The sequence below is a fragment of the Cupriavidus sp. 96C5-1 genome (assembly GCF_057798855.1).
The window spans coordinates 55,153-111,172 of the sequence record NZ_JBYOJU010000026.1 but is presented as its reverse complement, the minus strand read 5'-3'; the positions used below and the strand labels follow the sequence as shown (position 1 = coordinate 111,172).

Here is a 56,020-nt window from a genome sequence, read left to right as displayed (position 1 = left end):
CCGCTTCGGCGAGTTGTTCGTCCAGCATCAGCGCGGTGATCAGCAGCAGGCGGTGGCTGGCCGTGTCGGGCGCCAGCGCGACGGCCCGCCGGGCCGGTGCGATGGCGTCGGCCGGGCGATTGGCGATCAGCGCCTGGTAGCCCGCCTGGGCGGAGGGGACCGACATCTGGCGGTGCAGGCCCTGGCGGCGCGCGATCAGGTCGGCCTGGTTGGGGGCGCCGGCGGCCAGCGCGCGTTCGATGGCCTGCAGGGCTCCCTTGTCGTCGCCTTGCGCGGCCAGGGCGTCTTGCCACAGGAGGGCCCATGCGCCCTGGCTCGGGTCGGCAGCAAACGCTTTCTCCGCAGCGGCGGCGGCGGCCTTGTAATCGCCGTCGTTGTAGGCGGCGTAGGCTTGCGTGGCAAAGGGAAAGCCGGTGCGGAAGGCCTGCGTGGCAGGGGCCGTGCCGCCCTGGGCGCCGGCGCGCAGCGCGGTGCGTGCCTCGCGCAGGGCGGGGCTGTCGACCCCGGCGGCATTGGCTGCCGCCACGGCGCGTTCGGCTTGCGCCAGCTTGCCTTGCTTTTGCAGCGCGTAGACCAGCAGCAGGTGCAGTTGCGCTACGTTCGGACGTAGCCGGATGGCGGCTTCCGCCCTGGCCTGGGCCTTTGCGTAGTCGCCCTTGTCATAGGCCTTGTAGCCTTCGTCGGCCAGTTGCCAGGCTTTTCCCCTGAGCGGCGCTTCGCTGGCCGCCGGCTCGGCGAACGCGGGCGCCGGCAGCAGGGCGGCGCCGCCCAGCGACGAGAGCAGCACGATAAGACGGGTACGCGCCTTCATGCGGCGGCCCCGTGCGATGCGGCGGCGGGTGCCATGTTTTGCTGGAAGGCGATCGCTTCGAGCAGGGTGACCTCGTCCAGCCAGCCTTGCTCCAGCAGGATGTTGCCGAGCGGGCGGTGCGCGGCGGCCTGCAGGTCCAGGGCGTGCGCCAGCTTGGTCTCGTCGATGGCATGCCACGACAGCAGCAACTCGCCCAGCCGGCGCCGCTGCTGGGTCAATTGATCGGACGAAGGAAAATCGTGCATGGTCTTGTCCCACACCAGCCGCTGCCCAAAGAACATGTGGCCGAGGAAGAGCCGCCAGGCGCGCGCGGCGGCCATGGCGTTGATAAAGTTGCCGATCATCATGCGCGGCACCGACAGCAGGCCGTGCTCCCAGCCGTACATGCTGCCCACGAAATAGACCCGTTGCAGCGTGCGCAGCGCCAGTGCGATGGTGTTGAGCCACATCAGCGTGACCAGCCAGCTCCCGGGGCGGAACAGCGCGGGATAGTGGACGGTCCACCAGCCCAGGGCGTCGGCCAGGTAGAACAGCAGGAAGTTGGCCAGCAGCAGGTAGGCCAGGATCGAGATAAAGGAGGTCACCAGGCCCTTGCGGTCGCGGTACAGCAGGTATTTGGTGGTCAGCGAGCCGGCCCAGCCGACCTGCTGCCAGCCTTGCAGGCCGATGCCCAGCAGCCAGCGCGCCTTCTGCCGGTAGGCGGTGCGGAAAGTGTCTGGAAAATACTCGCGCACGCCCAGCGGCATGGAGATGGTCCCGATCTTTTCCTTGCCCAGGCCAAACCACGACACCCGGCGCGTGGCGTATTCCACCTTGAACTTGCCGAAAATCTGCTTCATGCCCCGCCGCGACAGCCGCGCCCCGATGTCGTAGTCCTCGGTCAGGCTGTCGGTGTTGAAGGGCTGGTTGTCGGTCTCCGCCGATAGCTCCACCAGCGCGCGGCGCGAGAAGCAGGTGCCGACGCCGGCGGAGGGCACCATCTTCGACAGGCTCTCGCGCACCACCATGTCCTTGGTGTGCCATTCGGCGAACTCGTCCATATAGGTGCCGGCCACCAGTTCGTACCAGCTGCGTTCGAGCGAGGCGACCGGCAACTGGATGAAGTCGATGCGCGGCAACAGGTAGTTGTAGTACTTCAGCTCGAGCGGATGGAGCACGTCTTCGCTGTCGTGCAGGATCATGCCGGCGAAGGGCGCGGGCATGTCCCGCTCGTGCAGCAGGATCGCCTGCACGATCCAGTTCAGGCAGTCGGCCTTGCAGGTGGGCCCGTCATGCGGGACTTCCACGCGTACCAGTTGCCGGTAGCGGCGGCGCATGCGCTCCACCTCGCCGATGGTGCGCGCGTCGTTGCAATAGGTGCCGACGAAGATCATGTAGTTCTGGTATTCCAGCGTGGAAACCATGTTTTCCAGCATCGGCGCGATAACGTCGAACTCCAGCCAGGCCGGCACCATGATGGCGAGGGCTTGTTCCTCGCATGCGCGCAACTGCTCGGTCGATAGCGGCTTGTGCCGGCGCCGCACGACCAGGCCCCGATAAGCCTCGCGCAGCCAGTACCAGAGATCGATGAACAGATCGTCGATGCTGGACAGCAGGATCAGCGTGGCCACCACGGCGGTGACGACCTCGAGGCCGCGATAATAGTCGGCGACGAGGTAGGGCCAGTACATGGAGGACATGAACGACATGGGCGGCATGGATGGTTTATGGCTTTGCCCGGCGTGCGCGGCTGGCGAGATAGGCGAAGAGCAACAGGGCGGCCAGGCAGGAACCGAAGCCGAGGATCAGCAGGTGGCTTGCCGCCATGCGGCGCAATCTCTCGAGAAGCCCGGGCTTCTCGGCGGGGTTGCTGTCCGGCTGGGCGCTGTCGAGCCAGGCGCGCGGGCCGTCGGCGCCGACCACCATGACATTGCCCCGGTTGAACACGAAGGGCTGCCCCGGGCTGCCTGCCGGCGCGCCCATGGCCTGCCACAGGATGCCGTCGTGGCCGCTGCCGCCGATCACTTCGGCGGCGCCGAGTCCGGCGACGCCGGCGACGTCCAGCCACTGCATTTCGCGACCGTTGATCTGGAGATGGCCCTGGGCCGGCACGCGCACCTTGGGCTCTATGCCTTGCAGCCTGACATCCATTGCCAGGAACGGACGGGTGGGGCGGGCGGCCTGGTCCTTGCCGATCAGCACCAGCTCCGCGCCATAGGGCGACAAGCCGCTGGCGGCCGCCAGCCGCACCACCTGGGCCAGGCGGGCGCCGGCATCCAGCAGATAGCCCTCCGGCACGATCAGCTGCGGCCGGCCCGCCATCAGCGGCAGCAGGCTGACGAAGGAGCCGTCCGGCCTGGTGGCGCCCGAGCGCAGGTGGCTGCTGGGCAGCACGCTGACCGGGTAGCCCTGCGGGGTCTCGTTGCAGTCGACCGAGACCGGCTGGCGCTGGAACGAGACGCGCAACACGTTGCGCACGTTCAGGGCATAGCCGGGCACCTGCGCCACCAGGCGGTTGCGGTGACCGTTGGCCTCAATCTGGCGAGCCGCCAGCAGTACATCGTTCCAGAACACGGAGACCACCGGCGGGCTGCCGGAAGCGCCGGGCGCGGCGGCAACGTCCACTACCAGTTCGCTGGGCGCGCGGCCGTCGATGGCCGCGGCGCTAAGCGGGAAGTTGGCCGTCCAGTCACCGTGCGCAATGACGTCGAAGCTGCTGTCGGCGTTGCCAAGGCTGCTCAGCGGCGTGGCGGAGTGTTCTCCGTGATCCGGCTGCATGGCGGCGCGCACCTCCACCTTGCGCGAGTCCAGCGTGCGGCGCCACAGGCCGTTCAGGATGCCGGCGGCCTGCGCGCCTGCATCCGGTGCTACCGCGATCACGGGGCGGCCGCCCAGCATGGTCAGCTGGATCTGCCTGGCCGACAGTGATGCGCCGGCCAGCGGCGCGCGGCTGGCACGCCAGGCTGCGAAAGCCCGGGCGGCATCCGCATCGCCCTGCAATTGCGCCGCCAGCGCATCCAGCGCGGTCTTGAGCCGGGCCTGCAGGGCGGTGTCGACCACGGCAAGGTCGGCGGCGACGGCGGGCGCGCCCAGCACCAGCAGCGCGCCGAACTCGGCCTCGCTGCCGATGCGGTGTTGCGCGCTGGCGTCCAGCGCCGCGAATGCCGGCACCTGCCGCAGTCCCGCCGGCACGCTCAGCTCGCGCGTGTCGATGATATCGCCAGGTGCGGGGAAGGCACGCATGGTGGCGCGCTTGCCGCCGTTTTCCAGCGCCACGCCGATCCGCCATGCGGCATCGAAGGCGGCGCGGTCAAGCCGGTTGGCGGCGAACAGGATCGTGGTATTGGCCGGCAGCGAGACCCAGGCGTCCTCCAGCGTGGGCAGGACGGCGCCGTCGTAGCGGTAGCTGAGGCGGGTGGACGGCTGGATCGTCAGCGCATTGCCAAGCGGGCGGTCGATCTCGCATAGCCGCTGCGCGGTATTGGACGACCAGTTCACGCCCAGCCGGACGAAGCCGCTTTCGCGGGCGCGCCGCTCGACGGCGAGCGCACGGGCGGCTTCACCCTCGCCGTTTTCAAAGCGGCGCGCGAAGGCGGGGCGGCCGTCGACGGAAAGCAGCAGGCTGGTGCGGCCTTCCTCCGTCTTTATATAGTGCGAGTCGAAGGCGATCGAGGCATCCGCCAGCGGGACGTTGCGCGGCACCGGCAGATAGAACTCATGGCGCGAATCGCTATGGTTCATTACCACCGGCGCGGTGAATCCCAGTTCGGCCAGCGTCACGGTGCGCGTCAGCCAGGTATTGGCTTCCAGCCCGCGGATGGCATCGCCGGGCGCCCCGGCAATGGCCGCTAGCGGCAGTGCAAGGGCGGCGGAAAGGAGGCTGCGCGGGAAACGGGCAGGGCGAGGCAGGCGGCAAAGACGCAGTACCATGGCGGCGATAAGCGGGAGCGAAAGGTTTAGGGATGGGGGCGGGCCAATCAGGCCGTCGCGGCAGCGGGCTGGAAGTCGTCGATGGGGCGGCCGCACAGCGCTGCCACGATCCGCTGGCAGGCTTGCCCGTCGCCGTAGGGATTCACCCGGCGGCGGCATTGCGCGTAGAGCGCGGCGTCGTCCAGCAACCGGTGGACTTCGGCGACGATGCGGCCGCTGTCGGTACCGACCAGCCTGACGGTGCCGGCGGCGACCGCTTCCGGCCGCTCGGTGGTCTCGCGCATCACCAGTACGGGCTTGCCCAGGTGCGGCGCTTCCTCCTGCACGCCGCCGGAATCCGTCAGGATCAGGCAGGCCTTGCGCATCATCCAGACGAAGTCCAGATATTCGAGCGGATCGATCAGGTGCACGTTGTCGATGCCGGCGAGCTTGCGCAAGACGGTTTCACGCACGCGCGGGTTCATATGCACGGGATAGACGATCTGCACGTCGGCGCGGCGCGCCAGCATAGCGAGCGCTTCGCAGATCTGCTCGAAACCCTCGCCGAAACTCTCGCGGCGATGGCCTGTCACCAGCAACAGGCGTCGGCGCGGGTCCAGCCACGCATGGCGTGCCGCAATGGCCGCGCTCAGGCTGCCATCGCCGTCCAGGCGCTGGCAGGTCATGGCAAGCGCGTCGATCACCGTGTTGCCGGTGACGAAGATGCTGCCGGCCAGGTTCTCCTTGCACAGGTTGTCGCGTGCGGCCGGGGTGGGTGCGAACAACATGCTGCTGACCGCATCCACTACGCGGCGGTTCATCTCCTCGGGGAAGGGCGAAGCCAGGTCGCCGGTGCGCAGGCCTGCTTCCACATGCGCCACGGGGATGCCGCGATGGAAGGCAGCGATGGCCGCCGCCGCTGCCGTGGTGGTATCGCCGTGTACCAGGACGTGATCGGGCTTGACGCCGCCGAGCACCTGGTCGAAGCGTGCCACCAGGCGGCCAAACAGGCCGTTCAGCGTCTGGTTGGGCGCCATGATATCGAGGTCGTAATCCGCCTGCAGCGCGAACAGCGACATCACCTGGTCCAGCATCTGCCGGTGCTGGCCACTGGTGCACAGCATGCCGGTCACGCCGGGTTCGCGCTGAAGCGCTTGCACGAGCGGTGCCATCTTGATGGCTTCGGGCCGTGTTCCTACTATCGAAAGTACTCTCATGCCGGCTGGCTCATTCGGGAATTAGGTTTCAGGGATTGCCAGGCGGTACGCAATGCTGAATTTAGCGATGGCACATTGTCTCTTGCAAGCAATTCGGGTCGGATTCTAGAAGAGGGATTCCATCTAAATGTTTGCTGGATAGGAGAAAACGTTTGATCCGGCGAATCATTTACATTTTTTGACAATATAAATGGGAACGGAAATAGTGCTTTGCTTTGCCGGATCGGCATGTTTTGCGAGGCGGTGCGGGAAATGGCAAGGGCCGGTTTTCCCGATGCGTCAACCTGATACCCCCGATTGGAGGGGATTGCATTTTAATCTCCGCTCCGGTTCGAGGATCACTCCATTTTTCTGGGGATTCGGCTGCATCGCCATGTCGGTTCAAGGGGAGGAGAGGATAGGTTCCTCCACTCCAGGGCGCGGATCCTTGAATGGTTTTTCGTTTCCTCGGAATCAGGAATTATGAAAAGGAAATCATGAGATCCAGGCGATGCGCATAGATGATGGATGGGGCTTGAGCTTATAGAGATGATCTTGAAGTCAATATTTATGGATGGATATTTTTAGAATTTATGTTTTTCTTCTTTGCCATCCCTGCTAACATCTCGTCCCGATCCGGTAATGGACTTGCACGGGAAGAAAAGGTGCCATTGGTTTATCCGCAGTGTCTATCGGGCCGGGGCGATAGGAGTGGCGCGGGTACTGTCTGTGAACCCCGATGGCCCGCTGCAGCCCGGTCCCGCGCATGGGGGACGCGCGGCAAGGAAAACGGTAGCGCTGCTCAGGCCAGCACTGCCACCGCGTAGCAATCCTTCCGGCATCCGGCCTGGCCGGGCGGTGTGAACCCGCTCTTGCCTGGACAGGCAACGTACTCGCCATCGGCCGGGCGCAGCGCTCGAGTCAGCCGGCGCGCAGGGGGGCTTATCTTCCGCCGCATCGCCCGATGGCACTTGAGACCGGGGTGACCCTGGCCGGTATCTCCGCCTATTGTTCAATATGACTGCTAAAAAGCCGCATACGCTGTCTGGTTCCGTCTCGCATAGCGACAATGGCACGGAGGGCAATACCGCCGCCAACGGCGCGGTCCGCGCCCATCTCCTGATCGTCAATCAGCGGCCCGACGAGTTGCGCCCGTTGATCGAGTTGCTGCGCAGCGACCGGTATCGCGTCAGCGTTGCCTTTGACGGCGCGCAGGGCTATCACCGCGCGCAGGCGCATGCGCCCGACCTGATCCTGCTCGACGTGCGGCTGCCTGGCCTGGACGGGTTCTCGGTCTGTCGCTTGCTCAAGGCGCATCCGCGGACAAAGGAGATCCCGGTCATCTTCCTGACCGACGCCAGCAGCATCGAGGAGCGCCTGCATGGCCTGCGCAATGGTGGCGTGGACTATATCCTCAAGCCATTCGAGCCGGTCGAGGTGCTGGCGCGCATCTGCATCCATCTCTCGCTGGCGGCGCGCCGGTCTTCGGAAGAGGCGGTGCTGTCGCCCTCGGCGCGCAGCGAAGACCAGGTACTGGTGCAGGCAGTCGCGCGGTATCTGACCGACAGCCTGGCCGCCACGCCAAACCTGGCGGCGCTCGCACGGCGCTTCGGCACGCATGAAAAACGCCTGTCGCGCGCGTTCCGCGAGCAACTGGGCAAGACGGTATTCGAATACCTGCGCGAGAGCCGTCTGCTCCTGTCAAAGCGCCTGCTGGCCGAGACATCGTTGAAGATCGTCGACATAGCCGCGCAAGTCGGCTTCTCCAGCGCGGCAAACTTTGCAACGGCATTCCGCGAGCAGTTCAGCCTGACGCCGAGGGCGTTCCGGCACTCGGTGCACGGGTCGGCGCTGCCGCCGGTCGAGTAGGGTGCGTATGGGCGCTGCCGCACGACCGGCGAAGGCGCGTCCGGCGCTGCGAACGATACGCCAGCCGCGGGCGGTCCGTGCCCGGCGCCGCAGCAACCCGGCCTGACCTATACTGCAGGCTGGCCTTGCGGCGGCGGATACACACGAACTCACAAGCCAGGGACGGCATGCGCGGAGAAGCCTGTACGCCGCAGCCTGCGAGTGGTCTGTGCATTCGGCGCCATACTAGCGCGAAGCCGCCGGCGGCGGCCGCCAATTCACGTGGGCCCCCGGAACGCATCAATGAGCACACTTGCTAAGCGCCCGGCTGGCAACGGGTCGTACAGAACGAAGCTGGCGCTAAGCGGCCTGGCGATGTGCCTGCTTTGCCAGGGGCTGGCCGCGAGGGCGGCCGACAATGCGCAAAGCCTGCGCGACAGGTACCAGAGCCTGACGCAGCAGCTCAACCGCAACCAGTTCCAGCGCCAGCTGTACCTGGATTCCACGGAGTCGCCAAACACGCTCAAGGGCGATATCTACAGCGTGGTGGATTACCCGTTCGCCATGGTCGACGGCGCGCTGCATGATCCGGGGCAAGGTCCGGCCAACTGGTGCGATGTCCTGATATTGCACTTGAATATCAAGTACTGCCGGGCCTCTTCCGGCAGGGACGGCACCGTGCTCGCGGTGAACATCGGCAAGAAGGTCGAGCAGGCGCTGGCGTACACCTACCGCGTGCAATTCAGCTACCGCGCGGCGGCCAGCCCCGGCCCGGGATACTTCGAGGTGGATCTCAATGCCGACAGCGGCCCGCTGAGCACCAGGGACTATCGGATCGTGCTGGAGGCGATACCCCTGGAGGGAAACCGCACCTTCCTGCATCTCACCTATGCCTACAGTTACGGCATGGCCGGCCGCATCGCCATGAGCACCTATCTGGCCACCATCGGCAGCGACAAGGTCGGCTTCACTTCCGCCGGCGCCGGGCCATCCGGCAAGAGCCGGTTCGTGGGCGGTGTGCGCGGCCTGATCGAGCGCAATACCATGCGCTACTACCTGGCCATCGACGCCTATCTGAGCGCGTTGTCGAGCCCGTCCGACAAGCGGCTGGAGCAACGCCTGACCACGTGGTTCGACGCCACCGAGCAATATCCGCGGCAATTGCATGAACTGGACCGGCAGGAATACATGCAGATGAAATACAAGGAATACCAGCGTCAGCAGACGGCGCGATAGCGGGTGGGGTCAAGCAGGCGCAGGCCCCTTCCCGATGCAATACCTCATTGCGCGCCGGTCAGCCGCCGCCGGACAAAGACAATGTGCTCCCGCAGCACATAGAACTGGTCGGCGTAGGCGAGCGGCATCTTCATCCTGTTGACGGCCTCCTCGATATGGTCGAGCCGCGCGATCAGCCCGGCCTTCTCCTCCTCGGTCGGGTCCACCATGGCGACGCGCTCGATCTCGATCAGGGAGCCGTACCAGCGATAGATGCGGGATTTGACGCGCCAGCTGTACAGGGAAGGCACCAGCCGGAAGGCCGGGATCAGGATCACGATCATCGGCAGCAGTATCAGCAGGGCGCGGTCGAGCAGGCTTGCCAGCCAGAAGGGAAGGTGCCGGTAGAAGAAGCTCTTGCCGGATGCGTAGTAGCGCGTGGCATCGTCGCTCAGCGGGAATTCATGCACTTTTGCCGAGGGAAACTGCCCGGCGCCCTGCAATAGCCCGGCCTTGCCATGGACCTCGCGCGCCGCTTCGATCAGCAGGTCGGACAGCGCGGGATGCAGGGTGTCGCGCGCCACCAGTTCCACCGTCGGGCTGATCAGGTGGATCGGGTGCGAAGGCAGGTTCTTGCCAAGGTCGAATACGCCCGCCGGCAAAACCAGCTCCTGCAGATAGAGGAAGCGCCGGGTGTAGGCGTCGGCCTGGGCGAAATCCAGCTGGCGGATGCCGGGAGTGCGGATCAGCTTGCGCATGGTCGGGCCGGTGGCGGAATCGCCGGACAGCATGGCGACGTCGATCTTGCCGTCGACCAGCGCTTGCGCGGCGTCGTCGCCATCGAAGGAGATGAGCCTGGCGCTGCCGCCGGGCTCGATGCCGTTGGCCTTGAGCAGGGCGAGGGCCAGCGCGCGGGAGCCGCTGCCTTCGCGGCCGATCGCGATGCGCGCATCGCGGAAGTCGGACAGCTTGTGCTTTTCCTTGCCGCGGTACAGTACGCTGATCGGTGCATAGAACATGCTGCCCAGCGAGACCAGCCCCCCGGTATCCACCCCGTCGGATACGCCGCCCTGCACCAGTGCCAGGTCGACCGCCTGCTTGGGGTCGGCCAGCCGCTGCACGTTCTGCAGCGAACCTTCGGATGGCAGGACATTCAAGGTGATGCCATTGCGCGCGAGGATCTTCGCGTATCTGTCCGCGGCGTTCCAGAAAGAGCTGCCCTTGGGGCCAGCGCTGATGGAGATGGTGGTCGGCGGCGCGGGCTGTATCAGCCAGACCGCGAGCCAGATGGCCGCCACGCAGAAAATCAGCGCAGGCCCGAAAGAGACGGCCAGGTCGCGCCAGGAGATGGCAACAAAGCGCGCGCGCAGGCGGCGGATATCCGGGGGCGCAATGGCCGGGGAGGGCTTCTTCTCTGGACCGGGAGCTGGCGTCATCGGCACGGGTGCGGAGGGTTGGGCCGATGGATGATAGCACTCGCGGATGCCGGCCCGCCGGCACGAAACTACCCGACGGACGCCCCGAACACCCGCCGGTAGTTGCCACCGGGAATACCGCTCGGCTCCTGCGTGAGGCCTGCTTGCGCTTTACGCACGCGGTTGCGGATACGCTGCCCAACGATGGCGCGGTCGGTGCCGTTGCGTGGTGCGGGCGTGCATGGCGCCGGGCGGGCGAAGGGCCGCCGTTATCCGGAAATCCGCCAGGCAAGCGGATTTATCGTTGTTCTCTTGCAACTTATCCTGTCCCGCCTGCCGTTGGCCGGCAGCTCCAGTATTAAACGCTCGCATAAATGGTTATGATTTCTGTAACAATAATGCGCTGGATAGCAGCATGAAGCCACGAATTTCAATGGCCGGCAGTTTGGGGGGCGGCATACGGGAGGGCGGTGAGATTGCCTACTCGGAGAAGGAACTGGACGCCTACTTCGGCTCCTACATTGGCATGGAAGGCAATCCTGCCGCCGCAGTCTGGTTCTGCGAGAACACGCCGCATACCGGAGCGGCGACGCTGAGCGGCCCGCTTGCGCCGCGCGAGGCGCCGGCTGCCTGGGACAGGTCCTTCCGGCAGCAGCGCCAGGTGGAGATGGCGCGCTGGCAGACCCAGCAGAAGATCGCAAGAATCATGGTGGCGGCGCGCCGAGCCGTGCTCGGGGCAAGGGCTTGCGGCTGGGAGCCGTATTTCCGCCATCATCTCTTTGCGCCGCAAGGGGGGGAGTTCAAGCTATGCCTCTTTCCCTTGCCGACCAGTTCAAGCGGAAACCGGTCCTGGTCCAGCACATATGGGGCGCAGCCCGCGCTGAATCCCCAGAGTCGATTCATCGAACTTTGCCGCGGCGGCGGCCGCTTCCAGTTTATTGCCCGCTTGCGCCGGCACATGCGCCCAAAGGTGATTGTCTGCCTGGGAGCGCGCCATGCCGATGATTTTCTGCGCGGCTTTGAATTCTCCCATGTGCCCGGCGTGGAGCATATCCTGCAGCCGGCCGACCTGCCCAAAACGCTGCGGGTCCATGTTGACGGCGACACGGCCCTGGTCATCTGTCCGGCGCTCGCGGGCGCTGCCGGCCTGAGCTCCGATGTCTTGCTCGATGCGATGGGTGGCTACATCGCGCAATGGCTGGTACCGGCGGATTTTCCCCCTTTGCTGAAGCCGGTCAGGTGCGGCCCGGGAGGGGAGGATGCTGCCGGGCCGCAGCAGATGGCAGCATGAGCGGGACAGGCGGCGCGCAGCCGGCGCGGGAGAATCAGGGTGATCGCCTTTGCGGTGCCGCGCCTATTTGTGTTGCGCAGCGGTACCGGAGCGCCCGGCCGGCAGCAGGCAGAGCAGGCCCTTCATGGTGTAGATCACGATGAGGGTGCCGCTCAGGTCGCCGGTCAGCATGACCAGGAAGCCTTGCCACAGGTTCTGCGTGCCGCCGTGCAGGGCGAACCAGATATGGTGCAGCAGGGGGCTCGCGACCGCATAGGCCACGATGCAGGCCAGCAGCCGCTTCGGGGTCAGGTTGGACAGCGATGCACGCAATCCGAAGAACTGCCTCGCCAGGCGGTACACGAGATAGGGTGCGGCTGCCGCCAGAATCCCGCCCATGAACGCCCGGCTGAAGTCGTCGGGGAAAAAGTAGACAAAGCTCACCAGCCACGAGGCGAGCAACAGCCCGATGGCGCCGGCCTCGCCAAACAGCAGCGTGCACAAGAGCCGCATTCCCGCCGGCAGGTAAACCCAGTTCACGCCGCGGACGAATTCCGAATGCGCAAACAGCCACTCGTTAAGCGCCAGGGCCAGGACGAACAAGACGATCGTTGCCATGACCATGCAGCATTGCAGGCGGAGATTTGACATTGCGGTAGAATTCTTGCAGACCCAATCAGAGCTGGGAGCGGATCATAGCCCAATTTTCCCGTGGACGGCGTATCTCCGCACCTGAGGGGGCAGCGCGATGACTCGCCCTGCCGACATCTATCTGCGCTTTCTGCAACTGGCTGAAGCGCTACGCGGGCTGCCATCCTTGCCGGCCCTGGATCCTCTCGAAGAGCGCATTCTTGAACTGGTGGCTCGCTCCAGCCAGAACCGGCAACGTCTTTCCGTGCGGGATATGATGGGCAACAGCGATCTGGGTTCGCCGGCAACGCTCCACGCGCGCCTGAAGTCCATGCGCAAGAAGGGCTGGATCATCTTGACGGATACCGAGGATGCGCGGCGCAAGCAGGTGGAGTTGACCCAGGCCGCGCTGCGGCATTTCGATCGGCTGTCCGAGTGTCTTGTCAAAGCCGCCAAGGACGATTAGGCGTGTCTCATGGCGGGGAGACCGGGATCCTGAAAACACCCGCAATCCCGCCCGCAATCTGCAATCTGGAATTTGCACTTCGTGCAACGTTGAACCGTGTTGAGCGCCGATTCCAGTGCCGCCAGTGCCGAGGCCACCGGTTCGCCCATGCGCGTGCCAGTGCGGTGGGTTGCATGCCCTGGGCGCTGCGGATGAACAGCGGATCGCCCGCGGCCTGGCGCAAGCGCGCAAGCAGGGTGGATACCGTCGGCTGCGACATGCCCAGCGCATCGGCGGCCCAGCCCACGTGCCGCTCCCTGTCGATAGCGACGAAGGCATTCAGCAGCCGGAAGTCGAGTGGATCCAGGGCAATGCGTCGTTCCACTTCTTTCCTTTCCATGAGCGGGCAGGCCCGTTGGGCGGCGGCCATTATAAGGGCCTGGGGACAATGCAAATCGGCATTCCTGAATGGCAGGCCGGGTCTCTTGAAGCGGTGCTGGCGGGCGGCTGCACTCGTGGTGTTTCCCGCGCCGCCGTGCGGCACTGTCTCAGATTGCGACAGTGCACGGCTTGCCTGGGCGAGAAGTGCGTCCGGAGCGCGCTGATCCCCTAGGTGAAAACCATGTGCCGCACCGTCATGCGCTTGAAAACAGGGGGTGCCTCACTTACAGTTCCTCTCCAGCGGGCGCCCCAGCCGCGGCAGCCGCCGCCGTTGCCGCAACGATAACAAGACAGTACGGAGACAACTGAATGAGGCACGCAGCGGATGGGCTGGCAACAGACGCGCAGGTCGCGAGACGGCATTTTTTCGAAGGGAAGCTGATTCCTCCGGGGGCCGTCCCCGACCTGATCGCCCGATCCTGGCAACGCGCCGCCAGCGCCGGCATGCGGCCCGAAGACCAGGCGCTGTTCAGCAATGTTGTCTCGCGCACGCAGTTGCAACGGATCGAGGAGGAACACCGGGTGCTGATCGAGGCTTCCGGCGAGGACATGGAGATCCTGGCGCACGCGTTTCCGGCGCAGCACTGGCTCGTGTTCTGCACCAATGCGGAAGGCGTTATCGTCAGTTCCAACGCGAGCGCCGGCACTGGCGTTGGCCCGGCGGCCGCAGCCGTACTGCGGGGCGGCAAGCGCGTGTGCGAGGGTTCGCTCGGCACCAATGCGCCAGGCTGCGTGCTGATCGAGGGCGGCAGGGCGGTGGAGATACGGCGAGGCGAGCACTATCTCAACGAGCTTGCCGACGTGGTGTGCGCCGCGGCGCCGATCTACGACTGCCACGACAAGCTGATCGGCGTGGTCGACATCACCGGTTTCGGCGTGGACCTGCCCGGCTATGCACTCAGCCTCGTGCAATCCGCCGCCATGTCGATCGAGAACCGCTTGTACGCCAGGCTGCATGGCTGCCGCATCCTGCATCTGCATCATGACCACCGCCTGCTGCATACGCCGGCCGAGGGCTTGATCGCGATCTCGGACGACGATGTGATCGTCGCCGCAAACCGTGCCGCGCGGCAGATGCTGAGACTGCGCAGCGCTGCCGGTGCCGGTACCGAGTTGCGCCAGGTGTTCGCCAGCGGCATGCATGCGGCGGCGTCGGGCCTTGGGTCGCTGAGCGCGCTCGGCGGCGAGCGCTTCTTTGTTTCGCTCGACCAGGCGATGGCGCCGGGGCACGCGCATGCGCGGCGCGCCAGTCATGGCGGCGGCGCCAAGGCGGCCGGCAACCCGTCGTGTGTGATTGCCGATACGGCGCTGGCCCAGGCCGTCGACAAGGCCGTGACGGTGATCCGCGAGCAGGTGCCGGTCATCCTGCTGGGCGAGACCGGCACCGGCAAGAGCTTGCTGGCGCGTGCCCTGCACGACGCCAGCCGGCCGGGGCAGCCCTTCGTCTCGCTCGACTGCTCGGCCATTCCCGAAAGCCTGGCCGAAGCCGAGCTGTTTGGCTATGCCGACGGCGCTTTCACCGGCAGCCGCAAGGGCGGCAGCGCCGGCAAGATCGAGCAGGCCGATCATGGCACGCTGTTCCTGGATGAAATCGGCGATATGCCGCTGGCGCTGCAGACCCGGCTGCTGAGCGTGCTGCAGGAGCGCAGCCTGACCCGGATCGGCAGCAGCAAGCCGGTGCCGGTCGATATCTCCGTGATTTGCGCGACCCATCGCCATCTGCCCGACCTGGTGCGCGCCGGCACCTTCAGGGAGGACTTGTTTTACCGCCTGAACGGCATGTCGGTGCGCATGCCTGCGCTGCGGGAGCGCACGGATCTGGCCGAGCTGGTGGCTTCCGTCCTGCAGTCGCTGGCGCGGGGGCGGCGCAAGCAGCTCGATGCCGATGCCATGGCACTGGTCATGTCGCACCACTGGCCCGGCAACGTGCGCGAACTTCACCAGGTGCTGCGCGCAGCCGTCGCCTTGTCCGGCGATAGCGAAATCGTGCGTCGCGAACACTTCGACGACTGCTGGGTGTCGGCGGCGATCGGCACCATCCGGCTGGAGGCGCCGCGCGCCCCCGGGCAATCCACCATGATGGCGGATGTGCAGAGCGAACTGATCCACAGGACGCTGGCCCAGTTGAGCGGCAATCGCTCGCAAGCGGCGCGCGCGCTGGGCATCTCGCGCGCCACGCTGTATCGCAAGCTGGCACGCCACAAGCCTGGCTGATCGCGGCCGGCCTTGTCTTCCCAGGCCCCCGATGACCGCGTGCGGTCATCGGGGGTTTTTTCTTTGTTCTCCTGTATCAGCTGTATCGAGACACCGGTGCAGATTGAGACAGGCATGCGATGCCGGCCGCGGGCTTGACTGCATCCATCGGGAACCGAGAGGCGGCAGCAAGGCGCAGGATGGCGTGAATGCAAGGAGGAATGCAGCCTGCGAGCGGCGGTCTCAACGGGCCGGGCATGGCCTTTGCTGTAAGCAGTGCGAGCGCATGAGCGCTACCTGCACAGACAAAGGAGACAGACAATATGGCAAGCAACGCAGCACTCGTGATCGGCGGCAAGCTGGTCGAGGGCGGGGCCCTGCTGGACGTGATCAACCCCGCCACGGGCAAGGTATTCAATACGGTATCCCGCGCCACCGAGCGCGATGCGCACGCCGCGGTGGCCGCGGCCAAGGCGGCCCAGCCAGCCTGGGCGGCGCTCGGGCTGCCAGCGCGCCGGGCCTTGCTCCTGCGCTTTGCCGATGAGATGGCGGCCAATGCGGAAGACCTCGCCGCGTCGCTGGTGCTGGAGCAGGGCAAGCCGCTGGCGGAGGCGCGCCAGGAACTGCAGTTCGCACTGGCGTTCGTGCGCCATATCGCCGGCATGGCGTTGCCGGTATCGGTGGTGCAGGACGATGCGACTCACCGCATCGAAGTCCATCACAAGCCGCTGGGCGTGGTCGCGGCCATCGCCGCGTGGAACTTCCCGGTGCTGATTGCCGCTTACAAGATCGCACCCGCGCTGCTGATGGGCAATACCGTCGTGCTCAAGCCCGCGCCCACCACGCCGCTGGCTTCGCTGCAGCTCGGGGCCATCGCCAACGGCATCTTCCCCGCGGGCGTACTCAACGTGATCACCGATCTCAACGATCTGGGCGGCCTGCTGACATCGCACCCCGACGTGGCCAAGGTCTCGTTCACCGGCTCCACCGCGACCGGCAAGAAAGTGATGGAAAGCGCCGGACCCCGTCTCAAGCGCATCACGCTGGAACTCGGCGGCAATGACGGCGCCATCGTGCTCGACGATGCCAATGTGGCGGAGATCGCGCCCCGGATCTTCGGCAGCGCCTTCTACAACTGCGGCCAGGTCTGCCTGGCGCTCAAGCGCCTGTACGTGCATGCCTCGATCCATGACGAGCTTTGCGAGGCACTGGCCGAACTGGCCAGGCAGGCCGTGGTAGGCAACGGCGCCGAGCCCGGCGTTACCCTCGGGCCGCTGCAGAACGCCATGCAGTTCGACAAGGCCGGCCGCTTCCTGGCCGCGGCCAGGCGCGACGGCAAGGTGCTGGCCGGCGGCGCAGCGCTCAAGGGCGATGGCTACTTTATCGCGCCCACCATCGTGCGCGACCTGCCCGACACCAATGCGCTGGTAGCCGAGGAGCAGTTCGCGCCGATCCTGCCCGTGCTCAGGTACGAAGACCTGGACGAGGCCGTGGCGCGCGTGAACGGCTCGCCCTATGGCCTGGGCGGTTCGGTCTGGTCCGCCGACCAGGCGCGCGCCTATGCCGTGGCGCAGCGGCTCGACGTGGGCACCGCCTGGGTCAACCATCACCTGCATTTCGGCCCGCATATCCCCCTGGTGGGGGCCAAGGAGTCCGGCGTGGGCGTGGAGTTCGCTGCCGAAGGCCTGGCCGAATATGCACAACTGAGCGTGATCAATATCGCGCGCCAGCAGGCGGGCTGAACGTCCGCGGCATCCCGCCCGCCAGACCCGGCACGGCCCCCGGGCCGTGCTGCGGCATGGGCACACAATAAAAAATGGAGGAGACATGAAACAACAAGGAACGGCCTTGCGCCGGAGGGCGCGTGCGGCCCTGCGCCATGGCGGCACCATCGCGGCGCTGCTGCTGGCGGCAGCGCCCGCGTGGGCCATCGACGTCGATGCCGGCGACTATACCGCGCTGCCGGCGGGCACCAACCTGGGCATGCTGTACTACCAGCACGCGGAGCGCGACAAGGTCTACGCCAGCGGCAGGCAGGCAGCCGGCGGCAACCTGAACTCGGACGTGGGCATCCTGCGCTATGTGCATTTCATGGACATCGCCGGCTTTACCGTGGACCCGCAGTTCCTGCTGCCGTTCGGTAACCTGCGCGGGCGCGATCAACTGAGCGGACTCGGCAGCGGCAGCGGCGTGGGAGACCCGATCCTGGCAGCGACCGTGTGGCTGGTCAACCAGCCGCAGCAGAAACGGTATTTCGGCATTACCCCGTTTCTCTATGTGCCGGTCGGCAGCTATGACAAGGCGCGGGCGCTGAACCTGGGCGAGAACCGCTGGAAGTTCGCCTTGCAGGCGGGCTACATCGCGCCCCTGGCCGGCAAGTTGACGCTCGACCTGATCGCCGACGTGACCTTCTACGGCGACAACAACAAGTTCGGCGCGGCCTCGGCCACCCTGAAGCAGGCGCCCTTGTTCCAGGGCCAGGGCTGGCTGCGCTACAACTTCACCGATACCTTCGACATCCGCGGCGGGCTGTCCTACACGGCCGGCGGCGAAAGCAAGGTGAACGGCATCTCGCGCAACGACAACACCAATACTTCCAAGTTTTCACTGGGGATGGCGTGGTTCCCGACACCCACCGTGCAGGTGCTGGGCACCTATGGGCAGGACATCTCGGTGCGCAACGGTCCGATGGAAGGCAGCCGTTTCAATTTTCGTGTGCTCAAAGTATTTTGAGCGGACCTGACAAGGAAAACAGATCATGACGAGAAGCAGCAGGGATAGGCAGGACGGGGCAGCCGCGCTGTGGCTGGGTGCGGCTGTGGCGATATCGCTGGCCTTGCCGGCGGGGGCGGCGCTCGCCGCCGGCGCCGCGGGCGCCAGGCCACCGGATGTGCAGAAGATGCGCGCCGTCACCGCAGGTATCGATGGCGCGGCGATCCGCGCCAATGAGCGCGGTACCGCCAACTGGCCTTCCTACGGGCTGGACTACGCCGAAACGCGCTTCAGCCAGCTCGACCAGATCAACACCGGCAACGCCGCCAAACTGGGCCTGGTCTGGTCCTATGACCTGGAGTCGACCCGCGGGGTGGAGGCCACGCCGCTGGTGGTCGACGGCGTGATGTATGTCACGGCGCCGTGGAGCGTAGTGCATGCCATCGATGCGCGCACCGGCAAGCGGCTCTGGACTTACGATCCCAAGGTGCCGCGCAAGCTCGGCTACAAGGGCTGCTGCGATGTGGTGAACCGCGGTGTGGCGGTCTACAAGGGCAAGGTCTTCGTGGGGGCCTTCGACGGCCGGCTGGTGGCCATCGATGCCGCCACCGGCAAGAAGGCCTGGGAGCAGGACACCGTGGCGGACCACAGGTTCTCCTACACCATCACCGGCGCACCGCGCGTGTATAACGGCAAGGTCATCATCGGCAACGGTGGGGCGGAGTACGGCGCGCGCGGCTACATCACCGCCTACGACGCCGAGACCGGCGCGCAGCGATGGCGCTGGTTCACGGTGCCGGGAGACCCCGCCAAGCCGTTCGAGAACGAGGCCATGGCCCGCGCGGCCGGCACCTGGGACCCGAGCGGGAAATACTGGCTCAATGGCGGCGGCGGCACCGTGTGGAACACCATGGCCTTCGATCCCGAACTGAACCTGATGTATATCGGCACGGGTAACGGCGCGCCCTGGAGCCGCAAGCTGCGCAGCCCGGGCGGCGGCGACAATCTCTACCTGGCCTCGGTGGTGGCGCTCAACCCCGATACCGGCGAATATGTCTGGCACTACCAGGAAACGCCGGGCGACAACTCCGACTACACCTCGACGCAGGACATCATCCTGGCCGACCTCAAGATCGACGGCCGGCCGCGCAAGGTGATCCTGCACGCGCCGAAGAACGGCTTCTTCTTCGTGATCGACCGCACCAACGGCAAGTTCATCTCGGCGAAGAACTTCGTCGACGTGAACTGGGCCACGGGTTACGACAAGGACGGGCGTCCTGTCGAGAATCCGCTCGCCAATACCAGCGTCAAGCCGGTCGATATGGTGCCCGGCCCGTTCGGCGCGCACAACTGGCATGCCATGTCCTTCAACCCGCGCACCGGCCTGGCCTATATTCCGGCGCAACACGTGCCGCTGACCCTGGCGGACGACAAGGCTTGGGCGCGCAACCAGAAGGACTCCCAGGAAGCGCACAGCGGCGTGGGATGGAATCTCGGCATGCTGGTCAATGCCGAGCCGCCGAAGAGCAAGCCGTTCGGCAGGCTGATCGCATGGGACCCGATCGCGCAGAAGGCCGTCTGGCACCAGGACTATGCGGGGCCGTGGAATGGCGGCACGCTGACCACGGCCGGCAACCTGGTGTTCCAGGGCACCGCGGACGGCCGCTTTATCGCCTATCACGCGGCCAGCGGCGAAAAGCTATGGGAGACGCCGGTGGGCACCGGGGTGGTGGCCCCGCCGGTCACCTACCTTGTCGACGGCAAGCAGTATGTGTCGATCGCGGTGGGCTGGGGCGGCGTGTTCGGCCTGAGCGCGCGTGCCACCGACCGCAAGGCGCCCGGCACGGTCTACACCTTTGCCGTGGGCGGCCAGGCCAAGGCTCCCGAAGCGGCGGCGTACCCGATGGCCGAGCTGTTGTCCGGCGTGAAGTACAACCCGGCCCACGTGCAGGAAGGGCAGAAGCTGTACGTCAACAACTGCGTGTTCTGCCATGGTGTGCCGGGGGTGGACAAGGGTGGCAATATCCCCAACCTGGCTTATGTCGGTGCTGGGCTGATCGAGAACCTGGGCAAGATCGTGTTCAACGGTCCCTTCGTACAGCAAGGCATGCCGGATTTCACCGGCAAGCTGAGCGAGGAGGACGTGGTGAAGATCCAGGCCTTTATCCAGGGGACGGCCGACGCCGTACGGCCAAAGAAGCCCTGAGCACCGGAGAAGGCTGCCGGCCGCCGGGCCGGCAGCGCCTGGTCGATGCCCGCCAGCGCGGTCAGCTTGCCGGGCTATCGAGGATCGAGATCAGTTCCGGCACGGTGGCCTGCGGGCGCCCGCTGTGGCTGGCGCGCTCGTAGGTGTCGCGCACGGCTTGCGCGGTGGCGCGCGCGGCGCCGAGCTCCTGCGCCATCGTGGTGTAGTAGCCCATGTCCTTGAGCGCATTGGCGATCGAGAAGCGGAAGCCGGAGGTGTCATGCGCCTCGATATAGGGCCGCATGCGGTTCAGGATCACGCTGTCGCCGCCGCCCTTGGACAGGACCTCCACCAGCACCGCGGGATCGACGCCGGAGCGCGCGGCGCAGGCCGCGGCCTCCGCCAGTACCGCGGAAAAACCCAGCGAGACGAAGTTGTGCAGCAACTTGAGGCGATGGCCGGAGCCGGCCGGACCCGCGAACACGATATTCTCGGCAAAGCAGGCCAGCAGCGGCCGGCATTGCGCGAACAGCGCCGGGTCTCCGCCTACGATCAGGTTGAGGCGGCCTTCGGCGGCCTCCTTCGGCGTGCGCGTCATGGGAGCGTCGAGAAAGTGTCCGCCCGCCTGCGCCACCGCGGCGGCAATGCGCTCGGTGGAGGAGGGGATGGCGGTCGAGCAGTCGATCACCACGGTGCCCGGGCGCAGCCCAGCCAGCACGCCGTCCGGGCGGAACAGCACGTCCTCCACTTCCGGCGTGCCCGTGACGCACAGGATCACGATGTCCACCGCGCGGGCCAGGCCGGCCGCGCTATCGACGGTCCGCGCGCCGGCGGCGAGCAGCTGGTCGAGCGGCTGGTTGCCCGGATGCGCCAGCAACACCAGGGGATGGCCGTGTCTGGCGATATTGGTGGCAATGCCATGGCCCATCATGCCGATGCCGATCATGCCGATTGTCTTCATGCTGTCTCCGTTCTTATGTCCGGTTCGAATCGTGAGCGCGGGCGCGGTTCCGCTATTGCGCTTGCCGCTCAGGCCGCCAGCGCAGATGTGCCTGACCTCCGGGGAGTCCTCGATGCCCAAGCCCGGCGTCTCGGCCATGCGCCAGGAGCGCTCGTAGCCGCCAGTATAGAAGCAGGCCGCCAGGCCGGGCGGCGGTCATTGGCCATCGCGGCGCCCTTTTCGTCCGTATCGGGGCGGATCGGAGGTGCCACCGGACCCAGGCAGGAACGGGTCACGGTCCTCGCCGTGCCGGGCGTGGCGAGGCTGTTGCTCGGGCACGGGGAGACAGGGTGGCCTGCCCGCCGGCGCGTGTCGCGCAGCTGGCGGATGGCGGAATCGGCGAGTGGAGCATCGTGGCGAAGCATGCCGGCGCGCAGTCCGGCCAGCGCAGACAGCCCCGGCGGGCTGGCTTTCCCACCCTCCGGCTGGCCGCGTCAGGCCGGCGGCGAGAATGCCGCGGCGCTGCCCGGCCTGCGCAGCATCTTGTCCACCTCGCCGGCGTGCAGCTCTTCCAGCCGGATCATCTGCCGGGCGTATTCCTCCAGCGCTACCGATCGGTCTTTCACCAGCGTGAGCAACTCCCGGTACAGGTCGAGGGCTACCATCTCGGCCGCCAGCGATTCGCGCAGGATGGCGGCGATATCGAAGGTATGGCTATCCAGCAGTTTGCCGATGGCCAGCGACGGATAGGCGCCGAGGGTGGTGATCCATTCGCCGGCCTGCTGGGCATGCAGCAGCGACTCGCTGGCCTGGTCGCGCAGCCAGGAAACGATGGGGATGCGGGCAAAGCCGAACACCAGCAGGGAGTAGTGGGTATAGCGCACCACGCCGGCGAGTTCGGTCTCGAGAATCTGGTTCAGCACGCTGACCACGCGGTCTTTTTCGATCTCAGCCATGGCAGGCTCCTTCGGAAGTGCTTGTATTGCCGTATCGGTGCATTGCGATGCTATCCCTTGGTCGCGATCATCATCGAATCCGGGCCGGTAAGCGGTTCCACGCGCGCCCGCGCAAAGCCCACCTGCTTCGCCCACGCGCAGCATTGCGTGCCGGTATAGTCGAAGCCGCCCGGCGTTTCGATCAGCATGTTCAGGCTCATCAGCAAACCGAAGGCGTTCTGCCTGCGTGCATCGTCGATCATGGCGTCATAGACGATCAGGTGCCCGCGGGCGGGCAGCGCCGCGTGGCATTTGGCCAGCAGGTGCAGCTTCTGCTCCAGATTCCAGTCGTGGAGGATGTGGCCCATCACCAGCACGTCCGCCGTCGGGCAGGGATCGCGAAAGAAGTCTCCCGGATAAAACCGCAGACGGTCCTGCAGGCCATGCGCGGCGACGTATTCCTCGAAGACCGGGCCAACGGCTGGCAGGTCGAAGCCCCCGCCGCGCAGGTGCGGGTGGGCTAGCGCGATCTGTACCGGCAGCGCCCCTTGCGCCGTGCCGATATCGATGAAGGTCTGGCAGGCCGCCCAGGGGAATTTGCGTGCCATTGCCTGGGCTGCCGCCATGCTGACGCCGGTCATGGCCTGCAGGAATCCACGCAGGCTCTGTTCGTCCTGGTAGATCGCCGCGAACAGGTCGTCGCCTCCGCTGGCTTCGCTCTGGGGGTGGCCGGTGCGCAGCGCCTCCGTCAGCGACCCCCAGCTTGGATAGAGGCGTGCGTTGGCCATCTCCAGCAATCCGCCCACATAGCTGGGCTTTGCCTTGTCCAGGAACAGATCGGTGTCGGGGCTGTTGCTGTAGTGGTTGCCGTCGTCGCGTTCAAGCAGGCGCAGGGCTACCAGCGCGTCGAGGAAATCCGCGGCGCCGCGTGGATGCAGGCCGAGCGTCCCGGATAGCGCCGCGGCGTCGCGCGGTCCGTCCGCCAGTTGCGTGAACACCCCGAGTTCCACCGCGCTGAGCAGGGTCTTGGCGGCCCAGAAGCCCATCCCGAGTTGCAGCAGCCGCTCCGGCGTGCGTTCGGGGGCGTGCCACGCACCGGCATCCGCGGCTTTGCCGGCGGCATCGTTTCCGTTCTGCATAAGTCACCTCGTCGCCACCATCGACCGACTTCCGGGCGCCTGGGCGTAGGGAAGGATGCTGGTAACTCTAGATGCCGGGCGCGGCGAAATCCAGCCGGTTGTGGCGGCTGGGGGCAGGGCGCTGCTCACGATGCGGACGGATGCCGTTTGCCCCGGCAAAGGTGGGTGACGATAAGGGCCAGGACAAGCAGGCAGGCGAGGCTGCAGGCGTAGGCGTGCCCATAGTCGGGCCTGGTGCCGGCGCCTTCCAGGCTGGCATAGAACAGGTTGCCAAGCAGCGCCACGCCGACCGAGTTGCCCACCTGCTGCACCGTGGCCAGCACCCCCGGCGGCCACGCCGGCGTGGCGCGGCGGCATCCCCGCCAGCACGGTGGATGCCAGCGGCGCCATGACCATGCCGATGCCGGCGCCCTCCACCAGCAGCAACGCCAGCAGGACGGCCATGGATGCCGCGCCCGGCACGTGCCACGGCAGCATCAGGTTCGCCAGCTGCAGCCAGTGGCCCGCCGCCAGCAGCAGCGCGCCATAGGCGATGGACGAGCGGCCCAGCCGGGCTGCGATGCGCGGCGCGGCCAGGGAGGTGGCGAAGAAGCCCAGCGCCAGCATGGTGAATGCGCCGCCGCCCTGCAACGGGCTCAGGCCGAGACCGTCCTGCAGGTAGAGCGCCAGCACGAAATAGAAGGAGGCGTTACCGGCATAGAACGCCAGCGTCACCGCCAGGCCGCGGGCGAATCCCGGCGCGGCAAACAGCGCCGGCCCGATGAGCGGCTGCCCGCCGCGCGCATGCAGCCGGCGCTGCCAATGCGCGAACATGGCCAACAGCGCCGGCGCCAGGGCCAGGGTCAGCAGCGCGGCTGAAGGCCAGCCTTGCTGCCTGCCTTCCACCAGCGGCCACACCAGCGCGCACAGGGCCGCGGCCAGCAGCACCATGCCGTGCGGATCGAGCTTGCTGTCCCGGCTGGCAGGCGCGGCTGGCAATACGCGCGGCGCCAGCAGCAGGGCCAGGAACGCGACCGGCACATTGATCAGGAAGCAACTGCGCCAGCCCATGCCGGCCAGGTCGGCACGGATCAGTGCGCCGCCAACCAGTTGGCCGAGCAGGGCGGCCAGGCCCAGTGTCAGGCCATAGGCGGCAAAGGCGCGCGCGCGTGCCGGGCCGGCGTAGGCGAGCGAAAGCATGGCGAGGACCTGGGGCTGGAGCAGCGCGCCCGCCAGGCCCTGGGCCACGCGCGCCGCCACCAGGGCCGGCGCCGACGGCGCCAGCCCGCAGGCGGCGGAAGCCAGCGCGAACAGCAACAGGCCGAGCATGAACATGCGGCGCCGTCCCAGCATATCGCCGAGACGCCCGCCGGTGATCAGCCCGGCCGCATTGGCCAGGCCATAGCCTGCCACCACGAACTGCAGCGCGCCGGCACTGGCGTGCAACTCGCGCTGGATGGCCGGCAACGCCACGTTCACGACAAAGAAATCCATGACCACCATGAACGTGCCGCTTAGCATGACCGGCAAGGCCAGGCCGCAGGTGGCGCGGGGAATGGCAGCCGCGGCCATGTGCTGGCGCGGCGTGCTGTCGGGCAATGCCGGCGGCGCGGCGGGCTCGATGCTGTGCGAGGGCATGGCAGGGCTCCGGTCGGGGGCGGGTCAGACGCGTTCGCGCACGAAGGCGAGGATGTCCGCGCCAAGCTGCGCCGTGTGGGTGAGCGGCAAGCCGTGCGGCACGCCCGGGCAGAGCGCGAGGCGGGCGTCGGGCAGCAGGGCCGCCGCGCGTTGCGCGCTCAGCGCGAGGGGGCTGGAAACGTCGTGGTCGCCGTGGACCCGTGGTGCAATGCAACGCAGGCCGGCAGCGCGCAGGGCGTGCATCTGCGGGCCCCAGGAATCCGAGGGCAGCGCCCAACTGGCCAGGAACACCACCGCCTTGGCGGAGGGATCGCCGTCGTGCCAGTCCCTCACGAACAGGGACATGCCGTTGCGGGCCTGCACGTGGCCTGGCTGTGCCCGGGGCAAGCTGGCGGGGCGTGCCGGGCCGGGATGGCGTAGCGGCGGGGCGGAAAAGGTAACAGGGGCGGCAGGCATGGCGGCGGCTCCGGATGGGGTTGGCTGGCGAGTCCAGGCAAGCCCAGTGTCGGCGCCGCGGCGCAGCAGGCCAATTACCCGGCAGGTAATGACACCATCGCGCTGACGTCTCCGGCGTCTTGCTTCGGTTCGCTTTTCGCCTCGCGCTACTTGTAACCGGGTTAAGAATTGGTAACTTCTCGATTCACCGGCCTCGGATAGACTCGATTGCAAGACCTCGATCGAGAGGGCTTCAGGAGAAATGAATGAGGAAGAACCAGGTAATCACGAGCTTGTTGCTGGCAGCGTGCGCATTCACGTCGGTCGCGGGTCATGCCCAGGACAGGGGCCCCGGCGGCGATTATCGCGGCGGGCCTCAGATGGAGCGGGACCGCGATCATGGTCCCGACCGGGATCGCGGCCCTGGCGGACCTGGCTACGAAAGAGACAGGGGCCGCGGCCCGATGGACCACCCGGCGGAATTCGACCGGCGTGCCGATCGTCCCGGTCCCGGCCGGTGGCACAAGGGCGACAGGATGCCTCCGGAATATCGTCATCGGCAATACGTGGTCGACAACTGGCGCGATTATCGGCTTGCCCCTCCGCCGCGCGGCTACAACTGGGTCAGCGTTGGCGGGGACTACCTGCTGGTCGCGATCGGGACTGGCCTGGTCTTCAATGTGGTTACCGGACGCTAGACTCCCGCTGGGAACAAACAGCCCGCCAGTTGGCGGGCTGCGAGGATCGGCCTTACGGCCCGGCGCCGGCGCCTGGGGCTCAGGCCGGATTGCAGGCCTGGCATGAGGCGTGCCGCCGCCGCGGCCGCTTGTGCCGGGCGCAACTCAGCGCTGGCGAGGGGCCTTTGCCGTTAGCGGCTGGCTGCGGATCGCTTCCTCGAGCAGGTCGGCAAGCGCCCGCGTGCGTCGTTCCGCAAGCTGCTGGGCAGTGGGTTGCTGCGCGGGCGGCCGCGTGTCGGATCCCATCTCCTTCGCGACATCCACGCGACGGAAGGTATCGATCATCGAATTCGGATTCTGGAACATGAAAATCAGGGTCCAAGGCTGCTGGAATTGGTGCGATAAGGACTGGTAGTCCCGCGTCGAGCGGTTTGGCCGCATTGTGCGCCCGCGTGGACCGGGAACGATCCCCCTTGTCGGGGTAATCGGTTGGGACTGATCACAGTGGGCGGGCGTTGCCCGAAGCCCCTGCCGCTGGCGAAAAAAAAGCCCGCCAACTGACGGGCGGGCACTAAGAAGTGACGTTGGGCGGGACGCTTTTCCCGCCCGCGCATAGTGTCTCATTGCGTACCAGGGCCGGGGAGCCCCAATAGGGAGGGGTTTGTGCTTCGCCACTGACTTGACTTGGATCAACATCCCACTTACGGCGGCATGTTTTCCGGCCCGGCGCGCAAGTGGTCCCAGGGCAGGCTTCAACGACTCTGGTCCGCCGTGCGCGGGACGAAGCGCCAGCCACTGCGTTCCAGCGCAAAGGCAAAGCCCGTCACACGCTTGTCGGGCTCGCCGCCCATCGAGACTACGGCGTCGCAGGCCAGATTGCCACTGCCGCGGCTGACCTCGCAGTCGTTCAGTTGCTTGATGACCAGCGACGACGATAGCGCGGTCAGCTCGGTGGCGTGCTCTCCGGACAGGCCTTCTTTCAACTCGTTGCGCAAAAATTCGCGCATCAAAGCCGTGGCCTGGGCTGCGTCGGGCCCGTTCACGGCAGGCGTTTCGCGCCGCGCGAGCACCCAGGGCTCGGGGTTGTCGCGAAAGGCCAGGGCACGGAAGCCCTCGCGCCGGCCCGCCTGGACGCCGACGATGCAGACAATCTCGCCGCCGCTGGGCGGCAGGCAGCCTTTGACCGTGTATGCCTTGATGGAAGCCACCAGTGCTGCGGCGAAGGGGGAGCGGGCACGCTCGGCCGCGGCCGGGTCGGTCTGTTCCAGTTGCCTGAGATGCTCGGCTTCCGACTCCTGGATGGCGACCGTTACCTGCGCTGGCGTGGGGACCAGTGCGGAAACGGCCGCCGCCGCCGGGGCTGCCAGCACGTTGGCACTGGCACATGCCAGGCAGAAAGACAGGGAGGCGAGAACTGAGGCGCGCATTGAGGCGAAGGCGGATTGGCAAGAAAGGGCGGCAGTTTAGCACTTGGGCTGTTGCAGTGAGCAGTTTGCATCACTCGCTGCGTATCATTCGGTTTTTGCGCCGATTTTGCGAAAAGACCCTGCATATTGCGCAAAGGAAGTCGTCGCATGGGGGCCCTGCACGCGCGATTCATGTGCCCGCCGGCCTCCGCACCTGCCCTTGAAGCTCTCCTTCCTCGATGACTCACTTGCGGCGATGAACGATGCGATCCCACCAGTAGTGAAAGGGGTGAGCGTGTTCTGGATACAGCAGGGATTTATGGAAAAATCCCGCACGGATCACGAAAGCGTAAAGCAGGACGACTATCCCGAGGAATAGCAGATAGGCTGTCATGGCGGCTCCCTTGTCGGTGACCATGATTGATTGTAGGACGCCGCCCGCAGCCGCGATGGGCCGCTTGGCGCGCCAGCACTCGCGGGACGGCCGGGGCAATCCGGGCAGGTCGCCGGCCAGGGCCGCAGGAATTCCAGGAGCGTGGCGCGTCAGCCGTACCTGGCTCGCCGTCAAGCACGGGAATGGCACGCACGGGAGCTTGCACGGGATCCACCTATGATGGAAACGCGCCGGGATATGAAGTCAGGAGTCAGGAAGCCGCGCCCATGCCAGCCGTCCAGAGTGATATCCCTGCCCGCCTCGACCGCCTGCCGTGGTCGCGCTGGCATTGGCGCGTGGTGGTCGCGCTGGGCGTAGCCTGGGTGCTGGACGGGCTGGAGGTGACGCTGGTGGGTTCGCTGGGCGGCGTGCTGGAGCGCTCCGACGGACTTGGCCTGAATGCTTCCCAGGTGGGTTGGCTCGGCTCGCTGTACGTAGCCGGCGCGGTCGCGGGCGCGCTGGTATTCGGCAGGCTGGCAGACCGGCTGGGCCGCAAGACCTTGTTCCTTGTGACGCTGGCCGTGTACATGGCCGCCACGCTCGCGACGGCCTTCTCCACCGGCTTCCTCTTTTTCGCGGTGTGCCGTTTCCTGACCGGGCTGGGCATTGGCGGAGAATACGCGGCGATCAACTCTGCGATCGACGAATTGATTCCGGCCCGTGTGCGCGGGCGCGTCAACCTGGCCATCAACGGCAGCTTCTGGCTGGGCGCGGCGCTTGGCGCCGGCCTGAGCCTGCTGCTGCTGGATCCGCGCGTGCTGGGTCCGGCGTTGGGCTGGCGCGCCGCCTTCCTGTTGGGCTCGGTGCTGGCGGTGGCCATCCTGCTGGTACGCCGCAATGTGCCGGAAAGCCCGCGCTGGCTGCTCTCGCACGGGCGCGGCGGGGAGGCCCTGGCCATCGTTGCCGTGATCGAAGCCGAGGTGGGGAGGCAGCACGGTTCCCTGCCGCTGGCCGTGGGCACGGTCGCTTTCCACCGCCGCGCGGCGCCCACCCTCGGCGAGGTCGCGCGGGTGCTGTGCCGCCGCTACCGTCTGCGCAGCGCGGTGGCGCTGGCGCTGATGGTCTCGCAGGCGTTCTTCTATAACGCGATCTTTTTCACCTATGCGCTCGTGCTGACGCGATTTCACGGCGTACCCGACAACCGCGTGGGGCTGTATATCTTTCCGTTCGCGCTGGGCAATGTACTGGGGCCACTGTTGCTGGGACCGCTGTTCGACCAGATGGGCCGCCGCCGCATGATCGGGCTGACCTATGTATTGTCGGGCGTGGGCCTGGCCCTGACGGGTTGGGCCTTTGTGCAGGGCTGGCTGGATGCGCGCAGCCAGGCACTGTGCTGGTCGGCCGTATTCTTTCTCGCGTCGGCGGCGGCCAGTTCGGCCTACCTGACGGTCAGCGAGGTGTTTCCACTGGAAACCCGGGCGCTGGCTATCTCCGTGTTCTACGCGGTGGGGACCGGCACCGGCGGCTTTGCCGGCCCGCTCCTGTTCGGCGCCCTGATCGAAAGCGGCAGCCGCGGGGCAGTGGCCGCCGGCTATGGAGTCGGCGCAGCGCTGGTGATCGGCGCCGGCCTGTTCGCCTTGCGCTATGCGGTCAATGCGGAAAAACGGCCGCTCGAGGAGATCGCACCGCCGTTGCCGGCGCGCGAATGAGGCCCGCCCGCGGCGCCGCTGCGGCGGCAGAGGACACCAGGCCCTGTTTACATTTGCCGAAATGTGTTCACATCCTGTCATCTGCGTGAGCAGGACAGGATGATTCGAACGCTGCTGAGTGACGATGAATGGAAAAAAGTCGAAGCGATCTTGCCGGGCAAGGAAGGCGATCGGGGTCGAACGGCTATCGACAATCGCTGGTTCCTCGAAGCGGTGCCATGGATAGGCCGCACCGGCAGCCAGCCCTCCATTCTGCTTCACCAAGGAGACGGAAGCGACAAGTATCCTGACATGGAGGGAAGGTAAGATCGAGTTAGTCGCCTTGGATCCGGGTGATTGACGCGAATCCCTCCTCAACTGTTGGAGGTTCAAAGAGGGAAGCTACGCTTTCGATACTTTCGTCGGGGACGCGCTTATCCACTGGTCTCTGTGCGTTCCGTGTCTTTGCGACGTTAAGCGGCGTGTCAATCCAGATCGCGTGTATTGCTGCATTTCTTTGACGTGCAATATCTATGATTGGCTTGCGGTGCCTTGCGCCAGGCAAGGCGGCATCAAAGCAGATACACGGCGCATGCTCATGCGCGTGCCTGCTAATCCAGTACGATTTCCCCGCCCCTTGCACTCCACAGACGACAAGGATCTGCGGGGGACTTTCCACGTGACCGGCTAAAGCATGCTCAAGCGCCGCGAAGCTGCTTGACCATGCCGCTTTACTTCTCTCCGGAGTCCACACCCTTCCCTTGGCCGTCTCCAGAAACGCATCGGGATTGATCACCTGTATGTCCATCACTGCAACTTGAACCGGAAAATTAGCCGAGCCATGCTATAGGTTTTTCTGCGCAAATGTGAACAGCTCCTAGACAGGATCCTTGCGGCGGAACGCCGCCTGCGCGGTGGCGATCAGCCGGCCATGGCTGTCGGTGATTTCGGCGTTGGAGAAAAACACCCGCCGCCCGCCGCCCACGCGCCGGCCCACCACCTGCAGCGGTTCCACCTGGGCGGAAGAGACATAGTTGACGTTCAGCGAGATGGTGGTGGCGGCACGCCGTAGGCCGTTCTCCGGGAACAGGCCGGCGTACCCGGCCGCCGCGTCCAGCAGCGTGGCCAGGATGCCGCCCTGCACCACGCCCGTATTGTTGACATGCGCGGCCTGCGGCATCAGCGACATGCGTACCAGATCGGGCTGCCATTCGACGATGGCGACATCCAGGGATTCGAGAAAAGGATTCTCCAGCGCATAGGGCTGATTGGCGGGGGCATTGTCAGGCATGGCTTGCCGGATGGCGGCGGTGAGTTGGAATGGCCGTAATGATAGCCGCCATGTCCATGCGGCGCTGTCAGTGCACCATGCCCGACAGCAGCATTGCGCATCCGCCCAGCGCGCCAGCCCAGCGGGCCGCGCGCACCGCGATTGCCGGCGCGTAGGTGAGCAGCAGCACGAGCAGCAGCGCACCGGCCGTCAGGGTGCCGATCCAGGAGGCCGTGCCCATGGGCCAGCCTTCCTGCCGCACGCAGGCCGCCAGGGCGAGGGCCAGCGCGGTCCAGCCCAGCCCATGCAGCCGCAGCCGCTCGGATACGCCGGGCGAGGCGCCGCGGCCATTGCGCTCGGCATAGTGGCGATCCAGCGTCTGGCTGAGCGCGGCAAAGCCGCTGAAGGTGAATGCCAGGGCAGTGAGAAAACCAAGGCTCGCGTTCATGCCGCACCTGTCGCGTCGGACGCTGGCATGCCGGTGCCCTTGGCGGGCGCGGCACGTCGTGCGGGCGCAGGCTTGCGCCGGCCGAGGAGATGCGCCGCTCCGCCCAGGGCGATGCCCAGCGCCAGCACCGTCAGGTCGAAGCCGGCCACGGCAGCGGGCCCCTGCCCTTGCAGCAGGGTCACGCCCAGGTGGGTGTCCGTGGTGACGGCGTTGAGCACGGGAATGCCGGCCAGCATCAGCGCGCCGGCCCACATTTGCGCGCGCCACATGCCGCGCGTCGGCCGCCACTGCGCCAGTACGGCAGCCACCGCCCAGGTGATGAAGAAGGCGTGGATCTCCGCGTCCGGGCGATGCGCCGTTGCCACCGGCAGCAGGCGGTTCGCCCAGAAGTAGGCGGCGAACGCGATCGGCAGGCCGGCTATGGCGCCGATATTGAGGGCATCGACGAGCCGCAGGCCGAAGCCGGGACGCGCGCCGGCTGCCAGCGCCCGGGCCTGGCCCTGGCGCGTCTTTACCCCCCACAGCAGCGCACCGGTGGCGACCATGGCGCAACCCGCCAGCCCGCTCATGAAGAACAGTGCGCGCAACAGGGGGCCGGCGAAATGCGCCTCGTGCAGCCCCACCATGACACCGCGGGTCTGGATGGCGGCTGCGGGGGCGTCGCCCACCGTTGCGACCAGGGCGCCGGTGGCGCCGTTGAAGCGCATCGAAGGTTCGTCCGCGGACATCGATCGTCCGCCGCTGCGCGACACCGTGACGGTGGCATTGGCGTCGCCAGGCAGGTTGATCACGATCCGGCCGGGCGGTGCGCCGTCCCAATGGCGCATGGCTTGTTCCACCAGCGGCGCCACCGGCGTCAGCGGGGTTGCCAGTCCGCTCGGCTTGCCCTGCGGCGCGCGCCCGAAGACCTCGCTATTGAAGGCTTGCAGGTTGCCCTGGTACGCGGTCTGCACGCCCCACGGCATGTACATGAACATCAGCGTCACCAGGCCGGTATAGGTGATCATCAGATGGAAGGGCAGCGCCAGCACGGCAGTGGCATTGTGCGCGTCGAGCCAGGACCGCTGGCCCTTGCGTGGCCGGAAGGTGAAGAAGTCCTGGAAGATGCGCCGGTGCGTGATGATGCCACTGAGGATGGCGACCAGCATGAACATGGCGCAGAAGCCGACGATCCAGCGCGCCCACAGCGCCTGCATGAAATACAGGTCGAAGTGCAGGCGGTAGAGAAACTCGCCGCCGCGCGTGTCGCGCACCTGCTGCAGGAAGGCACCGGTGGCGGGGTCGAGCATGCGGGTCTCGAAGCGCCCGCGGCCGCCGCCGATGCCCGAGGCCGGCGCGCCGGGCGGGCGCATCCACAGCACCTGCACCGCCGGATTGCGCCCGTCGGGCAGGCTGATGAACCAGCGCGGCGAGTCCGCCGCGTTGCGCTGCAGGAATTCGACCGCGCGGCTTACCGCTGCGGCGCTGGAGACCGGCTTGGTGGCCGCCCGGTGCAGTTCCGGCTTCATCCACAGCGTGATCTCGTCCTTGAAATAGCTGGCCGTGCCGGCGCAGAACACGAGGAACAGCACCCAGCACACCAGCAGCCCGGACCAACTGTGCAGCCAGGCCATCGACTGACGCAGGCCGGTTTTCATGAGGCGCTCCGCAGCAGGGCCAGCACGGCGCCGAGCACCGCAGCCGGCAGCGCCACACCGGCCCAGGCCTGCCATGCGCTGCCAGCGGCGAACACCCATAGCACCGAGCACGCATACAGCGAGAACGACAGCAGCGTCGCGGTCATGACCGCCTCGGCGGGCGGCAGCGGCAGCAGCACGGCCAGCAGGCCGGTGGCCACCGCTGCCAGCACGTATCCGCCGCCGATGGCGGCCACCACGCGCGAAGCAACGCCCAGGCGATAGCGGCCGGTCTGGCTCAGCCCCATGTCGGCTTCTCCCTCACTTGTTGGGCGCGGCCGCCGGGGCCGCCGGCAGCGCGGGCAGGCCATCAGCCTGCGTCAGCGACAAGGTGGTGACATAGCTGGCGATGTCATACGGCTTGCCGTTGCGCTCGCCGGCAGTCTTGTCGACGTGGTGCACCTCCAGCACGTAAGTGCCCTGCCACGGCTGCGCCAGGCGGACCATGCCCTGCTCGTCGGTGCGCAGCTCCCGGCCCCAGCCGGACTGCACCGCCACGCCCACCTTGGCTTTCGGCAGCGGCCGGCCAGCGTAGAACACCTGATACTCCCCGGCGCGGCCGGTCGGCAGGATGTCCAGCGCCAGCTTGGGCGCATTGCCGGCATAGCCGGCGCCCAGCAGCCGCGCGGCCGGCGTCCATGCGGTGCGGATGACCTTGTCGCCCTCCTTGCGCTCAAGCAGGGGATAGCCCGTTTCCTGCGCGACGATGGATTCGCCCGCGCCTGCGCGCGCCGACAGCACGAAACCGCTGGCGGCCTTGTCGACCTTGAGCGGCTGCTCGCCGCTTGCGGTCACCAGGATGGCGCTGGGTTGCACGAACTTGTCCAGCAAGCCAGGCGAGGTCTCGCGCAGGTTCTCGTTGAACTCGCCAAAATACAACCGGGCGGCCGCGGGCGTCTGCTCGAGCCAGACCTGGTGCGCCTGTGCGGTACCGCCAAGCACGGCGCCGCATAGCAGGGCGGAGAGAATGAGACGATTCATTGGCGATGGGTCCTTTCAGAATGGATGGGCGGTGCGGGGTGGCGCATCTTGCGCTCGCGCCGCAGGCTGTTCGGAAGTTGCATATGATAATCGTTCGCATTTGAGTTGTGTGAATTTTGCAGCATGGCAAGGGCTTGCAGGGGCAGCCGGAGCGGCGTGAAAGCGGGTGTCGCGATGGGGGCAGGCCGCGCACTATGCGTGGTCCGCCCGGCCTGTCTGGAGGCGGTTTCCGGCCATGCGGACGGGCGCAAGAGCGGGGTAAATTGGAGACTGCGCGGAGGCCCGGGCCGCGCTCGGCTATCATGTGCGATCTTCAATATGACCGGTGTGCGGCGCAAGCCGCATCCAAGGCCGGGCGCCGTTTCTCCTATCTGCATTTATTGTGTCTTCCGCCATGCGTTCTTCAGTTCCCGCCGACGTCAAGAAAGTCGCTGCTATCGTGTGGATTCGTGTCCAGATGGAGCGACTCGGCATTTCCATGGACGAGCTAGAGGCGGCAGGCTGCTTTGCCCGCGTGGCGGCAGCGATTGCCGCCACGGCATCGCCTCCCGTCGCAGCCGGATCCACATCGACGCCCACGCAGGCGCCGGCGCAGGCAGCGGCGCTTTTGCCGGCGGCGCCGGTCACGGCGCCACCGGCGGTGGCGCCCGTGCCGTCAAGGAAAGGGGAAGGGCGGAAACGTGTTCCCGAGCGGATGCCAGCGCCGGCGGTAACACCGGCAGCGACGCCTGCAGCGGCAGCGCTGTCGGCGGTGCCTCTGGCCGCGCCGGCAATGACGCCCGCAGCAACGCCCAGCGTGATGTCCGCAGTGACGCCGGCTGTCACGCCGACGACCGCACCTGCGTCAACCGGGCCGGTAGCGCCGGCGCGGGTCACCATGTCCGTGCCCGCGCATAAAGCGCATGCAGTGAAGCCCATGCCTGCGCAGGCAGCAGCAAAGGTGTCCGAGCCGGTGGTGGCGGCTTCCGAAGCGGCGCCGGTGCCAGCGCCTGCACCAGCGCCTGCACCAGCGCGCCGCTATCGCAATGCCGAAGGGCAGGTCTGGGATGGCGAGGGCCCCATGCCCGCGTGGCTGCTGCGTGCGGTGAACGCGGGCCAGTCGGTGGAGCATTTCCGGGTGAGCTGACGGCAGCGGCCGGGCGCCGCTGCCGTTGTTGCCGCGGCCGGCGCCGCGGCGTTTCGTTCAGGCGAGCGGATTCAACAGCGTGCGGCAGCGGATAAAGGCCGTTTCCGCATCCAGCGCGGCAATCAGCGCCGGCGACGGCACGCGGTCCAGATCGGTGACCACGTAGCCGGTCTGGCCGCGGGTTTGCAGGTGCTGCGCCACGATGTTGACGCCGTCGTGCGCCAGCAGCGTATTGAGCGTGGCGAGCGCGCCCGGCGCGTTGCCGTGCACGTTCAGCAGCCGCGCGGGCGAGGTCAGCGGGCCCGGGCTGACCTCGGGGAAGTTGACCGCGCCGATGGTGTCGCCCGTCCTGAGGAAGGCAATCAGCTTGGTTGCGACCTCGGTGCCGATATTCTCCTGCGCCTCTTCCGTGCTGCCGCCGATATGCGGTGTCAGGATGGCGTTGGGCACACCCTGCAGCGGGCTGGTAAAGCGGTCCGCGTTGGTCTTGGGTTCTTCGGGGAAGACGTCGATCGCCAGCCCGGCGATATGGTTCGCGTCGCACGCCGCGCGCAGCGCGTCGATATCCACCACCGTGCCGCGCGAGGCATTGATCAGGATCGCGCCGCGCCGGAACTGGCTGAGCACGTCGGCATCGATCATCTTCTTGGTCTGCGCGGTAGCCGGCACGTGCAGCGTCACGATATCCGCCTGCGATACCGCATCCACCAGCGAGCGCGCCGCGCGCGCCGAACCCAGGGACAGCCTGGCCTGCACATCGTAGTACACCACGCGCATGCCCATGGCCTCGGCCAGCACGCCAACCTGCGAGCCGATATTGCCGTAGCCGATGATGGCAATGGTCTTGCCGCGCGCCTCGAAGGATCCGGTCGCACCCTTTGCCCACTTGCCGGCATGCGCCATCGTGTTCTTCTCCGGAACCCGGCGCAGCAGCAGGATCGCCTCGGCGATCACCAGTTCCGCCACCGAGCGCGTATTCGAGAACGGCGCATTGAACACCGGCATGCCCGCACGGGCCGCGGCGTCCAGGTCTACCTGCGAGGTGCCGATGCAGAAGCAGCCGATGGCCACCAGGTGGCGGGCCGCCTCGATTTCGGCGGCGCCCAGGTGCGTGGCCGAGCGGATGCCGAGAATCTGGTGGCCCTGCGGCGCGTTGTGCAGTTCATCGCCGGCGAGCGCGCCGGTGCGGCGCTCCACGGTGACGTGGGCTTCCTTGAAGCGCTCGACGGCGGTGTCATGGATGTTTTCAAGCAGTAGAGCTGAGGTCATGGCGAGTCGGTGATGGCAACGATGGCAACGATGGCGCAATGGCGCGAAGAGGACAGCAATGCGCAGGCCGCAGCCGCGGTGACGCAGGGCCGATGACCCGGGCAAGCGTCATGAGGCCGCGCAAAGGCAGGCGCAACGCGAAAACAGACGCAGACATGGTAACGCAGGTGGCGCCTGGCGGCCGAACACCCACATTGCTGCCAATGGCAAATTCATCTCGTCATTTGCGTGCTGTAGCGCACGAAGGCGCAAGCATCGCATCGCACGGATGCATTCAGGGAACCCCCGGGACGGAAATCGCCCTGCTTCTGGACTTGTTTGGAACCAGGTTCTAACTAATAGAACGAAATGGCGTAGTGAGCAAGCTGCTGGAGACGATCCCGATCAGCGCGATCGGGCCGCGGCGGGCGTGGAGAATGGCCAATCACGGGCGCTCCGGACGCCGCCTGGGTGTCGCGGCATTCCATCCGCGGGGCTAAAGCTTTGCGAAAAATGGCCGTCAATCCAGGATGCTGGAAGCGCCGCGTGACTGCGGGGATGCAGTGCGGGGCAGAGCCGACCAGGCACCGCCAGGGAGGTTGCCGGCTTCCGGCTGTCGTCAGATCTTGATCTTGACTGCATCCTTATCTCGACGCCTTACACCAACCGTCTGACTCAACTTAAAGGACCCCCATGGATGCTTCGATCGTCAGCGCCGCGAGCAATGCTGGTACCAATCAGGTACCCGTGATGATGCTGCGCAAGTCGCTTGACCTGCAGGCACAGAATGTAGCCGCCCTGCTGGGCTCGATGCCGCAAGCCAGCGTCCCCGCCAGCAATCCTCCCCACCTTGGCCAGAACATCGACGTCACGGCCTGATAGTGTTCGCCGCGCCGGCACGATCGCCGGCGCGGCGAACTCCAACTGCACCGTGGTGCCTTCGAGCTTCAGCCGATCGCAATAGGCAGCGGGCACCCGGGGCGCGGCTCAGCCCGACAAGGCTGGCACGGGAGCGGGTGCGCTGGCCTGCGGCCCGGTGTCGTCCGCGGACGGGTCGCAGGCTGCCGCGATAGCCACGCCGGTCGCCCGTGCGCGCACCGCGTGCAAGCGACCGGGCTGGGTTCTCTCCGCATGGCTGCCCATGACTTCGATGCGCAGCAACACGATCGGAATGGCCGCCAAGGCGCGCTCCAGCGCCGCCAGGAGCTGCGGCGCTCTCCTCTGCTGCATCCGGAGCTCGAAGCTGAGCATGCACTTGCACGGCGGCACGCCTAGGGGCATTTGCTGCTCATTGACCGGGTACTGGCCGCAGTCGCTGGTGGCGCAACGCATGGCTTGGCGCGCGTCGGCCAGGTCCTCGAGCCGGATGATGACGCTAAGGCGATACAGACGCCAGCGCTGGAACGGTCCCTGGTTGACTGTTTTCATCAGTTTGCGCGAGAAACCTCGGCCTTCAGGCCGGGGAGGGATAGCGCGCGACGCGAAGCGTCGCCCCTGTGCCCGCTCTCCTTGTGGAATGCGCTACGAATGAGTAACCGTATCCGTCACCGCGCAAGCACTGCAGCGTCAGAACACCAGCCACTGGCAAGGCAATCAGAGCGATGGCCGTCGGCCGGTGGATAGTTGCAGTTCCACCGTTGCCGCCGCCAGGTCGGCCTGGGCCTGGAGATAGTCCAGGTAGGTTCCGTCCGCCGTGCGTTGCGCGTCGAGCAATTCCAGCAGCGAAGCCGAGCCATGGCGGTACGACTGGCGCATGCCGTCGAGCACGCGGTCCGCGTCGGCGATCACCGAGTCGCGATAGCGCTGCAGGTTGTCCCGTGCGGCCTCGAACCTGGTAAGCGCGTTGCGCACGTCGACCTCCGTCTTCAGCTCAGCCTCGCGCAGTCCCAGCATCGCCTGCGTGACCAGCGCATCGGCCTGGATCAGCTCGCCGCGCTGTAGCCGCGACAGCGGTAGCGGAATCGACACCGAGACGCTGAGCATGCGCGAGCGCGGCGAACCGTCGCCCAGTGGCTGGCCCTCGTCGTCGACGCCGCCGCGCACGCCCGGAGTCAAGGTCAGCCCCAGCCCGAGGGTGGGATCGACCCAGCGGTTGGCGCGGGCGAGCTCGGCGTTGTCGCGCGCATTGTCCAGCATGGCGCGGGCGATCAGGACGTCGTCGCGCTGCTCCATTGCCTGGGCGATCAGTGCGCCGGCGTCGGTGCCGGGCGCGAAGGGCTGGAAGTCGCAGGCCAGCGGTGCGCGGCCGAACACCTCGGTGATCCGGGTGCCGATCTGGACCGACAGATTCTGCATGGCGGCCTGCGCGGCGGCGCGGGCGGATTTGACCTCGGCGGTGAAGCGGTCGCGTTCCACGCGCGACTGCGACAGCTCCAGCCCGCCGATATCGCCCGCCTTGCGGCGGATCTCGTTGGCGCGTACCACGTTGCCGAGCGCGGCCAGCGTGGATTCCTGCCGTAGCAGGGCCTCGCGGCTGCGGCAGGCTTCGACGAACGCCGCTGCGGATTCCCCATACAGCGTGTGCTTGAAGCCCATCAGGTTCGCTTCAGTCAGTTTCAGGTTGCTTTTCGCTGCCTGGATGCGCTTGCCGCGCTTGCCGCCCAGCTCGATGGGGATCGACACGCCGAGCTCGTGGGTGCGCGGCGGCCTGGGCGAGACCGCGCGGCTCAGTTCGATGTTTCCGCGGCCATAGCTGATCTCCGGGTCGGGGCGCACGCCGGCGATCGAGATCTCGGCCTCGGCGCTGCGGATGGTTTCCTGTTGCGCGGACAAGCCGATATTCTGGCGTTCGACAATGTCGAGATAGCTGGCAAAGCGTACTGGCGTGCTGGACTGGGCGGCGGCCATGGCGTTGCCCGCGATACCGTCCGGCGCGTTGCCGGCGGCCCTGCTTGCGGGGGCGGCCAAGGCCGGAGGGGCTTCCTGCGCCCAGGCGGCCGACGCCGCCAGTGCCAAGGTAGCGAACAGGGCGTGGCGCAGCTTGGGTGTCGTGTGCTTGGTGTTAGTCGTGCATTGCATTGGGTTCTCCTCAGGCCTCGCCCGCGGCATGGGTCGCCGGTGCATCGCCTTCGGTATCGATATCGGATTTCCCGGTGCGCAGCGCCGTGCGTTCGACGCGGGCTTCCACCAGGTAGTAGAGGGCGGGCAGCAGCAATAGCGTCAGCAAGGTGGCGGTGAAGAGTCCGCCCACCACCACGGTGGCCAGCGGGCGCTGCACATCGCTGCCCAGGCCAACGGCCAGCATGGCCGGGGTGAGGCCGATCGCAGCGACGGTGGCGGTCATCAGCACCGGCCGCATGCGGCTGGCGGCGCCTTCGATCACGGCTTCGCGCAGGCTCATGCCTGCCTGCGCGCGCAGCCGGTTGATCTGGGCGATCATCAGCACGCCGTTCAATACCGCCACGCCGAACAGGGCGATGAAGCCGACTGCGCTGGACACGTTGAGCGTCATGCCGCGCAGATGCAGCGCGGCCAGGCCGCCGATGGTGGCGAGAGGCACCGCCAGCAGCACCAGTGCGGGCTGGCGCAGGTTGCGGAATTCGGCGAACAGCAGCACGAACATCAGCGCCAGCGTCATCGGCAGGATGATGGCCAGCCGCGCCTGCGCGCGCTCCAGGTTCTCGAACTGGCCGCCCCATTCGATCTGGATGCGCTTGTGGTCATAGGAGACCGCGCGATCGATGGCGGGCTGCGCCGCTTTCAGGAAGCTGGACAGATCACGGTCGCGGACATTGAGCCGCACGATGATGTGGCGGCGCGCCATTTCGCGCACGATCACGCTCTCGCCGGACACTGTGGTGATGCGTGCCACCTGCGCCAGCGGAACCTTGGCGCCGTTGGCCGCGGTCAGCATCAGCGCGCCGACCGTATCCGTGCTGGAGCGCATGGCCGGCGGGAAGCGCACGGTCATGTCGTAGCTCTTCTCGCCCACGTAGAGCTGCCCGACAGGCGAGCCGCCGATGCCGGTGGAGATCAGCTCGGCCACATCGGCCGCGTTGATGCCATAGCGGGCAGCGGCGGCGCGGTCCAGGTCGATCTTCAGGTTGGGCAGGGGCGGTTCCACGTCGACCGCAACGTCGGCCGCGCCCGGCACGCCGCGCAAGGTGGCGGCGACTTCGCCGGCAACACGGCGGACGTCGCCGAGATCGTCGCCGAACACCTTCACCACCAGGTCGCTGTGGGCGCCGGACAGTTTGTCCTGCACACCGTCGATCATCGGCTGCATGAAGCCGACCGTGTAGCCGGGCATCCGCGCATAGCGCGCGGACAGCTTGTCGATCAACTGCTGCTTGGTCATGCCGGAGGCCCAGGTCCGGTACGGATGCAGGCCGACGCTGGCTTCGATGTGCGAGGGCGTCCAGTAGTCGGTGCCATCGTCGTTGCGGCCGGTCTGCGTCACCACATAGGACACCTCGGGGAACTCGCGGGTGACCTTGCGCAGTTCGCTCGCCATTTCGGAGGCGCGTTCCAGCGTGATGCCGGGCGGCATCTGCACCTGCAGCCACAGCGAGCCTTCGTCCAGGTAGGGCAGGAAGTCGCGGCCGATGCTGGCGCCAAGCGCCAGCACGCAGGCCAGCGCCGCCGCGCAGCTGATGGCCACCCAGCGCATCTTGCCGATGCCGCGCTCCAGCGCCGCGCGGTAGCGTACGGCCAGCCACGCCAGCGCGGGGTTGTGGAAGATGCGGCGGGGCTTGCGCATGGCGATCCAGGCCAGCGCGGGCACCAGTGCCAGCGCCACGATCAGCGCGCCGACCAGCGCCGCGCCAACGGCGAAGGCCATGGGCGAGAACAGCTTGTACTCGATGCGTTCGAAGGAGAACAGCGGCAGATAGGCGGCAACGATCACCAGCATGCCGAAGAACATCGGCCGTGCCACCTGCAAGGTCGCCTCGATTGCATCGCGTGGCGTAAGCGCGCGATCCTTCTCCTGTTCGCGCCGGCGCAGCATGTTCTCGACCAGTACCACCGCGCCGTCCACCAGGATGCCGAAGTCGATCGCGCCCAGGCTCAGCAGGTTGGCCGGAATGCGCAGGTGATACATGAAGATGAAGGCGATCAGCAGCGAAAGCGGAATCGTCAGCGCCACGATCAGCGCCGCGCGCGGGCTGCCGAGGAACAGCAGCAGCACCACGGCCACCAGCAGCATGCCTTCGGTGAGCGTCATGCCGACCGTGCGCATGGTGGCGTCGATCAGCGCGGTGCGGTCCAGGTAGGCCACCACCTTCACATCCTTGGGCAGCAGGTTCTCGTTGAGGTCGCGCACGGCTTCGTGCACGCCGTCCAGCGCCTCGGAGGCGTTGAAATCCTTGAGCAGCAGGGTGATGCCGGAGACCGTGTCGGGGTTGTCGTCCTTGCCCAGGATGCCGCGCCGCTCGACGTTGCCATAGCGCAGCGTACCCAGGTCCTTGACCAGTACCGGCGTGCCGTCCTTGCTGGTGACCACCACATTGCCCATGTCGTCGAGCGAACGCAGCAGGCCCACGCCGCGCACCACGTAGGATTGCTCGCCGCGGTCGATGACGCTGCCGCCGGCGTTGACGTTGTTGGCGTTTAGCGCTTCGGTCACCTGTGCCAGCGTCAGGTTGTACTGGTTCAGCCGCGTGGGATCGAGTTCCAGCATGAACTGCGTGGTGAGCCCGCCGAAGTTGGTCACGTCGACCACGCCGCGCACCTTCTTGAGGCGCGGTATGACGGTCCAGGTCTGCAGCTCCGACAGTTCGCGCAGGTCGCGCGTCGTGGACTCCAGCGTGTAGCGATAGAACTCGCCGATGGGCGAGGTGTACGGGTCCAGGCCCGGCTTGGCCTCATAGGGCAGGTCGACCTCGTTGAGGCGTTCCTGCAGGCGTTGCCGCGCCCAGTAGCCTTCCGTGCCATCCTCGAACACCACGGTGATCAGGGACAGTGCGAACAGGCTGCGGGTGCGCAGCACATGCATGCCGGGCGTGGCCAGCAGCGCGCGCTCGAGCGGGATGGTGATCTGTTGCTCGATTTCCTCCGCGCCCAGGCCGGGCACCTGGGTGACGATCTGCGACGTGACGTCGGCAATGTCCGGGTAGGCTTCGATGGGCAGTTGTTTCCAGCTGTAGGCGCCGTAAAGCGCCACCAGCGCGAACACCAGCCAGACGATCGCGCGCCGCTGGAAGCATAGGGTGACGAGACGGTCAATCATGGAGCAGCACTCCGTTCTTCACGACGATGCGGTCCCCGGCCTTGAGGCCGGCGAGGATCTCGACGCGTCCGTCGGAATGGGTCCCCGTCTTGACGATGCGCGGCTCGTAGCGGAAGGGCGCCATTTCCACCAGCACGCGCGTGTGCAGGCCGCTTTGCAGCAGCGCCGATGGCGGCACCATCAGGGCGGCATGCTTTTCGCCCGAGAAGGTGACCTTGGCGAACAGGCCGGGGCGATAGCGACCTTCCTTGTTGTCCACCGCGACCCGCACCTTCACCGTGCGCGTGTCGGGGTCGAGTATTTCGCCGATGTACCGCACCTTGCCCGTGACCGGCTGATCCGGGTAGGCATTGAGGGCGATGGCGGCGGCCTGGCCGACGAAGATCGAGGCGATGTCCTTCTCTGACACGTTGGCGGCAAGATAGACAACGGAAAGGTCCGCCACGGTCATCACCGGCGCACCGGTGTCGTTCCAGAAGCCGCCCTGGGCGCCTTCCAGTTCGATCACGCGGCCGGCCAGCGGCGAGCGCATGGTGTACTTGCGCTGCGACGGCGAGGCGCTGACGGCGCCAAGCTGCGCGAGGTGGGCGGCGGAGGTCTCGGCGTCGCTGCTGGCCTGGGCGAAAGCCATCTGCGCTTGCTCGTAATCCTTGCGGGCCACGATTTCGGATTCGTACAGGGTGCGCTGGCGGTCCAGGTTCAGGCGGGCCTCGAGCAAGGCGGCGCGCGCCTTGCCGGCTTCGCCCTGCGCCGCGCTCAGTTCGGCGGAGTCCAGCATGAAAAGGGGATCGCCCTTGCGCACGGTGTCGCCGAGCCCGGCGTACAGTTTCTCGATGCGCCCGGCCAGCGGCGGCACGATCTTGACCAGTTTGGCGGGGTCCGGCTCGATCGACCCGGGTACCTCGATGGGCCGCTCCAGCACCTGTTCGACGATCGCTTGCACCTGCAGCTTGGCGCGTAGCGGAGAGGCCTCGGGCACCGTGATGAAGTTGCCTTCGCGGACCAGTTCGGGCGTTTGCGCCGGCGCGGTGGTGGCATGGGCACCCAGCAGGCTGGGGCCGTCGCAGCCGGTGAGCGCGATGCATGCCGCGCAGGCGGCGTATAGCGCGAGGCGCGGCGGCATGCCGTGCAAGGCTCGGGGTTGGCGATGGGGGGGCATACGCATGGCGTTTCTCCTCGGTTCGGCGCTGGCGCACTGTCCCAGTGGGCCAAGACACCGCATATTGGTGGTGTGTCGCCGCCGCGATTCGCAGCGTGGCGGAACGGCAGGCGACAGGAGTCGACAGGCGTGACGCATCCCCGGCGCTACGGGGTGGCAAATCCGCGCAGGTAGCCGGTGATGGGCGCAATCGCCCGTGGTGTCATTCAGGTGCAGGCAGCGCGGGAGGAGGTGACGCTCCCGCGTGAGCGCAGGCAGGGGCCTGCGCAAGGTGAAGGGCGCCTGGCGGATTCGTGCGGCCGTCGCCGCGGCTCCGGCAGGACGCTGGAAGCGGGATCAGACCAGCAGGAATGCGCCGCGCCTTCCGCGCTGCGTACTAGAAGGGTCGGGGTCCATGCTCGTACCTCATGGGTTTGGGTTGTTCGACGGGCTCAGGCTGCCGCGAGCGCGCGCTCGGGCTGCGGGACGGTCTCCCAGCGCACCGCGCGTACCAGTGGCTCCAGGCCGAGGCGCTGTACCAGCTTGACCATGCCGGGCCGCCCGCCCGGCTGGCAGTGCACCAGCACCCGCATCTCGACCAGTTCGCGGCGATCGCACTGCCGCGTGCGCAGGCGCTGCAGCGACAGGTCGCGCGCGGCGAGCTCATGGCGCAGCTGCTGCTCCAGGCGCAGGCCATAGTCGTCCTTGCACAGCAGTACCACCTGGAACAGCTGGGCGGCGGCGCCGCGCTTTTCCTGGGCAGTGCCGCGGCTACGATCCTGGGGGAGCATCCAGTTGAGGAAACGCATATTCGGCTCCTTTCTTTCTCCTGAGGGTTATTCGAGTGCGCTGGCCGGAATGGCCCAGCGCACGAGGGAAACACTCTTTTCCATGCTGATGCGGCTGACGATCTGCTCCAGCTTGCTTTCATTGCCGGGGGCGGCGAGCACGTCGGCGCGCACCTCGATCTGGCCGCCGCTGGCGGTGTCCTCGCTATGCAGCGACTGCAGCAGCAGAGCCGGCATCTCGGTGAGCGCATGCAGCAGCAGGCCGCGCACGTGGATTTCCTCATTGGTCGTGCAGACCGTGGTGATGCGGTACACCATTTCCACTTCCGCGGCGACGGCCGGGCCATGGCGGTTGATGCGCTGGCCGAGCTTGCGCAGGCCAAAGTTGACGCACAGGATGCAGGCGGTGCCGATGGCGGCCTCCAGCGCATGGCCGAGTCCGGCGAGGACACCTATCGCGGCGGAACACCACAGCGTGGCGGCGGTATTCAGGCCGCGCACGTTCAGTCCGTCGCGCATGATCACGCCGGCGCCGAGAAAGCCGATGCCGGAGACGACCTGCGCGGCGACGCGCGCATGCCCCTGCGGGTCAAACGAAAAAGCGGAGACCGAGACGAACAGCGCGGCGCCGGCTGCAACCAGCGCGTTGGTGCGCAGTCCCGCCATGCGCTGGCGCAACTGCCGTTCGGTACCGATACACGCGCCCAGCGCTAGCGCTTCCAGCAAGCGCAGGGCGAATTCGTGCCACACCATAAGAACTCCTGTAACGAGCAGGAAGAGCCGGTGAGTCTTGTGCAAGACACAGGCAGGCGCAGGCAGCGGCGTGCTGCAACGCATGCGCGGTCAGAAGAATGAAGCCGTGTTCAGGAAGAGAGGCGGGACAGGACGTCCGGCCTCGAAAGCACCGTGCCGCAAGTCGGGCACGGTCGCTGGGAATACCGTGAGCCCGATCAGGTGGGGGTGCCGATCCTGGATCGACTACTGTCGTCGGAACAAGTACTCACTGGGTAAGCCCTGAAATTAATAACCCGCGTACTGTATCGGCGAGAATGGAATGGGTCAAGCGGAAAACGCTGAATATCATTGCCCAATAGGCTTTTAATAGTAAATCTCAGAGGATCAATCGGAATTGGCCCAAATTGCATTCAGATTTTTCTGATTTTTCGTCTGAGGCGGCCGCCGTTCAGGCCGCGCGCCGCGCCCGCACTGCCAGCACCTGGCTCAAGGCCAGGCCCGCCAGCGCCGTCACGGAAGAGAACAGGAAGACCGAGCTATATCCCGCACGGCTCGCGATCACCCCGGCCAAGGGGCCGGTCAGCCCCAGCGAGAGATCGAGAAACAGCGCATAGGCGCCAAGCGCGGAACCGCGATTGCTTTGCGGCACCAGCTTGACCGCCTCCATGCCCAGCGACGGAAACACCAGGGCAAAGCCAAAGCCGGTGACCGCGGCGCCGGCCAGGGCCTGAGCCGGGCTGTCCGCGAGCCAGATCAGGGCCAGGCCGGCGGCTTCCACGGCAAACGAACACAGCGCCACCGGATACCCGCCAAAGCGGCCGATGCTGTCGGCCAGCAGCAGGCGCGCCAGCACGAAGCTGATACCCAGGCTGGTCAGCGCCAGCGCGGCATGGTCCCAGCCGTGGCTGGCGTAGTACAGCGTGACAAAGGCCGTGATGGTGCCGAAACCCACCGAGCCCAGCGCCAGGCACAGTCCGAACGGCGTCATGTGGCGGAACACGGTGCGGAACGGCATGCGCTCCCCCTTTACCGTAGGCACGGCAGCCTTGCGGCGCGCCAGCGCGAAGGCGGCGGCGGCCAGGGCCAGGGTGACGATGCCCAGCGAGGCGAAGCCCCAGCGCGCGTCGAGCAGCACGCCCAGCGGCGCGCCCAGCGCCAGCGCGCCATAGGTGGTGATGCCGTTCCAGGAGATCACCTTGCCGGTGTGGCGGGCCCCTACGTCGCCAATGCCCCAGGCGATGGTACCGGTGGTAACCAGGCTTTCGCCCGCGCCGAGCACCAGCCGCCCGGCAAACAGCCACGCCAGGCTGAGCCAGCCGGTGTGCACGAGCAGGCTGGACAGCACCGCCAGCAGGCCGCTGCCGGCGCACAGCATGAGCCCGATCGTGACCGACTTTTTCGGTCCCTGCAGGTCGCACAGGTTGCCGGCCCAGGCGCGGCTGAGCAGCGTCGCCAGGTACTGGATGCTGACCGCCAGGCCGGCCACGACGGTGCCGTAGCCCAGGTCGCCATGGACGAAGCCGGGCACCACCGCCAGCGGCAGGCCCACCGTCAGGTAGGCAATGAAGTTGAAGAAGACGATGGCGACAATGCGGCGGCCGATGCCGGCGTGCTGGTGTTCTCCGGAGTCCGGGGTGGCGAGCGTCGTACTGTTAACGGACATGGCAATGCAGGGGCGATTGGTGTTGGCGGTGAAAGCGGGGACCCGCGCTGCCGGCCCCGGCGCGCAAAGGCGGCGCGGGCGGTGCGGTCACGGGCGGGTTGCGGGGCGCAAGCCGCGCCAGGCAGGCGCTGGCCTTACTCTCGGCGCGGAGCCGATAAGGTGGCGCGCGGGCGGTGGCGTTGCATCGTGGGCAGGGACATGGATAGGGGCGGTTGGCCGGCGCGTGTCCCCAGAAGCTGGCCGTTGATATCGGGGCCGCCCGGTCGTGTGCGATTGCGCCGGCGCTGGCTGGGTGAATTTTAAGCGGCTGTTTAGTTCATGTAAATCGGCCTGCGGGTTTTCATGGCTTGCGCAGATGGAAACTGTTGGCTAGGAGCCACCATTGGCCATGGTTGCCAGTGCCTTCTGGTGCGCTTTTTGCGCATGGCGGGCGGATTGCGCCGGGCCGTGCACGCCAGCCCCGTCAGGCGGACAATAGGCCGGACTGTAGAAGCTGCCGCGGGCAGTTCATCACGGCCTCGTCACCACCGACTCAATGAAAGGACCGATCATGCAACTCGGAATCATCGGGCTTGGGCGCATGGGCGCGAACATCGCAAGGCGGCTGCTGCGCGGGCAGCACGAAGTCGTGGTGTACAACCGCAGTGCCGAAAAGGTAAGGGCGCTGGAAACGGAAGGCGCTGAGGGCGTCGCCAGCATCGAGGCGCTGGCTGGCAAGCTGGCCAGGCCCCGCGCCGTCTGGGTGATGTTGCCGGCGGGCGATGCCACCGGGCGGATGATCGACGCGCTGGCCGGGCTGCTGGAACCGGGGGACGTCATCATCGACGGCGGCAACACGTTCTACAAGGACGATATCCGGCGCGCGGGGGAACTGGCCGGGCGCGGGCTCCACTATGTCGATGTGGGCACGTCGGGCGGCGTATGGGGGCTGGAACGCGGCTATTGCCTGATGATCGGGGGCGATGCCGGGGTAGTCGGCCGGCTCGATCCGCTGTTCGGCACGCTGGCGCCCGGCCATGGCGACATCCCGCGCACGCCGGGACGCAGTGCGGCGGACGACCGCGCCGAGCGGGGCTATATCCACGCGGGCCCGGCCGGCGCGGGCCATTTCGTGAAGATGGTCCACAACGGCATCGAATATGGCCTGATGCAGGCCTACGCCGAGGGCTTCGACATCCTCAAGTCCAAGGCCTCGGAGAGCCTGCCCGAAGCCGAACGCTTCGAGCTAGACCTGGCCGATATCGCCGAGGTCTGGCGGCGCGGCAGCGTGGTGTCCTCGTGGCTGCTGGATCTCACCGCGCAGGCGCTCGCCGGCGACGTCGGGCTGTCGCGCTTTGCTGGCGAGGTTGCCGACAGCGGCGAGGGGCGCTGGACCATCGACGCCGCGGTCGAGCAGGCCGTTCCCGTGCCGGTACTGGCCAGTGCGCTGTTCGCGCGGTTCCGCTCACGCCAGGAGCATACCTATGCCGACCGGCTGCTGTCCGCCATGCGCTATGGCTTTGGCGGGCACGTCGAGGCGCATGGCGGCGGGGAGCCGGCGTAGTGGCTGGCAGCAAGAGCCGCCCCGGCGCAGGCGCTCAATGCGCGAGTGCTGCGCGCCATGCGCGAGGAGCAGGTCCACCGCATCGCACGGACTGAGCTGACCCCGCTTGTCCCCCGCCTGCCGCATCCCGCACTTTAGTGGGGTGAGGTCCGGATTCTTGGCTTCAAGGCCCCTCCAACGCTAAATTTCCCCGCGAACCGGCCGTTAGCCGGAGCAGTGGCCCGTTATTGCAGCGTCGCCGCTCCGGGCAAGCGCCTCAGGAGCCACGCAGCGCAGGCGGACCCGGCGAAACGATCAACACCGCGCGGCGAGCCCGCGCCTTGCGGGACAAAGGAAGCGTATGAGCAGTTCGATGAGAGACATCGACGAACGGACCAACCTGACCAACAACAACCAGTTCGAGTTGCTGTTGTTCCGCCTGGGCGAGTCGGACCATTCCGCGCAGAGCGAACTGTTCGGCATCAACGTCTTCAAGGTCCGGGAAATCCTGGTGATGCCCCAGGTCACCACGGTGGTGGGAGGCGGACCGGCCATGCTGGGCATGGCGGACATCCGCGGACAGGTGATTCCTGTGATCGACTTGCCCAGGATGGTCGGCTGCACGCCGCGCAGCGGACTCAACATCCTGCTGGTGACCGAATACGCGCGCTCCACGCAGGGCTTCGCGGTGGAGGCGGTGGAGGAGATCGTACGCCTGGAGTGGAACCAGGTGGTCTCGGCCGAAACCAGCGTCAAGGGCGACATGGTGACCAGCATCGCCAAGCTCGCGAACGAGTCCGATGCGGCCAACCCGCGCCTGGTGCAGGTGCTCGATGTCGAGCAGATCCTGCGCGACGTGCTGCCGACGCGCCAGCCTGAAGTCGATCCCAAGACCGTCGGCCCGCAGCTGACGCTGCGCCCCGGCACGAAGATCCTGGCGGCCGACGATTCCGCCTTTGCCCGCAGCCTGATCGAGCAGGGCCTCAAGGCCATGGGCGTGCCGGTGCTGATGACCAAGACCGGCCAGGAAGCCTGGCAGCAACTGGGCGAGATCGCCGAGCACGCCGAAGCCAACGGCAAGACCGTGCAGGACGAGATCGCGCTGGTGCTGACCGACCTGGAGATGCCCGAGATGGACGGCTTCACGCTGACGCGCAAGATCAAGGCCGACGCCCGCTTCAAGTCGATCCCGGTGGTGATCCATTCCTCGCTGTCCGGCAGCGCCAGCGAAGACCACGTGCGCAAGGTGGGGGCCGACGCCTATGTGTCGAAGTTCCTCGCCAAGGACCTGGCAGACACGATCCGCGGCGTGCTGGCGCGCTGAGGACAGGGCGGGGGACCGCCGCCGGCCGTCCCCTGCGGTACGCCTGTTGACCAGGCCGAACGCCGCCCCGCCGCTCCGGCAGGCGCACGGTTTGTCGTGACTTCCATCTTCCATCGCCGCCTCCCCGCCAGTTCCCTCGCTGGCACGTCAGGGGATCCGGAAAGCGGCAATCGCCGCCCCAACCCGATACCCGATGCCATTCCGGCTCAGGCGTATCCCTCCCCGATTCCTCCTGCCTTGCTTGCTTTGCCTGCCTTGTGACCTGGCGGCTCCCTGCCGCCGCCGTCCAGGGGGGGGGATGCCTCAAGTCGGCGCAGTACTGCACCATATGATTCTTCGGTATGGTGCATGATGAGATTGTTTCATCACATCCGAGCGAAAAAATACGAATGTTTCATGGTTAACTAGGATGGAACATATGTTGCTCGGTGGCTAATATGCAAACGCGATGGTTCATGGTGCGTTTGCCAGACAAGGAGCGATAGATGAAAGCCGTTAGAGTCACCTGCCTGGGACTGGCCATGGCCGGCACCCTGCTTGGCGCAGGCGTAGCCCGTGCCGCCGATGTGGGCGCGAGCCCGACGCTGAGCCGGATCAAGGAAGCGGGAACCATCTCGATAGGACACCGCACCTCGTCGATCCCGTTTTCCTACTACGACAGCAACCAGAAGGTGATCGGCTATTCGCAAGACATCTGCGACAAGATCATCGCGGAGGTCAGGAAGCAGACGGCGGTTGCCAGCCTGCAGGTGCGCATGATTCCCGTGACCGCGCAGAACCGGATCTCGCTGGTGCAGAACGGGACAGTGGACCTGGAGTGCGGCGTCACCACCAACCTGAAGGCGCGCCAGCAGCAGGTGGCCTTCTCCACCACGTTCTTTGTCGCCGGCACCCGCCTGCTGGTCAAGAAGGGCAGTCCGGTCCAGGACTTCCATGACCTTTCCGGCAAGGCCGTGGTGACGAACGCGGGTACGACGTCCGAACGGATCCTGCGCAAGCTCAACGACGAGAAGAAGGCAAACATCACCATCCAGAGCGCCAAGGACTACGGCGAATCGTTCCTGATCCTGCAGTCCGGCCGGGTGGCGGCTTTCATGATGGATGATGTCCTGCTCTCGGGCGCCCGGACCATGGCGCCGAATCCGGGCGAATGGACGGTGGTCGGCACGCCGCAGTCCTTCGAAGCCTACGGCTTCATGATGCGCAAGGACGACCCCGGGTTCAAGAAGCTTGTCGATGGCGTGATCACGGGCCTGATGAACAGCGGCGAGATCAAGGTCATGTACGACAAGTGGTTCAATAAGCCTGTGCCGCCAAAGAACATCAACTTCGAGTTCCCGATGAGCGCCATGGTCAAGAAAGCCTACGAACAGCCGAACGACGAGGCATTCGAGTAGGCGCGGCGATCGCGCGGGGGCGGAACGCTCTCGCTATCTGGTGAGGTGTGAGGAGACCGATATGGGTGTTTTGGAAAGCACGGCTGCCGAGGGGCTGGCGGCAAGGATCCCCCTTGCCGACGCTGCGCTGGCGACGTCGGCGTTTGCCAAGGTGACGCGGCGCATCGTCCCGTTCATCGTTCTTTGCTATTTCTTCAGCTACCTGGACAGGGTCAATGTCGGGTTCGCCAAGCTTCAGATGCAGCAGGCGCTGGATCTGAGCGATGTGGTGTACGGGATCGGGGCCGGCATCTTCTTCTGGGGATACATGCTTTGCCAGGTGCCCAGCAGCCTGCTGATCTACCGCCTGGGCATGCGCAAGAGCATGGCCGCCATCATGATCGTCTGGGGCCTTGTCTCCGCCGCGACCATGTTGGTGAGCACGCCATTCGAGTTCTACGCCGCGCGCTTCCTGCTGGGCGTGACGGAAGCGGGCTTCTTTCCGGCCGCCGTGATGTACCTGAACAAGTGGTATCCGGCCGACCGCCAGTCGAAGATCATGTCGATCCTGTTCCTGGCCATGCCGCTGGGCATGGTCCTGGGCGGGCCGATTTCCGGCGCATTGATGTCCGGTACGCACGACCTGCATGGGCTGCAGGGCTGGCAATGGATGTTCCTGATCGAAGCGCTGCCGGCCATCGCGCTGGGAATGCTGGTGCTCAGGATGCTGCCGGAGTCGCCGGAGTCCGCACCCTGGCTCACCAAGGCGGAAGCAGCGGCAATCAGCGGCACGTTGTCCACCGAGAATGCCAGGAAGAGCACCAGCTTCGTTGCCGCGTTGAAGTCGCCGGTCCTGTGGACCCTGATGGCGATCTGCCTGCTCTTCAATATCGGCAACTACGGCCTGGTGTTCTGGCTGCCCACCATCATTCAATCCACGGGCATGCAGTCTCCGCTGGAGATCGCGTTCCTGACCGCGATTCCCTACAGCGTTGCCTGCGTCGCGATGAACCGCAATGCTGCCCATGCCGAGCGTACCGGCGAGCGCCGGCTTCACTCCGCCATCCCGCTGTTCGTGGCGGCGGCCGCGATGTGGGCAAGCACGCTCTTTCCTCACAACACGGTCGTAGCCATGCTGTTCCTGACCATCGGCATTTCCGGCCTGATGGCGACGCTGGCCATGTTCTGGGGCTTGCCGGGCCGGGTCCTGGCAGGAACGGCGGCGGCCGGAGGCATTGCCATGATCAACAGCGCGGCAAGTCTCGCGGGGCTGATCGGCCCGGTGCTGATGGGCGGAATCAAGCAGTCCACCGGCAGCATCTCGCTGGGCGTCCTGGCGCTGGCAGGGTTGATGTTCGCGGCAGCCGTGCTGATCCTCGCGATTCCGCGCAAGCTGCTGTCAGCCCGTCCGGTGTGAGCGCGCCATGCGGGATCTGACGCAGGCGCAGGCCATGTCCGCGGTCGAGGCTGCCTTGCGCAAAGTCCACCCGCCGGTCAGCGCGGACGATGTCCAGGCCGTCGTTGCGCTGCTGGTGGGCATGGGCACCATGGCCCGGCGGCTGGAAAACGATATGCGGGACCGTGCGGCGGCCGATACGGAGCGTGGCGATGGGGCCTGATCCGCGGTCGGCATCGTGGGTGGCGGAGCGCTTGCGCGCCGGCGCGGCCAGCGCCGAGGAGATCGTGCGCCGCAGCCTGGCCAGGGCGGGGGAGGTCCGCGAACTCAATTGTCTTTCCTTGCTGCTGCAGGAAGAGGCCATTGCCCGCGCGAAGGTACTGGACCGCGAGCGCCTTGCCGGCATGTCCTTGCCGCCGCTGGCCGGCGTCCCGTTTGTGGTGAAGAACCTGCTGGACGTGGCAGGCCACCCGACGCTTGCCGGCGCCGAAGCCCGGCAAGACGAGGCCCCGGCGCGCCGTAGCGCGGCCGTGGTGCGCGCGCTGATCGCGGCGGGGGCGATCCCGGTGGCGCTGACGCAGATGGACGAGTATGCCTGCGGCGCCACGGGTGAGAACGTGATTGGCGGCCCGGTGCGCAATCCGCGGGACCCGACGCGCATCACGGGCGGATCGTCCGCCGGCACGGCGGCCGCAATCGCGGCCGGCATTGCGCCGCTGGGACTCGGCTCCGACACCAACGGCTCCATCCGTGCTCCGGCGGCATTCTGTGGCGTCTGGGGATTGCGCCCCACCACGGGCAGCGTTTCGACGCAGGGGTGCTTTCCCTACGCGCAGAGCCTGGATGCCGTCGGCCCGATGGCGTCGGACGCCGAAGGCCTTGCGTTGGCGTACCAGGCGATGCAGGCTGCCGGCCCGGCCGGCTTCGGTGGGACGCTCCTGCGCGGGAATGCCGCGCGCGGCCTGCGTGTCGGGGTTCTGGGGGCCGGCTTTGGCGACTTCGCCGAGGACGAAGCCCGCGATGCCGTGCTGAGCGTTGCCTCGGGGTTTCGCTCGGCCAGGACGATCGATCTGCCTGATGCGGATCTGGCCCGCGACGCCGCCTCGATCATCTCGGCGTTCGAGGTGGGTTACAACCATCTGCAGCGCGGTTTTGCGGTGAACCACCCGGCATATAGTGCCTTTGTGCGCCAGCGCATGCTCGCGGGGCTGGCCATTCCCGAGTCCTGGTACCAGACCGCGAAGCGTTATCAGGCCGCCTGGCGCAAGCGGATCGAGTCCCTCTTCGACGGTGTCGATCTGCTCCTGGCGTGCACCACCCCCTACGTAGCGCCGCCGATCGGCGTGGACCGGTTCGCGGGGACCGCTCGAATCTACCAGCCACGGGCGGACGCGGGGCACATGACGCGTCCCATCTCCCTGGCCGGACTGCCTGTGGTGGCGGCGCCTTGCCGCAGGGACGGCATGCCCCTGGGCGTGCAGCTGATCGGCCCGCCCGGGCAGGAGGCGCGCTGCCTGGAGGCGGCCTTGTTCCTGGAGGCCGAAGGGCTGTGCGGCCGGTCGCAAACGGCGCCCCCGGTCCAGGGTCGTGGCAGATCGGGTATACCGGGCATACCGCCTAGCCATGCCTCGCCTGGACGTAAGCGCCAGTCTGGTGCAACTGGCCCTCGGCGAGTTCGAGGGCCTTGATGGCGCCCTTGCCCTTCTTAGCCAGAAGCTGCTCGACCAGTGCTTCGACCACTGCCACGCCTGCCGTGATGGAGGGGAAGAACGACGGGCTGTCGACCGAGAAGAGCAGGGTGCAGTCCGCCTCCAGCGCGATCGGCGCTACCGTGCTGTCGGTCAGGGCGACAATGCGGCAACCGGCCTGCTTCGCGGCGCTGGCTACGCGAATGATCTCCTGCGAATAGGGCGCGAAGCTCACCACCACGACGGCATCCTTGGGCGCCAGGGCCCGCAGTTCCATCTCCAGCGTTCCCGCATCGCCCCGGATCAGGTGCGCGGACGAGCGGAACAGCCGGTAGATGTATTGGAACGTGAAGGCGATCGGATAGCAGGAGCGAAAGCCTGCTATGTAGACATTGGGCGCGGCACTGAGCAGGTCTGCCGCTCGCGGCATCGATTCCGCGTTGTTGGCCCCCGTCAGGTCGAGGTTGCGGTGCTGCGTATCGAGCATTTCCGCGAGCAGCCGGCTCGAGCCGCTGTCCCGTACCAGCTTCTTCGCCCGCTTCGCATAGGGCTGGGGGCCACCGCGAAACGCCTCCACGAAGAGCTCGCGCAGCCCTTGCCAACCCTCGAAGCCGAGAAACTGCGCGAGGCGGACGAGCGTCGCAGGCTGTACCCCGGCGTCCACGGCGATCTTGCGCATGGAGAGGATGGGGATCTCCTGGGGGTGGTCGAGCAGGTAGCGCGCGCCTCCCTGGAACTGGGGGCTGAGCGCCGCGAAGTTTTCCCGCAGCAGGGCAAGGAGCTCGTCCAGGTGCTGCGGCGGCGCGGAGGATTCAATTGGCATGGCTGGTCCCGATCGGGGTGTTTGTAACGATTGTTGCATAGGTGGTCTCCGGATGCACGGGTGACGCCGCCATGGACGGTACCTCGCTTTACTGAATCAATTGTATCTCTATATAAAAATAGGAAACGTATGTTGCAAAGTGCGTTGTCCTTTCCTATACTTCTGGCTAATTGGCCAGGGTGATCCGAACGGGGAGGGCGGCACCAGGCCAGTCCTCGGCATATCGAGCCACACCAAAGGGAGCCCCGATCTTGGAAACGCCCGTGCATTCCATCCAGGCCGTCGATACGCTCTTCCGGCGGGCCACGCTGGTCGACGGTAGCGGCGCGCAGCGGCGTATCGCCGACGTTGCCGTGCTTGGAGACCGCATCGTCGCCATTGGCGATCTTGCCGGCCTGCCCGCGAAGGAGGCGATCGACGCGAACGGCCGCGTTCTCGCACCGGGCTTCATCGACGCTCACACGCACGACGACGGCTACCTGCTGGTGCATCCCGAGATGGAGCCCAAGGTGTCGCAAGGCATCACGACCGTGGTGACGGGCAATTGCGGGATCAGCGTGGCGCCGCTGGTGACGGAGGATCCGCCCCAGCCTCTCGATCTGATGGGGCCGGCGGAACTATTCCGTTTCGCTGCATTCGCCGACTGGCTCGACGCCCTGCGCGCGGCGCCGGCCAACGTCAACGTCGTACCGTTGCTGGGCCATTCGACGCTGCGGGTCAAGGTCATGCGGGACCTGGGCCGCGAAGCCACCCCCGAAGAGGTGGCCTCGATGCGCCTGGAGGTAGACCAGGCCATGCAGGCAGGCGCGTTCGGCGTGTCCACCGGCACCTTCTACCCGCCGGCGGCCGCCGCGACGGAGGCGGAGATCACCGCGGTCTGCGAGCCGGTCAGCCGGTATGGCGGCGTCTATTCCACCCATCTTCGCGATGAGACCGACGACATCGTGCCGTCGATGGAGGAGGCCCTGCGGATCGGCCAGGCACTCGGTTGCCGCATCGTCTTCTCGCATCACAAGGTGGCCGGCAAGCGCAATCACGGGCGTTCCATCGAGACGCTGGGCATCCTGGAGCGTGCGGCAAGGCTGCAGCCGCTTTGCCTGGACTGCCACCCCTATCCGGCCACCTCCACGATGCTCAGGCTGGACCGCGTGCGGCAATCCTCGCGCACCATGATTACGTGGTCCAAGGGA

50 protein-coding genes and 1 pseudogene (2 of these 51 running past the window's edge) are annotated in these 56,020 nt (G+C 66.8%); 20 read left to right on the top strand and 31 right to left on the bottom strand.

The genetic code is table 11. The features are described from left to right. The 4 genes in view from AC3FOF_RS25615 to wecB are tightly spaced (at most 47 nt apart) and all read right to left on the bottom strand, a layout consistent with a single transcriptional unit that may run on beyond the window. On the bottom strand, positions 1-811 hold the beginning of the coding sequence (locus AC3FOF_RS25615) for an NfrA family protein (protein WP_488728187.1). It extends 1,907 nt beyond the left edge of the window; 811 of the gene's 2,718 nt are visible here — the first part of the coding sequence; it begins with the start codon at positions 809-811; its stop codon lies beyond the left edge, outside the window. Continuing rightward, positions 808-2,490 carry a glycosyl transferase family protein gene (locus tag AC3FOF_RS25610; protein WP_035818041.1) on the bottom strand — a complete coding sequence of 561 codons (1,683 nt, stop codon included), beginning with the start codon at positions 2,488-2,490 and terminating at the stop codon, positions 808-810. Before AC3FOF_RS25610 ends, AC3FOF_RS25615 begins: the two co-directional genes overlap by 4 nt. A 25-nt stretch (positions 2,491-2,515) precedes the next feature. Further along, a complete protein-coding gene (locus tag AC3FOF_RS25605) occupies positions 2,516-4,720 on the bottom strand; it encodes a hypothetical protein (RefSeq protein WP_488728186.1) in 2,205 nt (734 codons plus the stop codon). A 47-nt stretch (positions 4,721-4,767) separates the two neighbouring features. Beyond that, complete coding sequence (gene wecB / locus AC3FOF_RS25600; protein ID WP_488728185.1) at positions 4,768-5,916, bottom strand: non-hydrolyzing UDP-N-acetylglucosamine 2-epimerase; 1,149 nt, start codon at positions 5,914-5,916, stop codon at positions 4,768-4,770. A 996-nt stretch (positions 5,917-6,912) separates the two neighbouring features. On the opposite strand from wecB, the gene AC3FOF_RS25595 reads away from it, so the two are divergent. Together AC3FOF_RS25595 and AC3FOF_RS25590 are read left to right on the top strand one after the other, a co-directional pair. Then, positions 6,913-7,764 carry a response regulator transcription factor gene (locus tag AC3FOF_RS25595; protein ID WP_276264988.1) on the top strand — a complete coding sequence of 284 codons (852 nt, stop codon included), beginning with the start codon at positions 6,913-6,915 and terminating at the stop codon, positions 7,762-7,764. A gap of 282 nt (positions 7,765-8,046) precedes the next feature. Beyond that, positions 8,047-8,979: a hypothetical protein gene (locus AC3FOF_RS25590; RefSeq protein ID WP_276264987.1), complete on the top strand. Its 933-nt coding sequence runs from the start codon at positions 8,047-8,049 to the stop codon at positions 8,977-8,979. 44 nt (positions 8,980-9,023) lie between these two features. Here the strand turns inward: AC3FOF_RS25590 and AC3FOF_RS25585 are convergent, their stop codons facing one another. Continuing rightward, positions 9,024-10,394 (bottom strand): TAXI family TRAP transporter solute-binding subunit, encoded by a 1,371-nt coding sequence (locus AC3FOF_RS25585; protein WP_017228618.1) that lies wholly within the window; start codon positions 10,392-10,394, stop codon positions 9,024-9,026. A gap of 283 nt (positions 10,395-10,677) precedes the next feature. Here AC3FOF_RS25585 and AC3FOF_RS25580 point away from each other — a divergent pair, with 283 nt between their 5' ends. Then, complete coding sequence (locus AC3FOF_RS25580) at positions 10,678-11,664, top strand: transcriptional regulator (RefSeq protein ID WP_488728184.1); 987 nt, start codon at positions 10,678-10,680, stop codon at positions 11,662-11,664. A gap of 63 nt (positions 11,665-11,727) precedes the next feature. Here the strand turns inward: AC3FOF_RS25580 and AC3FOF_RS25575 are convergent, their stop codons facing one another. After that, positions 11,728-12,294, bottom strand: coding sequence for a hypothetical protein (locus AC3FOF_RS25575; protein ID WP_035814038.1), 567 nt, complete (start codon positions 12,292-12,294; stop codon positions 11,728-11,730). A 97-nt stretch (positions 12,295-12,391) separates the two neighbouring features. Between AC3FOF_RS25575 and AC3FOF_RS25570 the strand changes: the two genes are divergently transcribed. Then, a complete protein-coding gene (locus AC3FOF_RS25570) occupies positions 12,392-12,739 on the top strand; it encodes a transcriptional regulator (RefSeq protein WP_017228615.1) in 348 nt (115 codons plus the stop codon). Between the two features lie 7 nt (positions 12,740-12,746). Here the strand turns inward: AC3FOF_RS25570 and AC3FOF_RS25565 are convergent, their stop codons facing one another. After that, positions 12,747-13,148 (bottom strand): helix-turn-helix domain-containing protein, encoded by a 402-nt coding sequence (locus tag AC3FOF_RS25565; RefSeq protein WP_488728183.1) that lies wholly within the window; start codon positions 13,146-13,148, stop codon positions 12,747-12,749. Between the two features lie 320 nt (positions 13,149-13,468). Between AC3FOF_RS25565 and AC3FOF_RS25560 the strand changes: the two genes are divergently transcribed. The 4 genes from AC3FOF_RS25560 to AC3FOF_RS25545 all read left to right on the top strand — a co-directional run bounded on the left by AC3FOF_RS25560 (position 13,469) and on the right by AC3FOF_RS25545 (position 20,270). Next, entirely contained in the window at positions 13,469-15,373 is a 1,905-nt protein-coding gene (locus tag AC3FOF_RS25560; protein WP_488728182.1) for a sigma-54-dependent Fis family transcriptional regulator, read from the top strand. Positions 15,374-15,675: 302 nt separating this feature from the next. After that, complete coding sequence (locus tag AC3FOF_RS25555) at positions 15,676-17,094, top strand: aldehyde dehydrogenase family protein (RefSeq protein WP_017228613.1); 1,419 nt, start codon at positions 15,676-15,678, stop codon at positions 17,092-17,094. A gap of 85 nt (positions 17,095-17,179) precedes the next feature. Further along, positions 17,180-18,085, top strand: coding sequence for a transporter (locus tag AC3FOF_RS25550; protein ID WP_488728181.1), 906 nt, complete (start codon positions 17,180-17,182; stop codon positions 18,083-18,085). Positions 18,086-18,110: 25 nt separating this feature from the next. Next, positions 18,111-20,270, top strand: coding sequence for a PQQ-dependent dehydrogenase, methanol/ethanol family (locus tag AC3FOF_RS25545; protein ID WP_488728180.1), 2,160 nt, complete (start codon positions 18,111-18,113; stop codon positions 20,268-20,270). A 61-nt stretch (positions 20,271-20,331) separates the two neighbouring features. Here the strand turns inward: AC3FOF_RS25545 and AC3FOF_RS25540 are convergent, their stop codons facing one another. The 5 genes from AC3FOF_RS25540 to AC3FOF_RS25520 all read right to left on the bottom strand — a co-directional run bounded on the left by AC3FOF_RS25540 (position 20,332) and on the right by AC3FOF_RS25520 (position 25,336). Then, positions 20,332-21,210: an NAD(P)-dependent oxidoreductase gene (locus tag AC3FOF_RS25540; protein WP_488728179.1), complete on the bottom strand. Its 879-nt coding sequence runs from the start codon at positions 21,208-21,210 to the stop codon at positions 20,332-20,334. Positions 21,211-21,683: 473 nt separating this feature from the next. Next, positions 21,684-22,145, bottom strand: coding sequence for a ferritin-like domain-containing protein (locus AC3FOF_RS25535; protein WP_017228608.1), 462 nt, complete (start codon positions 22,143-22,145; stop codon positions 21,684-21,686). A 50-nt stretch (positions 22,146-22,195) separates the two neighbouring features. Further along, positions 22,196-23,263, bottom strand: coding sequence for a methyltransferase (locus AC3FOF_RS25530; RefSeq protein ID WP_017228607.1), 1,068 nt, complete (start codon positions 23,261-23,263; stop codon positions 22,196-22,198). Between the two features lie 3 nt (positions 23,264-23,266). After that, positions 23,267-24,880, bottom strand: coding sequence for an MFS transporter (locus AC3FOF_RS25525; RefSeq protein WP_488728178.1), 1,614 nt, complete (start codon positions 24,878-24,880; stop codon positions 23,267-23,269). A 24-nt stretch (positions 24,881-24,904) separates the two neighbouring features. Continuing rightward, on the bottom strand, positions 24,905-25,336 hold the full coding sequence (locus tag AC3FOF_RS25520; RefSeq protein ID WP_488728177.1) for an alpha/beta fold hydrolase: 432 nt from the start codon (positions 25,334-25,336) through the stop codon (positions 24,905-24,907). Between the two features lie 245 nt (positions 25,337-25,581). On the opposite strand from AC3FOF_RS25520, the gene AC3FOF_RS25515 reads away from it, so the two are divergent. Then, positions 25,582-26,013 (top strand): RcnB family protein, encoded by a 432-nt coding sequence (locus tag AC3FOF_RS25515; RefSeq protein WP_017225269.1) that lies wholly within the window; start codon positions 25,582-25,584, stop codon positions 26,011-26,013. Between the two features lie 144 nt (positions 26,014-26,157). On the opposite strand, the gene AC3FOF_RS25510 is transcribed toward AC3FOF_RS25515, so the two are convergent. From AC3FOF_RS25510 to AC3FOF_RS25500, 3 genes are all read right to left on the bottom strand, one after another. Further along, a complete protein-coding gene (locus tag AC3FOF_RS25510; RefSeq protein ID WP_276267464.1) occupies positions 26,158-26,358 on the bottom strand; it encodes a hypothetical protein in 201 nt (66 codons plus the stop codon). Between the two features lie 386 nt (positions 26,359-26,744). Then, positions 26,745-27,362 (bottom strand): hypothetical protein, encoded by a 618-nt coding sequence (locus AC3FOF_RS25505; protein ID WP_276267465.1) that lies wholly within the window; start codon positions 27,360-27,362, stop codon positions 26,745-26,747. A gap of 280 nt (positions 27,363-27,642) precedes the next feature. After that, positions 27,643-27,816, bottom strand: coding sequence for a hypothetical protein (locus tag AC3FOF_RS25500; protein WP_276267466.1), 174 nt, complete (start codon positions 27,814-27,816; stop codon positions 27,643-27,645). 242 nt (positions 27,817-28,058) lie between these two features. Between AC3FOF_RS25500 and AC3FOF_RS25495 the strand changes: the two genes are divergently transcribed. Further along, positions 28,059-29,480 (top strand): MFS transporter, encoded by a 1,422-nt coding sequence (locus AC3FOF_RS25495; protein ID WP_488728176.1) that lies wholly within the window; start codon positions 28,059-28,061, stop codon positions 29,478-29,480. Between the two features lie 99 nt (positions 29,481-29,579). After that, a pseudogene (locus AC3FOF_RS25490) lies at positions 29,580-29,720 on the top strand (IS5/IS1182 family transposase); the annotation flags it as partial. Between the two features lie 73 nt (positions 29,721-29,793). On the opposite strand, the gene AC3FOF_RS25485 reads toward AC3FOF_RS25490, so the two are convergent. From AC3FOF_RS25485 to AC3FOF_RS25455, 7 genes are all read right to left on the bottom strand, one after another. Next, positions 29,794-30,267, bottom strand: a complete 474-nt coding sequence (locus AC3FOF_RS25485; RefSeq protein WP_488728175.1) for an AAA family ATPase — start codon at positions 30,265-30,267, stop codon at positions 29,794-29,796. A gap of 69 nt (positions 30,268-30,336) precedes the next feature. Next, positions 30,337-30,750, bottom strand: a complete 414-nt coding sequence (locus AC3FOF_RS25480; protein WP_488728174.1) for a PaaI family thioesterase — start codon at positions 30,748-30,750, stop codon at positions 30,337-30,339. A gap of 67 nt (positions 30,751-30,817) precedes the next feature. Further along, positions 30,818-31,177, bottom strand: a complete 360-nt coding sequence (locus AC3FOF_RS25475; protein ID WP_276267468.1) for a DUF3325 domain-containing protein — start codon at positions 31,175-31,177, stop codon at positions 30,818-30,820. Further along, positions 31,174-32,814: a PepSY-associated TM helix domain-containing protein gene (locus tag AC3FOF_RS25470; protein WP_488728173.1), complete on the bottom strand. Its 1,641-nt coding sequence runs from the start codon at positions 32,812-32,814 to the stop codon at positions 31,174-31,176. Before AC3FOF_RS25470 ends, AC3FOF_RS25475 begins: the two co-directional genes overlap by 4 nt. Beyond that, on the bottom strand, positions 32,811-33,101 hold the full coding sequence (locus AC3FOF_RS25465; RefSeq protein WP_276267470.1) for a DUF3649 domain-containing protein: 291 nt from the start codon (positions 33,099-33,101) through the stop codon (positions 32,811-32,813). Before AC3FOF_RS25465 ends, AC3FOF_RS25470 begins: the two co-directional genes overlap by 4 nt. 13 nt (positions 33,102-33,114) lie before the next feature. Further along, positions 33,115-33,834 carry a cobalt ABC transporter substrate-binding protein gene (locus AC3FOF_RS25460; protein ID WP_488728172.1) on the bottom strand — a complete coding sequence of 240 codons (720 nt, stop codon included), beginning with the start codon at positions 33,832-33,834 and terminating at the stop codon, positions 33,115-33,117. Between the two features lie 300 nt (positions 33,835-34,134). Beyond that, positions 34,135-34,713, bottom strand: a complete 579-nt coding sequence (locus AC3FOF_RS25455; RefSeq protein ID WP_488728171.1) for a hypothetical protein — start codon at positions 34,711-34,713, stop codon at positions 34,135-34,137. A gap of 37 nt (positions 34,714-34,750) precedes the next feature. Here AC3FOF_RS25455 and AC3FOF_RS25450 point away from each other — a divergent pair, with 37 nt between their 5' ends. Further along, complete coding sequence (locus tag AC3FOF_RS25450) at positions 34,751-34,960, top strand: H-NS family nucleoid-associated regulatory protein (RefSeq protein ID WP_488728170.1); 210 nt, start codon at positions 34,751-34,753, stop codon at positions 34,958-34,960. Between the two features lie 57 nt (positions 34,961-35,017). Here AC3FOF_RS25450 and serA read toward each other — a convergent pair whose 3' ends face one another. Then, positions 35,018-36,229: a phosphoglycerate dehydrogenase gene (gene serA / locus AC3FOF_RS25445; RefSeq protein WP_017227845.1), complete on the bottom strand. Its 1,212-nt coding sequence runs from the start codon at positions 36,227-36,229 to the stop codon at positions 35,018-35,020. Between the two features lie 672 nt (positions 36,230-36,901). On the opposite strand from serA, the gene AC3FOF_RS25440 reads away from it, so the two are divergent. Beyond that, positions 36,902-37,087 carry a YjfB family protein gene (locus AC3FOF_RS25440; protein WP_017227846.1) on the top strand — a complete coding sequence of 62 codons (186 nt, stop codon included), beginning with the start codon at positions 36,902-36,904 and terminating at the stop codon, positions 37,085-37,087. Positions 37,088-37,195: 108 nt separating this feature from the next. On the opposite strand, the gene AC3FOF_RS25435 is transcribed toward AC3FOF_RS25440, so the two are convergent. The 7 genes from AC3FOF_RS25435 to AC3FOF_RS25405 form a co-directional block, all read right to left on the bottom strand. After that, positions 37,196-37,636 (bottom strand): hypothetical protein, encoded by a 441-nt coding sequence (locus tag AC3FOF_RS25435; protein ID WP_488728169.1) that lies wholly within the window; start codon positions 37,634-37,636, stop codon positions 37,196-37,198. A 165-nt stretch (positions 37,637-37,801) separates the two neighbouring features. Then, entirely contained in the window at positions 37,802-39,226 is a 1,425-nt protein-coding gene (locus AC3FOF_RS25430) for a TolC family protein (RefSeq protein WP_488728168.1), read from the bottom strand. A 10-nt stretch (positions 39,227-39,236) separates the two neighbouring features. Further along, positions 39,237-42,377: an efflux RND transporter permease subunit gene (locus AC3FOF_RS25425; RefSeq protein WP_017227849.1), complete on the bottom strand. Its 3,141-nt coding sequence runs from the start codon at positions 42,375-42,377 to the stop codon at positions 39,237-39,239. Then, positions 42,370-43,542, bottom strand: a complete 1,173-nt coding sequence (locus AC3FOF_RS25420; RefSeq protein ID WP_035812976.1) for an efflux RND transporter periplasmic adaptor subunit — start codon at positions 43,540-43,542, stop codon at positions 42,370-42,372. Before AC3FOF_RS25420 ends, AC3FOF_RS25425 begins: the two co-directional genes overlap by 8 nt. Positions 43,543-43,967: 425 nt before the next feature. Continuing rightward, positions 43,968-44,324: a hypothetical protein gene (locus AC3FOF_RS25415; protein WP_017227851.1), complete on the bottom strand. Its 357-nt coding sequence runs from the start codon at positions 44,322-44,324 to the stop codon at positions 43,968-43,970. A gap of 27 nt (positions 44,325-44,351) precedes the next feature. After that, entirely contained in the window at positions 44,352-45,053 is a 702-nt protein-coding gene (locus tag AC3FOF_RS25410; RefSeq protein ID WP_276269285.1) for an MgtC/SapB family protein, read from the bottom strand. Between the two features lie 433 nt (positions 45,054-45,486). Further along, a complete protein-coding gene (locus tag AC3FOF_RS25405; protein WP_488728167.1) occupies positions 45,487-46,701 on the bottom strand; it encodes an MFS transporter in 1,215 nt (404 codons plus the stop codon). A 550-nt stretch (positions 46,702-47,251) separates the two neighbouring features. Here AC3FOF_RS25405 and gnd point away from each other — a divergent pair. From gnd to AC3FOF_RS25375, 6 genes are all read left to right on the top strand, one after another. Next, positions 47,252-48,244: a phosphogluconate dehydrogenase (NAD(+)-dependent, decarboxylating) gene (gene gnd, locus AC3FOF_RS25400; RefSeq protein ID WP_488728166.1), complete on the top strand. Its 993-nt coding sequence runs from the start codon at positions 47,252-47,254 to the stop codon at positions 48,242-48,244. 340 nt (positions 48,245-48,584) lie between these two features. After that, positions 48,585-49,547: a chemotaxis protein gene (locus tag AC3FOF_RS25395; RefSeq protein WP_017227855.1), complete on the top strand. Its 963-nt coding sequence runs from the start codon at positions 48,585-48,587 to the stop codon at positions 49,545-49,547. A gap of 485 nt (positions 49,548-50,032) precedes the next feature. Continuing rightward, positions 50,033-50,944: a glutamate/aspartate ABC transporter substrate-binding protein gene (locus AC3FOF_RS25390; RefSeq protein ID WP_488728165.1), complete on the top strand. Its 912-nt coding sequence runs from the start codon at positions 50,033-50,035 to the stop codon at positions 50,942-50,944. A 61-nt stretch (positions 50,945-51,005) separates the two neighbouring features. Beyond that, positions 51,006-52,340: an MFS transporter gene (locus AC3FOF_RS25385; protein ID WP_488728164.1), complete on the top strand. Its 1,335-nt coding sequence runs from the start codon at positions 51,006-51,008 to the stop codon at positions 52,338-52,340. 7 nt (positions 52,341-52,347) lie between these two features. Next, positions 52,348-52,542: a hypothetical protein gene (locus AC3FOF_RS25380; protein WP_488728163.1), complete on the top strand. Its 195-nt coding sequence runs from the start codon at positions 52,348-52,350 to the stop codon at positions 52,540-52,542. After that, positions 52,532-54,007 carry an amidase family protein gene (locus AC3FOF_RS25375; protein ID WP_488728162.1) on the top strand — a complete coding sequence of 492 codons (1,476 nt, stop codon included), beginning with the start codon at positions 52,532-52,534 and terminating at the stop codon, positions 54,005-54,007. Before AC3FOF_RS25380 ends, AC3FOF_RS25375 begins: the two co-directional genes overlap by 11 nt. Here AC3FOF_RS25375 and AC3FOF_RS25370 read toward each other — a convergent pair. Further along, positions 53,937-54,830, bottom strand: coding sequence for a MurR/RpiR family transcriptional regulator (locus AC3FOF_RS25370; protein WP_017229681.1), 894 nt, complete (start codon positions 54,828-54,830; stop codon positions 53,937-53,939). The genes AC3FOF_RS25375 and AC3FOF_RS25370 overlap by 71 nt on opposite strands. 263 nt (positions 54,831-55,093) lie before the next feature. Between AC3FOF_RS25370 and AC3FOF_RS25365 the strand changes: the two genes are divergently transcribed. After that, a protein-coding gene (locus AC3FOF_RS25365; RefSeq protein WP_488728161.1) for an N-acyl-D-amino-acid deacylase family protein crosses the window boundary here: on the top strand, positions 55,094-56,020 show its 5' portion. It continues 555 nt past the right edge of the window; 927 of the gene's 1,482 nt are visible here — the first part of the coding sequence; its start codon is at positions 55,094-55,096; its stop codon lies off the right edge, out of view.

Bases quoted from the DNA above. Each gene is read 5' to 3' on its own strand.
- AC3FOF_RS25510 (WP_276267464.1), bottom strand. From the start codon at position 26,358: ATGTTCCAGAATCCGAATTCGATGATCGATACCTTCCGTCGCGTGGAT.
- AC3FOF_RS25520 (WP_488728177.1), bottom strand. From the start codon at position 25,336: ATGCCTGCCGCCCCTGTTACCTTTTCCGCCCCGCCGCTACGCCATCCC.
- AC3FOF_RS25415 (WP_017227851.1), bottom strand. From the start codon at position 44,324: ATGCGTTTCCTCAACTGGATGCTCCCCCAGGATCGTAGCCGCGGCACT.
- AC3FOF_RS25540 (WP_488728179.1), bottom strand. From the start codon at position 21,210: ATGAAGACAATCGGCATGATCGGCATCGGCATGATGGGCCATGGCATT.
- AC3FOF_RS25610 (WP_035818041.1), bottom strand. From the start codon at position 2,490: ATGTCCTCCATGTACTGGCCCTACCTCGTCGCCGACTATTATCGCGGC.
- AC3FOF_RS25465 (WP_276267470.1), bottom strand. From the start codon at position 33,101: ATGGGGCTGAGCCAGACCGGCCGCTATCGCCTGGGCGTTGCTTCGCGC.
- gnd (WP_488728166.1), top strand. From the start codon at position 47,252: ATGCAACTCGGAATCATCGGGCTTGGGCGCATGGGCGCGAACATCGCA.
- AC3FOF_RS25590 (WP_276264987.1), top strand. From the start codon at position 8,047: ATGAGCACACTTGCTAAGCGCCCGGCTGGCAACGGGTCGTACAGAACG.
- AC3FOF_RS25500 (WP_276267466.1), bottom strand. From the start codon at position 27,816: ATGGTCACCGACAAGGGAGCCGCCATGACAGCCTATCTGCTATTCCTC.
- AC3FOF_RS25570 (WP_017228615.1), top strand. From the start codon at position 12,392: ATGACTCGCCCTGCCGACATCTATCTGCGCTTTCTGCAACTGGCTGAA.
- AC3FOF_RS25440 (WP_017227846.1), top strand. From the start codon at position 36,902: ATGGATGCTTCGATCGTCAGCGCCGCGAGCAATGCTGGTACCAATCAG.
- AC3FOF_RS25370 (WP_017229681.1), bottom strand. From the start codon at position 54,830: ATGCCAATTGAATCCTCCGCGCCGCCGCAGCACCTGGACGAGCTCCTT.
- AC3FOF_RS25450 (WP_488728170.1), top strand. From the start codon at position 34,751: ATGCCTGCGCAGGCAGCAGCAAAGGTGTCCGAGCCGGTGGTGGCGGCT.
- AC3FOF_RS25425 (WP_017227849.1), bottom strand. From the start codon at position 42,377: ATGATTGACCGTCTCGTCACCCTATGCTTCCAGCGGCGCGCGATCGTC.
- AC3FOF_RS25595 (WP_276264988.1), top strand. From the start codon at position 6,913: ATGACTGCTAAAAAGCCGCATACGCTGTCTGGTTCCGTCTCGCATAGC.
- AC3FOF_RS25525 (WP_488728178.1), bottom strand. From the start codon at position 24,880: ATGCCCTCGCACAGCATCGAGCCCGCCGCGCCGCCGGCATTGCCCGAC.
- AC3FOF_RS25420 (WP_035812976.1), bottom strand. From the start codon at position 43,542: ATGCGTATGCCCCCCCATCGCCAACCCCGAGCCTTGCACGGCATGCCG.
- AC3FOF_RS25515 (WP_017225269.1), top strand. From the start codon at position 25,582: ATGAGGAAGAACCAGGTAATCACGAGCTTGTTGCTGGCAGCGTGCGCA.
- AC3FOF_RS25380 (WP_488728163.1), top strand. From the start codon at position 52,348: ATGCGGGATCTGACGCAGGCGCAGGCCATGTCCGCGGTCGAGGCTGCC.
- AC3FOF_RS25430 (WP_488728168.1), bottom strand. From the start codon at position 39,226: ATGCAATGCACGACTAACACCAAGCACACGACACCCAAGCTGCGCCAC.
- AC3FOF_RS25530 (WP_017228607.1), bottom strand. From the start codon at position 23,263: ATGCAGAACGGAAACGATGCCGCCGGCAAAGCCGCGGATGCCGGTGCG.
- AC3FOF_RS25480 (WP_488728174.1), bottom strand. From the start codon at position 30,750: ATGCCTGACAATGCCCCCGCCAATCAGCCCTATGCGCTGGAGAATCCT.
- AC3FOF_RS25375 (WP_488728162.1), top strand. From the start codon at position 52,532: ATGGGGCCTGATCCGCGGTCGGCATCGTGGGTGGCGGAGCGCTTGCGC.
- AC3FOF_RS25605 (WP_488728186.1), bottom strand. From the start codon at position 4,720: ATGGTACTGCGTCTTTGCCGCCTGCCTCGCCCTGCCCGTTTCCCGCGC.
- AC3FOF_RS25385 (WP_488728164.1), top strand. From the start codon at position 51,006: ATGGGTGTTTTGGAAAGCACGGCTGCCGAGGGGCTGGCGGCAAGGATC.
- AC3FOF_RS25575 (WP_035814038.1), bottom strand. From the start codon at position 12,294: ATGTCAAATCTCCGCCTGCAATGCTGCATGGTCATGGCAACGATCGTC.
- AC3FOF_RS25555 (WP_017228613.1), top strand. From the start codon at position 15,676: ATGGCAAGCAACGCAGCACTCGTGATCGGCGGCAAGCTGGTCGAGGGC.
- serA (WP_017227845.1), bottom strand. From the start codon at position 36,229: ATGACCTCAGCTCTACTGCTTGAAAACATCCATGACACCGCCGTCGAG.
- AC3FOF_RS25460 (WP_488728172.1), bottom strand. From the start codon at position 33,834: ATGAATCGTCTCATTCTCTCCGCCCTGCTATGCGGCGCCGTGCTTGGC.
- AC3FOF_RS25565 (WP_488728183.1), bottom strand. From the start codon at position 13,148: ATGGCCGCCGCCCAACGGGCCTGCCCGCTCATGGAAAGGAAAGAAGTG.
- AC3FOF_RS25455 (WP_488728171.1), bottom strand. From the start codon at position 34,713: ATGGTGACCCGCGCCGGCGCTACCGGCCCGGTTGACGCAGGTGCGGTC.
- AC3FOF_RS25585 (WP_017228618.1), bottom strand. From the start codon at position 10,394: ATGACGCCAGCTCCCGGTCCAGAGAAGAAGCCCTCCCCGGCCATTGCG.
- AC3FOF_RS25475 (WP_276267468.1), bottom strand. From the start codon at position 31,177: ATGAACGCGAGCCTTGGTTTTCTCACTGCCCTGGCATTCACCTTCAGC.
- AC3FOF_RS25495 (WP_488728176.1), top strand. From the start codon at position 28,059: ATGCCAGCCGTCCAGAGTGATATCCCTGCCCGCCTCGACCGCCTGCCG.
- AC3FOF_RS25435 (WP_488728169.1), bottom strand. From the start codon at position 37,636: ATGAAAACAGTCAACCAGGGACCGTTCCAGCGCTGGCGTCTGTATCGC.
- AC3FOF_RS25470 (WP_488728173.1), bottom strand. From the start codon at position 32,814: ATGAAAACCGGCCTGCGTCAGTCGATGGCCTGGCTGCACAGTTGGTCC.
- AC3FOF_RS25545 (WP_488728180.1), top strand. From the start codon at position 18,111: ATGACGAGAAGCAGCAGGGATAGGCAGGACGGGGCAGCCGCGCTGTGG.
- AC3FOF_RS25535 (WP_017228608.1), bottom strand. From the start codon at position 22,145: ATGGCTGAGATCGAAAAAGACCGCGTGGTCAGCGTGCTGAACCAGATT.
- AC3FOF_RS25395 (WP_017227855.1), top strand. From the start codon at position 48,585: ATGAGCAGTTCGATGAGAGACATCGACGAACGGACCAACCTGACCAAC.
- wecB (WP_488728185.1), bottom strand. From the start codon at position 5,916: ATGAGAGTACTTTCGATAGTAGGAACACGGCCCGAAGCCATCAAGATG.
- AC3FOF_RS25560 (WP_488728182.1), top strand. From the start codon at position 13,469: ATGAGGCACGCAGCGGATGGGCTGGCAACAGACGCGCAGGTCGCGAGA.
- AC3FOF_RS25405 (WP_488728167.1), bottom strand. From the start codon at position 46,701: ATGTCCGTTAACAGTACGACGCTCGCCACCCCGGACTCCGGAGAACAC.
- AC3FOF_RS25550 (WP_488728181.1), top strand. From the start codon at position 17,180: ATGAAACAACAAGGAACGGCCTTGCGCCGGAGGGCGCGTGCGGCCCTG.
- AC3FOF_RS25390 (WP_488728165.1), top strand. From the start codon at position 50,033: ATGAAAGCCGTTAGAGTCACCTGCCTGGGACTGGCCATGGCCGGCACC.
- AC3FOF_RS25485 (WP_488728175.1), bottom strand. From the start codon at position 30,267: ATGGACATACAGGTGATCAATCCCGATGCGTTTCTGGAGACGGCCAAG.